Origin of the sequence: Citrobacter sp. S46_ASV_140, from assembly GCF_018919545.1 — a bacterium.
Taxonomy (GTDB): Bacteria; Pseudomonadota; Gammaproteobacteria; order Enterobacterales; family Enterobacteriaceae; genus Citrobacter; species Citrobacter braakii.
On sequence record NZ_JAHLRC010000004.1, the window covers coordinates 57,184 to 106,456 of the forward strand.

Here is a 49,273-nt window from a genome sequence, read left to right on the forward strand (position 1 = left end):
TTGCGCGGCGCTCTTCCAGCGGCGGACGTTTCATCTGATCACGCTGACCTTTCATGATCTCGCGAATCTGCTGTTTCTGCGCATCGGTCAGGTTCAGGTCTTTAAACATCATGTCGTGATGCGGGGCAAACTTACCGTTGTGGTGCATCATTGGTTTGGCATCAGCTGGCGCAGCTGTTGTCGTGTCAGCGGCGTGGGCCAGGTTAGCAGCGCCCAGCGCCAGGGTAGAGGCAACAAACAGAGCAGTCAGTTTACGCATAATTTCTATCCTTTCTTTCAGTTATTTTTACGACACTCATGCGACTCTTATGCAATGTGATGTCGTGTTGACGAGATTAACTTTACCGGCTTAAGCGTCAATTAATCAGAGCAACGGTAAAACAATGAAAGTGTAAAAAACAAACTTTCATCAATTATGGAGAAAAAAAGAATAAATTGCGTAGAGTTGCAATAAAAAATTACAACAGGATGATTTTGAAGGGATTATGAAGAACTATACCTCATCCCTGATTATTAAGAAAGCAATTCACCAGGAATAATCCGTAATAAATAAAAACAGCACGCAAAAATAAGCCCTTAGGGATAAACCAAAGGGCATATATATTTGTCACAATTTTTCGAGCATCAATCCGGCACGTAAACCACAGGCCACGTTTGGATTTGGAAAAAGAACGTATTCAACATCATGGGTGACGGTAAAACGTTCATCACCGTCCTGCGCCAGCAAGGTGCCCTCTGTAAAAGGGGTAAAGTTGAGCGTCTGGTTATCCATGTGAAGAATGAAATCGTCGCTACGCCGCGTGATTTGCGACACCACGCGGTAACGCAGCGGAGATGTTTCTCCCGGTGACATTCGCTCGCCCTGCAGCAGCTTCGCCAGCGCATCTGCCGTCTGCGCAAACTGAGTCAGATCATTTTGTCCAAACGGCAGCGCTTTACCCAGTTCCAGCGTGCAGGCCAGCGCGCCAAAATGTTCAGCGCTAAAATGGGTGAACGTGCCGCCAGGTGTCTGATGGAAAACCAGCGCCTCCAGCCCTGCCTCTCCCAGCCATCCCAAAAAATCTTCGTCCCAGGCAACGTTGCGTTGTGGCAACACGCCAAAGCGCAGATGCTGCGAGCCGCGAATCGCGGTGTGCAGATCCAGATGCCAGCGGACTGGCTCTTTCGCCCGCGAATAAAAATCCTCCAGACACAGCTCAAGCTGATGGGCTCGGTGCGTTTCTTCACTCGCGGCAAAAATCTGCCAACGGCCGCCAAACATACGGTTCAGGTCGCTATGACAATAACGTTGTCCCGCCGCCAGCGCCTGCGGGTTCCCCAGAATCACCAGCAGCCGCCATGTCAGCGTTAGTTCACCGCTAAACAGCCTGGAGAGAATTGAATCAAGTATCTCTACCGGGGCCGTTTCATTACCGTGGATCCCCGCAGACAGCACCAGCGAATATTCCGCCGGAGTGTCCGGCGTCAGCTCCAGAATTCCGTGACCAATCCACTGCCAGGAAAAGCCGCGAGCTGTGCCCTCGGTTGTCTCGGGGGTTATCCCTGCCAGCGTCTGGGCCAGAAAATTATCCATGGCTGGTCCTCTCCTGCTGGAAGGGATACACAGAGCCGAGGTTGAGCAATTGCGTCAACGTATCCAGCGCTTCACGCCCCTCACGCAACAGCTGCGGGTCGGCAAGGTCGGCGGCGGTAAGACGATCGCGATAGTAACGGTCGACCCAATTATTCAGCGTGTTAAACAGATTATCGTTCATGATAACCGCCGGATTTACGGCCTGCAGCTCCTGTGGCGTAAGCACCACTCTCAGGCGCAGACATGCCGGACCGCCGCCATTGGACATACTTTCACGCAGATCGAATACCTGCAGGTCATCGATCGGATTGTCTTCCTCGAGCAGACGGTTCAAATACCGCCACACGCCCGCATGCTCCCGACACTCCTGCGGCAGGACCAGCATCATCGAACCGTCATCACGGCTCAGTAACTGGCTGTTAAACAGATAGGTAGTCACCGCATCCTGCACCGACACTTCCGCAGCAGGGACTTCCAGCGGGGTAAAACCTGCCACCTGACTGCGCAACAGCTCGAACAACGCCTGCTGTCTGGCAAACGCCAGCTGATGACAAAACAGTACCTGGCGATTCGACACCGCAATCACATCGTTATGAAACACGCCAAGATCGATAACGTCTGGGTTTTGCTGGGCAAAAATGCGCTGATGCGGGTTAACCTGATTCAGTCGGGCGACCGCCTCGCTGGCCTCACGGGATTGCCTCGCCGGATAGCGCTTCGGATGGGACGCATTCCCTTCTTCACGACCGTAAACAAACAGCTGTACGCCAGGGTCGCCGTAATCCCCGCTGAGGCGGTTATGGTTTGCCGCACCTTCATCACCGAATAGCGCAACCTGGGGTAACGCGCCGTGGACCGTAAAACTATTCTCATCACGGAAAATCGCCCGTAGCAACGCTTCGGTGGTCGGCGCTTCCAGCGAACGGTGAAACTTATTATTCAGATTCGCCACCGTCAGATGCACTTTCCCGTCCAGCGCATCGGCTGAAGGGCAGACCGTTGCCGCATTCGCCACCCACATAGACGATGCGGAGCTGGCGCTGGAGAGCCAGTGAGGCGCCTGACGCGCCACGTTCTCCAGTATCTGTTCGTCGCGGCCGGTAAAGCCCAACTGACGCAGCACCGGAATATACGGCCGCTCATGAGGCGGGATCACCGCCTGGGGAAATCCCGCATCCGCCAGCGCTTTCATCTTTAGCAGACCCTGCTTCGCCGCCAGACGCGGGTTCGATACCTGAAAACGATGTTTGGTTGAGGCCTCATTACCAAATGACAGCCCCGCATAGTGGTGGGTCAGCCCCACCAGACCATCAAAATTTACCTCACGGGCTTTCATAGCTTATCCTCGCGAGAAAAATCCAGGCCGGGGCTAAGCGTCGTTGGCAGCGTTAGGGCCGGTGATTCCAGACTTGCCATCGGCCAGGCGCAATAATCTGCGGCATACCACGCGCTGGCGCGATGGTTCCCGGAAGCGCCAACGCCGCCAAACGGCGCTGTACTCGCCGCGCCGGTTAACGGCTTATTCCAGTTGACGATCCCGGCCCGCGCCTCAAGCAGCAGTTGATCAAACTGGCTGCGATCGGGGGAAACCAACCCACACGACAATCCAAAGCGGGTGTTGTTCGCCATACGAATTGCGTCATCAAAGCTGTCATAACGCCAGACGCCAAGCAGCGGTCCAAAGACCTCTTCATCGGGTACGTTCGCCGCCCCGGTCAGTTCGATGATCCCAGGGGTGAGCAGTGACGTTCCGGCTTGCACCAGACGTGGCGCTAACAGCGTCCGGCCCCCTAACGACTCCAGACGCTGCCAGGCATCATAAACATGCCGCGCGGCCTGTTCGGAAATCAGCCCGCCAATAAATGGCTGCGGTTCTGCGTCCCAGTTGCCGGGCATTAAACGCTGGCTGACGTCCACCAGGCGCTTCAGGAACGCATCCCCCTGCGCGCCTTTTTTAACTAACAGGCGACGGGCGCAGGTACAACGCTGTCCGGCGGTGACAAACGCGGACTGAATAGTCAGATGCACTGCGGCATCAATATCTTCCGGGTTCTCAATAATCAGCGGGTTGTTGCCCCCCATCTCCAGAGCGAGGATTTTTTCCGGCTGGCCGGATAGCTGTCGATGCAGTTGATAACCCGTATTGGCACTGCCGGTAAACAGCAGGCCATCGAGATCGTCCTGCCCGCTCAGCGCCTGCCCCGTATCGCGACCGCCCTGCACCAGGTTCAGCACACCCGGCGGCAATCCCGCCTGCTCCCACAGCTTTGTCACGGCTTCACCGGTCCACGGCGTCAGCTCGCTGGGTTTGAAAATCAATGTGTTGCCTGCCAGCAGTGCCGGAACAATATGACCATTGGGTAAATGGCCGGGGAAGTTATACGGGCCAAAAACCGCCAGCACGCCGTGCGGGCGATGGCGCAACGTCGCTGCGCCATCCGGTAATTCGCTGTGATGCTCTCCGGTACGCGCATGCCAGGCTTTCACGGAGATGGCAATTTTATTGATCATCGCCGTCAGTTCTGTAGCAGCTTCCCAACGGGGTTTGCCGGTTTCCCGGGCGATAATCTGTGTGAGTTCGGCTTTATTGCTTTCCAGCAATGAGGCAAATTTTTCAACAATGGCCTGGCGTGCACCAAAGGGCTGTTTAGCCCAACCGGCAAAGGCTGCGCGCGCTGCCCGGCACGCCTGCGCTACCTGGGCTGCATCGGCATCATTCCCCTGCCACAGCACATCACCGCTTACGGGATTGGTTTTCACCCGACGCTCGCCCAGCCCCGTCACCCAGTCGCCGTTTATCCATAATGTCATGCTGTTTTCTCCTCTGCACAAAGACGCACAAAACGTACATGATCGCCCGCGTGACATTTCAGGGCGTCCAGTTGCGCCGCCGTCAGTACCAGACGCTGAGTATCCGGGTCGGCACGAACCAACATGACGCGGAAGTTTTGATAATTTTCATTGGCAACCAGACAAGCAGGATAGTCGCCTGGCGCAGGCTGCCCTTCAGCCACCTCCACCAGCCTGCTTTTACGGATAGCCCGTACCCGGTCAATATCGCACTCCAGGGTCGGTCCACCGTCGAAAATATCGACGTAGTTGCGGTAGCGAAATCCTTCTTTCTCCAGCACCGCCCGCGCAGGAGCCGTTTGCGGATGCACCTGACCAATCACGCTCTGCGCTTCGTCAGACAGGAAATGGGTATAAATCGGATGCTTAGGCATCAGTTCAGCAATAAAGGCTTTTTGCCCGGTTCCGCAGAGAAAATCCGCCCGGCTGAACTCCATTGAGAAAAAACGTTTGCCGAGGCTTTGCCAAAACGGAGAGTAGCCGTGTTCATCGATCACGCCGCGCATCTCGGCCACGACCTTCTCATTGAACCGGTCACGAAAGGCCGCCATAAACATAAAGCGCGACTTCGACAACAAATAGCCGTTGCCTTCTTTACGCCAGTCCGGATCGAGAAACAGAGAACAAAGTTCGCTACTGCCCGTGTGATCGTTACTCAGAAACAGCGTCGGCAGCGCGTTATACACGTTCAGCTCTTTCGAGGCGTGCACCAGTGTACCGACCCGGTAGTTGTACCAGGGATCGTTAAGCCCTACCGCCACCTCAATGGCGCAAATCCCCGCCACGGTTCCGCTGGCGCTGTCTTCAAGCACAAACACATATCCCTGCTCACTTTTGGGCAACTCACCGCGCCAGGTTTGTAGCGAACGTTCGATACGCGCCATCAGCGTAGCTTCATTCGCCGGTAGCGAGGTCAACCCGCCGCCGGTCTTACTGGCAAGCTGCATCAGCGCGGTGATATCAGCGCGTTCAATGGGACGAATCACCATCATGATGAACCTCCTGCTTTAATGCGTTCGCAGGCCAGCGCAAAGCGATCCAGTCCAGTGGCGATTTCTTCTTCGCTGACGTTTAACGCTGGCGCAAATCGCACCACATTAGCGCCAGCAATCAGCACCATCACTCCGGCAACGGCCGCTTCTTGCGAGATGAGTTTTGCTTTCCCGGCAAATTCCGCGTTCAGCACACAGCCAATCAGCAGTCCGAGTCCACGAATTTCACTAAACAGCCCAAAACGTTCGTTAATGGCGTTAATACGCTCCACAAACCAGTCGTGGCGCTGTTTCACTCCGTTAAGCACTTCCGGCGTGTTAACAATTTCCAGCAGTTTTCCCGCCACCGCAGTGGCCAGCGGGTTTCCGCCGTAGGTTGTACCGTGCGTACCGACCGTCATCACACTGGCGCAACGCTCTGTCGCCAGCAGTGCGCCGATGGGGAAACCGCCGCCCAGCGCTTTCGCTGTCGTCAGCAGGTCCGGCGTAACGCCGTAGTGCATGTAGGCATACAGTTCGCCGGTACGACCAACTCCGGTCTGAACTTCATCAAAAATCAACAGCGCATTATGGCGATCGCATAATTCACGCAGCCCCTGCAAAAAGGCGTTTGTTGCCGGCACTACGCCGCCTTCCCCCTGCACCGGCTCCACAATAACCGCACAGGTGTTGTCATCAATCAGTTGGCTGGCAGAGTCGAGATCGTTATACACGGCATGGCGGATATCCGGCGGCAGCGGCGCGAAGTCCTGTGAATAGGCGGGCTGTCCTCCGGCGCTGACGGTAAACAGCGTGCGACCATGGAAAGCATTTTTAAAAGCCACAATGCCGCTCTTCTGGCTACCAAAACTATCGTGGGCATATTTACGTGCCAGTTTTAATGCCGCTTCGTTAGCTTCTGCGCCAGAGTTACAGAAGAAAATGCGCTCGGCAAAAGTGGCATCAATCAGCTTTTTCGCCAGGCGCAGCACCGGCTCGTTGGTGTAGCCATTTCCCGTATGCCAGAATTTGCTCGCCTGGTCGTTTAATGCCTCGCGCAATGCCGGATGTGCATGACCCAGCGCGTTAACCGCAATGCCTCCCGCGAAATCGATATACTCTTTACCCTGCTGATCCCACAGACGTGAACCTTCGCCACGCACCGGAATAAAAGGGGCCGGAGCGTATACGGGCATCATCCATTCATCAAAATTTTCACGCGTAATTGACAGAGACATAGCGACCTCAACGGTAAATAAAAGGTTATTTATATGTTAATAAATATAGTGTTTGCGGTGTAAATGTAGATTGCAGGCTTCGTGCCAGCCAGCGAAAAAAGTGCATAAACGGAGGGCGGTGACGGAATATCAACGAGTTACAACCTGACGATATTCACTGTATGTGCATATAAAGTGAATATGTTTGCGTGCCAGATGACTAAACAGAGGAAAAAACGCAATTTTATTCAGTCGCCAAATATAATTCTGGAATTGTGATCGTAAACGAAATTTATCGGAAATTATTGCTCTATTCCGACGCGCTACGCGCCAAAACGGTGCAGTTTTTGCTCCATCGTTAACACCATTAGCAATCATTGTTGGAATCAGGTGACAAGAAGCAGTCAGCCTGCAGAAATTCTGCTACCATCCTTGCACTATTCATCTTGCAAAGTGACAGCGACTATGAAATTTGTCTCTTTTAATATCAACGGCCTGCGTGCCCGTCCCCATCAACTGGCAGCCATTGTCGAAAAACACCAACCGGATGTTATTGGCTTACAGGAGACAAAAGTCCACGACGATATGTTCCCTCTCGAAGAGGTAGCTAAGCTGGGTTATAACGTCTTTTATCACGGTCAGAAAGGCCACTACGGCGTAGCACTATTAACGAAAGAAACGCCGATTGCGGTGCGTCGTGGCTTCCCGGGTGATGACGAAGAAGCGCAGCGTCGTATCATCATGGCGGAAATTCCGTCGCCTCTGGGCAGCATCACGGTGATCAACGGCTATTTCCCGCAGGGCGAAAGCCGTGACCATGAAACCAAGTTCCCGGCCAAAGCCGCGTTTTATCAGAACCTACAAAACTACCTGGAGACTGAACTGAAGCGCGACAATCCGGTATTGATCATGGGCGATATGAATATCAGCCCAACCGACCTCGATATCGGTATTGGCGAAGAGAACCGTAAACGCTGGCTGCGTACCGGCAAATGTTCCTTCCTGCCAGAAGAGCGCGAGTGGATGGAACGTCTGCTGGGCTGGGGCCTGGTAGATACCTACCGTCACGCCTGGCCTGAAAAGAACGACCAGTTCTCGTGGTTTGATTACCGCTCAAAAGGCTTTGACGATAACCGTGGCCTGCGTATCGATCTGCTGCTGGCGAGCAAACCGCTGGCGGAGCGCTGCGAAGAAACCGGCATCGACTATGAAATCCGCAGCATGGAAAAGCCGTCCGACCATGCGCCTGTATGGGCTAAATTCCGCGTCTGATCGTCTGCGTATTTTCACTCTCCGGGCCTGGCCTGGAGAGTCTGTTTATTCTGTGCAAAATCAATAAAGCCACGGTAATACATTGTTGCGGCCGGAAATTTATTATATCTTCGCGCGCACTTTTCGCTGACGAAAACGCTACATTGCATTCGGTTTTACAGGAGAACCCCCATGAAAAAGAAGTTCGCATAACGCAGAATACCGGCTGCTAATTGTTGCGGTATTGTTCTGCGTTCTGGCGGGAGTTTTCCATCATTACGGTCTGACCGATCTGATCACCAATTTCCATCATTTACAAGATGTCATGCGCCAAAGCGGCCTGTTTGGCTATACCCTTTATATCCTGCTGTTTATAGTTGCCGCGCTGTGTCTGATCCCTGGCAGCATTCTGGTGATCGTCGGCGGTGTGCTGTTTGGCCCGGTGACAGGGACGCTTATCTCGTTAGTGGCGGCAACCATGGCTTCGGCGCTGTCGTTTATGCTGGCTCGCTGGCTTGGCCGGGAATTACTGCTGAAATACGTTGGCCATACGGCAACGTTTCAGGCTATCGAAAAAGGCATTGCCCATAGTGGAGTAGACTTTCTGATCCTGACCCGGCTCGTGCCACTGTTCCCCTATAACATTCAAAACTATGCCTATGGGCTGACGGCCATTCCGTTCTGGTCATTTACCGTGATATCTGCGCTAACCACCTTGCCCGGCATCTTTATCTATACGCTGATGTCGCACGAACTGGCCAGCGAAGGGATTAGCTGGGCATTTATCGGTAAGCTCAGCGTTGCGGGGCTGGCGCTATTCATCCTCGTTCAGGCAGCCAAAGCCTGGGCGCGACATAAACATGTCGATCCGGCGCCCGGTCACGAGTACGCGGGTAAATGATCAAGATGAATAAAGCGCGGCGGACACGCTATTACCGTATAAGCTTGCTTGCCCTGCTGCTGCTCGCCCTGATGGCGTGGGCGTGGATACCTGGCGTGAGTGATTTTCTTCACGCCAGCCTGGCGGCATTTACCACGATCGATCAGCATGCTCTTGAGAACTTCATTCGTTCTTACGGAACCCAGGCGGCGGTCGTGTCGTTCTTCCTGATGATCTTACAGGCCATCGTCGCACCGCTTCCCGCCTTTGTGATCACCTTTGCCAACGCCTCGCTGTTTGGCGCATTTTGGGGCGGCGTACTGTCCTGGAGCAGCGCGATGGCTGGCGCGGCGCTGTGCTTTTTTATTGCCCGCGTTTTAGGTCGCGGCGCGGTGGAAAAACTGACCGGAAAAACGGTGCTGAACAACATGGACACTTTTTTCGAGCGCTATGGCAAGCACACAATTCTTGTCTGTCGCCTGTTACCTTTTGTGCCGTTCGACCCGGTAAGCTACGCAGCAGGACTGACCTCGATTCGTTTTCGCCATTTCTTCATCGCCACCGGCATCGGTCAGTTACCGGCCACTATCGTCTATTCATGGGCTGGAAGCCTGTTAACCGGCGGCACATTTTGGTTTGTTACCGGCTTGTTCATCCTGTTCGCTCTGAGCGTGGTGATTGCCGTGGCCAGAAGCCTTTATCTTGAGCATCAACGGAAAAAGACCTGAGTCTTTCCCCCATTTTTAGCAATGGAGATATTATGCGTTACTGCTTATTGTGCCTGAGTTTGCTGCTCTCTCCGCTGGCGGCTTTCGCCGAGGACGCCAGTTGGCAGCAAATCAAAAATGACGCCCGCGGTCAGACGGTGTGGTTCAACGCCTGGGGTGGCGACAACGCAGTTAACCAGTATCTCGACTGGGTTAGCGGCGAGATGAAATCGCACTATGCCATTAACCTGAAAATCGTACGCCTGGCGGATGCCGCCGACGCCGTAAAACGTATCCAGACGGAAGCGGCATCCGGGCGAAAAACCGGTGGCTCGGTCGATTTACTGTGGGTGAACGGCGAAAATTTCCGCACGCTGAAAGAAGCCGGGCTGCTACAGACCCAGTGGGCACTAACGCTGCCTAACTGGCGCTATGTTGATACCCAGAAACCGGTGAATGAAGACTTTTCCATTCCAACGGAGGGGGCTGAATCACCGTGGGGCGGCGCACAGCTTACCTTTATTGCCAGGCACGATCTCACCGCGCAGCCGCCGCAATCCCCGCAGGCACTGCTTGAGTTTGCCCAGGCGCACCCTGGCACGGTGACCTATCCGCGCCCGCCAGACTTTACCGGAACGGCTTTTCTTGAGCAGTTGTTAATTTCGCTCACCAACAAGCCGCAGGCGCTGAAAATAGCGCCCGATGCGTCCACATTCGCCGACGTTACCGCTCCATTGTGGCATTACCTTGATGCTTTGCATCCTGCCCTGTGGCGCGAAGGTAAAGATTTTCCGCCCACGCCCGCACGAATGGATGCGCTGCTCAACGGTGGCACCCTGCGTTTATCAATGACCTTTAATCCTGCCCACGCGCAGCAAAAAGTGGCCAGCGGTGAATTACCCAAAAGCAGCTATAGTTTTGGTTTCTCACAGGGCATGCTCGGTAACGTGCATTTTGTCACCATTCCAGCGAATGCGCGTGCCAGCGCCGGAGCGAAAGTTGTGGCAAATTTCCTGCTTTCACCCGAAGCGCAGTTGCGTAAAGCCGACCCGTCTGTCTGGGGAGATCCTTCGGTGCTTGATCCACAAAAATTGCCTGTCGACCAGCGTAATGCGCTGCTGGCGCGGATCCCACAAGGGCTCCCTGCCATGCTGCCAGAACCGCATGCTGCATGGGTAAACGCTCTGGAACAAGAATGGCTACGCCGCTACGGTACACATTAATCCTGCTACTCTGGGCCATCATGGCGGGCGTTTATCTGCCGCTGGCACCAGCGGCTTTCTCTCTTATAACGCCTGCGCTGAGCACCAGACACTGGCTGGCGCTATTTAGCGATCCTCAACTCCCGCAGGCGTTACTGGCAACGCTGGTTTCCGTAAGCCTCGCGGCTGGTGGCGCGCTGATCATCGCCCTGCTGGCGATCCTCGCCTTATGGCCCGGCGCAGGCTGGGCGCGTCTGTGCACGCGTCTTCCGTGGCTGCTGGCGATTCCACATGTTGCCTTCGCCACCAGCGTGCTGTTGGTTTTTGCCGAAGGCGGCATGCTCTGGCAATGGCTCCCGTTTCTCAGCCCCCAGCCTGACCGCTACGGCATTGGGCTTGGCGTGACGCTGGCGGTAAAAGAGAGTGCCTTTTTGTTATGGATCCTCTCAGCTCTGCTGAGTGAAAAACAGCTTTCGCAGCAGGTTATCGTCCTGGATTCGCTGGGTTACAGCCGACTGCAATGCCTGAACTGGCTGGTTCTGCCCTCTCTCGCCCCCGCGTTAGGCAAAGCCATGCTGGCAATCGTCGCCTGGTCGCTCTCGGTAGTGGATGTAGCAATCGTCCTTGGTCCCGGAAACCCACCAACGCTTGCCGTGTTGAGCTGGCAATGGCTCAGTCAGGGCGATGCCGAGCAACAGGCTAAAGGAGCACTCGCCAGCCTGCTGCTGGTACTGCTGCTACTCATCATCGCGCTGGCGGGGTATCTGCTCTGGCGCGCCTGGCAACGCACTATTCCCGCAGTAAACGGGGAACGCCTGCGTTTTTCATCCTGTACAATCGGCCGTTCGCTGGTACAACTTTTGCCCTTTGGCGGTGTGGTGTGCGCGCTGGTTCTGGCGCTGATCGCCAGCTATTCGTCGCTAAATAGCGAGGCGCTCAGCAATAGCCTGCAACTGGGGCTTCTCTCCAGCGTGCTGGCGCTGCTGATACTTTTTGCCTGGCTGGAATGGGGTCCACAAACCGGACACCGTTGGGTCTGGCTACCGCTCATTTTGCCTGCGCTGCCGCTGGTGACTGGACAGTATCTGTTGGCGTTATATGCCGGACAGGATGGGCTGATGATAACCATTGTCTGGGGACACCTGCTGTGGGTGATGCCATGGATGCTGTTTGTGCTCAAACCGGCGTGGCAACGCATTGACCCACGATTGATTTTGATTGCGCAAACGCTGGGTTGGACCCGGGGGCGCATATTCTGGCAAGTAAAATGTCCGCAGCTGGCGCGCCCGGCGCTGGTTGCCTTCGCGGTAGGGTTCTCAGTCAGTATCGCCCAGTATATGCCGACGCTGTGGTTAGGCGCCGGGCGCTATCCCACGCTGACCACCGAAGCGGTGGCATTAAGCAGCGGCGGTAGCACCGCCATTCTGGCAACCCAGGCGCTATGGCAGCTTCTGTTACCGCTTATAATTTTCGCACTGGCGGCGTTTCTCGCTGCGTGGATTGGCCGCTTTCGACAAGGACTCCGCTAATGCTCATTGTACAAAGCGTTTCGTTGTACCAGGGTACGACAGCGCTACTGAAGGACGTTAATTTCCAGGTTAATAAAAGTGACATTGTCACCATTATGGGACCTTCCGGCAGCGGTAAGTCTTCGCTATTTTCGTGGATGATCGGGGCGTTGTCTCCTCAGTTTCAGGCGTCAGGCGAACTGTGGCTCAACGAACAGCGCGTAGACACACTGCCTACCGCGCAGCGCCAGATTGGCATTCTGTTTCAGGATGCGCTGCTGTTTGACCATTTCAGCGTTGGGCAGAATTTACTGCTGGCCTTACCCGCCAGCGTGCAAGGTCCCGCCAGACGCCATGCGGTGGAAAGCGCCCTCGCACGCGCGGGCCTGGCAGGATTTTATTCACGCGATCCGGCTTCGCTCTCCGGCGGGCAACGCTCGCGTGTCGCCCTGCTTCGCGCGCTGCTGGCGCAACCCCAGGCGCTGTTATTCGATGAACCCTTTAGCAGGCTGGATGCGTCGCTGCGCGATACCTTTCGCCAGTGGGTCTTCACCGAAGTACGTAAACTGGGTATTCCGGTGGTCCAGGTTACCCACGATGCGCAGGACGTTCCGCCAGCAGGTCGCGTATTACAGATGGAAAACTGGGCGTGAATGTGGCGATATGCTGCGTTAACGCAAGGTTTTTACTTAACTGGCGGCACAGAATGTCGTCCTCTTTTTCAACGTCGGGCTATTCGATGAAACGTGTTTCTCAAATGACCGCGCTGGCACTGGCTTTAGGGCTCGCTTGCGCTTCTTCCTGGGCTGCTGAAACAGCACAGACGCTCACCCTCAACCAGTTACAGCAAAAGCAAGGCGCGGCGATCGATACCCGTCAGAGCGCTTTTTACAACGGCTGGCCGCAATCGCTTAATGGTCCTTCAGGACACGAGCCTTCCGCACTGAACCTGTCTGCCGCCTGGCTCGACAAGATGAATGATGAACAACTCAGCGCCTGGGTTAAGGCACATCACCTGAAAACTGACGCGCCGGTGGCATTGTATGGCAGCGATACTGACATGCAGGCCGTCAAATCCCGCCTGCAGAAAGTCGGCTTTAACGCTATCTCAACCCTCAGCGATGCGCTTACGGACCCTGCCCGCCTGCAACGTCTGCCGCACTTCGAACAGTTGGTTTACCCGCAGTGGCTGCACGACCTTCAGCAGGGTAAAGAGGTGACCGCCAAACCGGCCGGTGACTGGAAAGTGATTGAAGCCGCCTGGGGCGCGCCGAAGTTGTATCTGCTCAGCCATATCCCTGGCGCGGGCTACATTGATACCAACGAAGTCGAAAGCGAACCGCTGTGGAATAAAGTGTCCGACGCGCAGCTCAAAGCGATGCTGGCGAAACACGGCATCCGCCACGACACCACGGTGATTTTATACGGCCGCGATGTCTACGCCGCCGCGCGCGTGGCGCAAATTATGCTGTATGCAGGTGTGAAAGATGTTCGTCTGCTCGACGGCGGCTGGCAGACCTGGTCTGACTCAGGTTTACCGGTCGAACGCGGTACTGCACCAACGGTGAAGCCTGAACCTGATTTCGGCGTGACGATCCCTGCCCAACCGCAGCTGATGCTGGATATGGAACAGGCTCGCGGTCTGCTGCATCGCCAGGATGCGTCTTTGGTGAGCATTCGTTCATGGCCGGAATTTATCGGTACGACCAGCGGCTATAGCTACATTAAGCCAAAAGGTGAGATCGCAGGGGCGCGTTGGGGCCATGCAGGCAGCGACTCCACCCACATGGAAGATTTCCATAACCCGGATGGCACCATGCGCAGCGCCGATGACATCGCCGCCATGTGGAAGCAATGGAATATCCTGCCACAGCAGCAGGTCTCATTCTATTGTGGTACCGGCTGGCGTGCTTCGGAAACGTTTATGTATGCCCGCGCAATGGGCTGGAAAAACGTCTCCGTCTACGACGGCGGCTGGTATGAGTGGAGCAGCTCTCCGAAAAACCCGATCGCCAGCGGTGAACGGGGTCCGGACGCCAGCAAGTAAGATTGCCATTGCTGCCGGATGCAGCGAGAACGCTTTACCCAGCCTACATAAACCATCGTTGTAGGCCGAATAAGCGAAGCGCATTCGGCAACGCACTACGTTACGCCTGACGCTGGACCGCTTTCAGCGTCAGATATCCGCTCCAGATCCGGGTGAACGTCGTCATCCAGCACAGCGCGCCAAAGACCCACGCCATTACGGCAAAATATTCCGGGAACAGACATCCCAACACAAACAGCAAAATCGTCTCGGTTCCTTCAGTCAGTCCGCCCAGATAATAAAACGATTTATGCGCATAACCGGGGTTATCAATCTGATGCTTTGCCGCCAGCGCGGCGAAGGCCAGAAAGCTGCTGCCGGTGCCAATAAACGCGAACAACAGCCAACCGCCTGCCAGCGCATTTTGCGCCGGCGCAGCAAGAATAAAACCAAACGGCACTAAGGCGTAAAACAGAAAATCGAGCGAGATATCGAGAAATCCTCCCGCGTCCGTTAGCCCTCTGCGCCGTGCCAGCGCCCCATCCAGCCCGTCAAACAGCCGATTGAGTACAATGGCCACCAGCGCCGCCATATACCAGCCTAACGCCAGAAATGGCAACGCCAGCACGCCAATAGCAAAACCGACCAGCGTAAGTCCGTCCGGGGTAATCGCCGGTTGATCAATGATGCCCACGCAGCGATGCAAAAGCGGTTTTAATCGCGGATGAAGATGGCGGTCAAGCATGCGGGCGTCCTTTAAAACTGTCGCACAGTCCCTGGGAGGGAATATCGAGAGCGGCATTAAAACGCGCCGAGAGATTTTGAAACGCAATCAGCGCGGTCATTTCAGTAATGGCATCATCGGTAAAATACTGCTTCATCTGCGCTTTCAGCGCATCGTCAACCTGTGGTGGCGTTGCGGTGACCGCATCAGCATAGGCCAGCCCTACACGTTCTTCTGCGCTAAATAGCGTCGATTCTTGCCAGTTGGCAACCTGTAAGACTTTATCCAGCGCGCCGCAGCGTTCAGCCAGCCGTAAACTGTTGGCGTCAACGCAGAAAGCGCAGTGGCACATCTGAGAAACGCGGGTCATCAACAGCGCGCGCATCACTGGCGACAGGCGTGCCTTTTTACGCTCCAGAAACCCGACAAACAGCGCCACCAGCCAGAACAGGAACGGCATCCGCCCCCACCAGCGCGTGGGATGCAGCACATCACCATAATGTTTTTTCTGCGTAGCAACGAGCGGTTGCAAACTGGAAGGGATACGCGTTAACGGTTTTACCCACGACTGAGGATCGTTCAACGGTGGCTCCTGAATACTTTAGATAAAACAAAGATAACGATAGTATGTCATTTTCTGCCGTTAGATATTGATGAATATAATGAAAACCCTCGACGTGGTCGCCGCTATCATTGAACGTGATGGCAAAATTTTACTGGCTCAACGCCCGCAGCATGCGGATCAGTCAGGTATGTGGGAGTTTGCTGGCGGTAAGGTTGAGCCGGGGGAAAGTCAGCCAGAGGCGCTGGTCCGTGAACTGCGTGAAGAGTTGGGCATCGAGGCGGTCGTTGGGCGCTACATTGCCAGCCATCAACGCGAGGTTTCAGGCCGACTCATTCTCTTACATGCCTGGCATGTACCGTCATATCAGGGGGAGCTGAAAGTGTATGAACATCAGGATATCGTCTGGTGTTCACCCGAAGAGGCGCTGCGTTATCCGCTGGCGCCTGCCGATATCCCGCTATTAGAAGCGTTTATCCTTTTACGCGACGCCAGACCAGCGGATTCGTGCTGATCGTTTTATCATCGCGCTGGCACTGAAGCAAAACGCCATCCGCTTTAATCACCGCCCCTTCTGAGTAGTTTTGATCCTGATAAATACAGCACTGACTACAGGGTTGCGCCCGCTGACCGCTGGAACTGAACACTTCCGGCGGGACATTCACCTGCACGTCCGGGCGATAGAGCTGATTTGCCAGCGTCGCGCTGGACACCAGTGCCAACGCTCCTGCCATGATTATACGGCGCATATTCTTTCCTTTTTGACTGACAGTTATGCTCAGTATAACGGTATAAACCGGCAGAAACTTTAGCCCTTGCCATCATCGCTTTTGGTTATGACCCACGCCGCAATATTAATTTACTTAGCGCGGTTAATTTTTTCTTGCGTCCCGTCACACTGCTGATGTTATAGTCAAAAACTGCAAAACACTTAACACAAAAATCAAAAATATAACCATATCAATACATAAGAGGTACTTATATCTATGGATCAGACATGTTCTCTGGAGTCATTCCTTAACCATGTGCAAAAGCGCGACCCGAATCAGACCGAGTTCGCGCAAGCCGTTCGTGAGGTAATGACGACACTGTGGCCCTTCCTCGAGCAAAACCCGCGTTATCGTCAGATGTCGTTGCTGGAACGTCTGGTTGAACCGGAGCGCGTGATCCAGTTCCGCGTCGTCTGGCTGGACGATCGCAATCAGGTGCAGGTCAACCGCGCGTGGCGCGTGCAGTTTAGCTCCGCCATTGGCCCATACAAAGGCGGGATGCGTTTCCACCCTTCCGTGAACCTGTCGATCCTGAAATTCCTTGGCTTCGAGCAAACATTTAAAAACGCCCTCACCACGCTGCCAATGGGCGGGGGTAAAGGCGGGAGCGATTTCGATCCGAAAGGTAAAAGCGAAGGCGAAATCATGCGTTTCTGCCAGGCGCTGATGACCGAACTGTTCCGCCATTTAGGGCCCGATACCGATGTTCCGGCGGGCGATATCGGCGTGGGCGGTCGTGAAGTCGGCTTTATGGCCGGGATGATGAAAAAACTGTCCAACAACAGCGCCTGCGTCTTTACCGGTAAAGGTCTCTCTTTCGGCGGCAGCCTGATTCGCCCGGAAGCTACCGGCTACGGTCTGGTGTACTTCACCGAAGCGATGCTCAAACGCCATGGCCTGGGCTTTGAAGGCATGCGCGTGGCCGTCTCTGGTTCCGGTAACGTGGCGCAATTCGCCATTGAGAAAGCCATGGAGTTTGGCGCGCGAGTAGTCACCGCCTCCGATTCCAGCGGTACCGTGGTCGACGAAAGCGGATTTACCAAAGAAAAACTGGCGCGTCTGTGCGCGATCAAAGACAGCCGCGACGGCCGCGTGGCGGATTACGCCCGCGAATTTGGCCTGACCTATCTGGAGGGCCAACAGCCGTGGTCGGTTCCGGTTGATATCGCCCTGCCGTGCGCCACCCAGAACGAACTTGATGTCGATGCGGCACGCGTGCTGATCGCCAACGGCGTGAAGGCTGTCGCCGAAGGGGCAAACATGCCTACCACCATCGAGGCCACCGATCTGTTCCTGGAAGCCGGTGTATTGTTCGCGCCGGGTAAAGCGGCCAACGCGGGAGGCGTAGCGACATCCGGTCTGGAAATGGCGCAGAACGCCGCGCGTCTGGGCTGGAAAGCGGAGAAAGTGGATGCGCGCCTGCACCACATCATGCTGGATATTCACCATGCCTGCGTCGAGTACGGCGGCGAAAGCAAGCAAACCAACTACGTACGTGGCGCCAACATCGCGGGATTCGTGAAAGTTGCCGACGCGATGTTGGGCCAGGGTGTGATTTAATTCAGATCTGTTGTTCCCGTAGGCTAGATACGGCACACGTGCCTTATCCAGCCTAAGAGCGCATTACAGGCCCGCCTCTTCAGATGGCGGGCTTTTTTTCGCCGTGCGTTTCCGCGGCGCACTCTTTTTCTTGTCACCACCACTACTACCCGGTGCGGCAATACCACGGAAGCGTCGTACCGGCGTGCTGCGCGCCTGATCGATTAGCTGATACAGCGTCCCCACCAGCGGCTGCATGAAATCCTGATATCGACACTGCTTTTCGCTGATTTGGGTCAGGATAGATTCCCAGTGCGCGGTCATATCCGGGCGCGTCGCCATTTCAGGCAGCGAATGAAACAGCGCTTTTCCGGCATCGGTAGAATGGATATAGCGCCCCTTCTTCACCAGGAAACCACGCTTAAACAGCAGCTCGATAATCCCGGCGCGCGTCGCTTCCGTTCCCAGTCCGTCCGTTGCGCGCAGGATCTTTTTCAGATCTTTATCCTGCACAAAGCGCGCGATTCCGGTCATCGCTGACAGTAGCGTGGCATCGGTAAAGTGCCGCGGAGGCTGGGTCTGTCGTTCAACCACTTCGCCTTTTTCGCACAGCAGTTCGTCGTCTTTTGCCACCACCGGCAGCGGCGTCCCGTCGTTATCTTCGTCGCGCTCTTTGTTGCCAAGCAGCGTACGCCATCCGGCCTCTGCCAGAAAACGGGCTTTGGCGACAAACTTACCTTTCGCGATGTCCAGCTCAATAACGCACTTCCTGAATACCGCATCCGCGCAAAACTGCATCAGATATTGACGGGCAATCAGATTGTATATCTTCGCTTCATTATCGTTCAGGTTGATGGACGAACTGCGCGCGGTTGGAATGATGGCGTGGTGGGCATCCACTTTTTTATCATCCCAACAGCGGTTTCGCGTATCTGGATTGACCGCCGGTTGCGGAAGAAGATCCGGCGCATGGACGCTAATCGCGTTCAGCACCGCGTGACGTCCGGCAAAGTGTTCTTCCGGCAGATAACGGCTATCCGAACGCGGATAGGTGATCAGTTTATGGGTTTCATACAGCTTCTGGCAGATATCCAGAACGTTTTGCGCACTTAAGCCAAAGCGTTTCGCCGCTTCAATCTGCAACGCCGACAGCGAAAACGGCAACGGCGCGGATTCTGATTCCCGTTTATCGTTATAGCTGGTGACAATCGCCGGCTGACCGTTAATGCGGTTTACCACGTGTTCAGCCAGCGAGCGATTCAGCAAGCGCCCTTCTTCATCCTGATGCGGCTCACACGCTTCGCTCGGCTGCCAGATAGCGGTAAACCGCTCATCGGCGGGCGTCACGATATGCGCCTTTACCTCGAAGAAGTCTTTGGCAACGAAGTTTTCAATCTCTTCATCGCGACGCACAACCAGTCCGAGCACCGGCGTCTGCACGCGCCCGACCGAAAGTACGCCCTGATAGCCCGCGTTACGCCCCAAAATGGTATAAGCGCGCGTCATGTTGATACCGTACAGCCAGTCCGCCCGCGCTCGCGCCAGTGCCGACACGCACAGGGGGATGAACTCACTGTTGGCGCGCAGACGCTCAATCGCCCGCTCGACGGCCTGCGGGTTGAGGTCGTTAATCAGGCAGCGTTGCACCTGCTGGCGCTTTTCAGGGGCCAGTTGCAGGTAATCCAGCACTTCATCCACCAGCAACTGTCCTTCACGATCGGGGTCACCTGCGTGAATGACTTCACTGGCCTCATGCAAAAATCGCTTAATAACGTTGAGCTGTTTGGTCACCGAGGGACGCGGCTGCAGTTGCCACTTTTCCGGGACAATCGGCAGATCAACCAGACTCCAGCGAGCATAACGACTGTCGTAGGCATCTGGCTGCGCCTGCTCAAGCAGGTGACCAATACACCAGGTCACCACTTGCCCGTTTCCGCATTCGATAAAACCGTCACCTTTGCGATGTGGCTTCGGCAGCACATCGGCGATAGCGCGCGCCAGACTCGGTTTTTCGGCAATAAACAACCGCATCGAGTTAACGGATCTCAACCATGGCGCGACCGCCACGAGCTTCCACTAACTCACCAATCGCGGTGAGGTCGATGCCAAACTGCGCCGCTGACGCTTTAACTTCGGCTTCAGCTTCCGGCGTTACCGCTAACAGCAGACCACCGGAAGTTTGCGGATCGCAGAGCAGATCGCGAACCGACTGCGGCATTTCACCCATCAGGTGTCCGTAGCTGGCAAAGTTACGCTGGGTACCGCCCGGCACCGCGCCCTGCGCGATGTATTCTTCAACACCTGGCAGCTTAGGAATAGCCTGGTAGACGATCTGCGCCTGAACGCCGGCCCCCTGACACATCTCGCTCAGATGCCCCAGCAGCCCAAAACCGGTAACGTCGGTCATGGCTTTCACGCCGTCGATATCGGCAAATGCCGCCCCGGCAATGTTCATCCGGCACATCACTTCCGTCGCCAGCCCTTTGTGCTCGTCCTTCAGCAGCGATTTTTTCTCTGCGGTGGTCAGGACACCAATACCCAGAGGTTTGGTCAAAAACAGCTTGCATCCCGCCTCGGCGGTGCTGTTTTTCTTCACGCGTTCGGTTGGAACAACGCCGGTTACCGCAAGACCAAAGATAGGCTCAGGGGCATCGATAGAGTGCCCCCCCGCCAGCGCGATACCCGCCTGACGGCAGGCAAAGCGTCCGCCTTCGGTTACTTCGCGGGCGATTTCCGGCGCCAGCTTATCAAGCGGCCAGCCCAGGATAGCAATTGCCATAATCGGTTTGCCGCCCATGGCGAAAATATCGCTGATGGCGTTGGTGGCGGCGATGCGGCCAAAATCAAACGGATTATCGACAATCGGCATAAAGAAATCGGTGGTGCTGATTACGCTGGTGCCGTTCCCCAGATCGTATACAGCCGCGTCGTCGCGGGTTTCATTACCCACCAGTAAGTTTGGATCAACAAACTTCGCCTGCTCGCTGTGCAGGATGGTTTCCAGCACTTTCGGGGAAATTTTACAACCGCAACCGGCTCCGTGGCTGTATTGCGTTAAACGAATAGCTTGCTCGCTCATGGACATCTCCTGTCATTGCAATCCGGATATGGTAGCGCTCATTCCATGATGTGGTAAGAGTGACTGTCTGAATTCGGGTGCCTTTGCTCATAATCCAGACAGTTTTGCCGTTGATATCAGAAATAACGGACGAATGCGCTCGGATCGGCAAGGGTAATCGTCGTGGAAGCTTTCAACTGTGGTGTGCCCAGATAGAGAAAACCGACGATTTTATCTTGTGGGCGACAGTCAAACGCTTCGCGGACGACCTCACTTTCGGTTAATGCGCCACTGCGCCAGATACCGCCAAAGCCCTGGGCAATGGCAGCCATCTGCATGGCCATCACCGCACAACCGGCAGACATTTCCTGTTCCCATAGCGGAACCTTGTCGTTTGCTTCACATTTCGCCACCACGGTAATAATCAGCGGTGCGCGAAACGGCGCGCTGCGCGCTTTTTCCTGGGCCTTCTCATCGCTGCCAGATGCAATAGCGCCTTTTTCAAGCACGGCGGCAAAGCGTTCACGCCCTTCGCCCTCAATGACAAAAAATTGCCACGGTTGCAGCGTTTTGTGGTCCGGCGCGCGCATTCCCGCACGCAGAATATTTTGCAGTTGTTCTCCTGCCGGGGCCGGTTCGACGAGACGAGAGGCGCTACGACGGGTCATAAGTAATTCGAGTGCATCCATTTGCTTAACTCCAACAATGAAATTTGTTCACAAAATTAACACGTGAGCGGATTTTGTTACAGCACAGGCGGTGATTCCTGCTGACAAGTGCCTGTCGGGTCATTACGATAGCCTCATCTTATCGCCTTTCTCCGGGATTTCGGGGTGGCGTGTTGTTAATTGGTAGGGAGAATACATGCGAACCCTGTGGCGATTTATTGCCGGATTTTTTAAATGGACATGGCGATTACTCAATTTCGTCCGTGAATTTGTGCTTAACCTGTTCTTCATCTTTTTGGTGCTGGTTGGCGTGGGCATCTGGATGCAGGTCAGCAGCAGCAACACCAGCGAACACGCTGAGCGAGGCGCGCTGCTGCTGGATATCTCCGGGGTGATTGTCGATAAGCCTTCGAGCACCAGTCGTTTAAGCGTTATTGGCCGTCAGTTGTTTGGTGCCAGTTCCGATCGTCTGCAGGAAAACTCCCTGTTCGATATCGTGAATACGATTCGCCAGGCAAAAGATGATCGCAACATCACCGGCATCGTGATGGATCTGAAAAATTTTGCCGGGGCAGACCAGCCTTCCATGCAGTATATCGGCAAAGCACTGCGGGAATTCCGCGACAGCGGTAAACCGGTCTTTGCCGTGGGCGATAACTTCAGCCAGGGGCAGTATTACCTCGCCAGTTTTGCTAACAAAATTTACCTCTCTCCGCAGGGTTCCGTTGATCTGCACGGCTTTGCCACCAACGGTCTGTACTACAAGTCCCTGCTCGATAAGCTGAAAGTTTCCACGCACGTGTTCCGCGTCGGGACCTATAAGTCTGCCGTAGAACCGTTTATCCGCGATGATATGTCTCCTGCCGCGCGTGAAGCCGACAGTCGCTGGATCGGCGAGCTGTGGCAGAACTATCTCGACACGGTCGCCGCCAACCGCCAGATCCCAGCTCAGCAGGTGTTCCCTGGCGCACAGGCGATGCTGGACGGTTTGACGAAGGTCGATGGAGATACGGCGAAATATGCGCTCGACAACAAACTGGTGGATGCACTCGCCTCCAGCGCCGAAGTCGAAAAAATGCTGACCAAACAGTTTGGCTGGAGCAAAGCGGATAAAAACTATCGCGCCGTCAGCTATTACGATTATTCGCTGAAAACGCCGGCGGATACCGGAGACAGCATTGGCGTTATCTTCGCGAACGGCGCGATTATGGACGGTGAAGAAACCCCAGGAAATGTGGGGGGCGACACCACTGCCGCACAAATCCGCGAAGCGCGTCTCGATCCGAAAGTGAAAGCTATTGTACTGCGCGTGAACAGTCCTGGCGGCAGCGTCAGCGCCTCGGAAGTCATTCGTGCTGAGCTGGCTGCGGCAAAAGCGGCGGGTAAACCGGTTGTCGTGTCCATGGGCGGCATGGCGGCCTCCGGTGGCTACTGGATCTCCACCCCAGCCAGTTACATTGTGGCAAACCCCAGCACGTTAACCGGTTCAATCGGGATCTTTGGTGTGATCAACACCGTAGAAAACAGCCTGGATTCCATTGGTGTACATACCGATGGCGTGGCCACTTCCCCGCTGGCGGATATCTCCATCACCAAAGCGTTACCGCCTGAAGTGCAGCAAATGATGCAATTGAGCATTGAAAATGGCTATAAGCGCTTTATCACGCTGGTCGCGGATGCACGTAAGACAACCCCTGAGCAGATTGACAAAATCGCGCAGGGCCACGTCTGGACCGGTCAGGATGCGAAAGCCAACGGACTGGTAGACAGCCTCGGTGATTTTGACGACGCCATCGCGAAAGCGGCTGAGCTTGCCAAGCTGAAACAGTGGCACATTGCGTATTATCAGGATGAACCGACATTCGTCGATATGGTAATGGACAGCATGTCAGGCTCCGTTCGCGCCATGCTGCCCGAAGCTATTCAGGCCATGCTTCCGGCGCCGCTGGCTTCTGCGGCCAGTGCAGTTAAAGCGGAAAGCGATAAGCTGGCCGCGTTTAACGATCCGCAAAACCGATATGCGTTTTGCCTGACCTGCGCCAACGTTCGCTAACAATTGCCCCCTCTTCGGGATGAAGAGGGGTTTTCATTGAGACAGAAGAAAAGTCATGCAAAAGAAATCGATTTACGTTGCCTATACCGGCGGTACCATTGGTATGCAGCGCTCAGAACAGGGTTATATTCCTGTTTCTGGTCATCTCCAGCGTCAACTGGCATTGATGCCTGAATTCCACCGCCCGGAGATGCCAGACTTCACCATCCACGAATACGTCCCGTTGATGGATTCCTCCGACATGACGCCGGAAGACTGGCAGCATATTGCGGAAGACATTAAAGCGCACTACGACGATTACGATGGTTTTGTCATTCTGCACGGCACCGACACCATGGCGTTTACGGCTTCAGCGCTCTCTTTTATGTTGGAGAACCTGGGTAAACCGGTAATCGTGACAGGGTCACAAATTCCGCTGGCAGAGCTACGTTCAGACGGGCAAATCAACCTGCTCAATGCGCTGTACGTTGCGGCAAATTACCCGATCAATGAAGTAACCCTGTTTTTCAACAATCGACTGTTTCGCGGCAACCGTACCACTAAAGCGCACGCCGATGGCTTTGACGCCTTTGCCTCACCCAACCTTGCGCCGCTACTGGAAGCCGGGATCCACATCCGTCGACTGGGAACACCGCCAGCACCGCACGGCGCAGGTGAACTGATTGTTCATCCTATTACTCCACAACCGATTGGCGTAGTCACCATTTACCCAGGTATCTCCGCTGATGTGGTGCGTAACTTCCTGCGCCAGCCGGTAAAAGCGTTAATTTTGCGCTCCTACGGCGTGGGCAATGCACCGCAAAATAAAGAGTTTCTGCAAGAACTTGAAGATGCGAGCTCACGTGGCATTGTTGTGGTGAACCTGACCCAGTGTATGTCCGGCAAGGTAAACATGGGTGGCTATGCGACGGGTAATGCCCTCGCCCACGCTGGCGTGATTGGCGGCGCGGATATGACCGTCGAAGCCACGCTCACCAAATTGCACTATTTACTCAGTCAGGGACTGGATGTGCAGAGCATTCGTGAAGCTATGACGCAAAATCTGCGCGGCGAGCTCACCCCGGACGAATAAAGGAGTCTATGCCCATGGCCCGAGCCTTACTGTTGGTCGATTTACAAAATGACTTTTGTGCCGGCGGCGCTCTCGCTGTTCCGCAAGGCGACAGCACAATCGAGATTGCCAACCGTCTGATTGACTGGTGCGCCCTACGCGGCGACACGGTTGTTGCCAGTCTGGACTGGCATCCGGCTAATCACGGTAGTTTTGCCAGCCAGCATCAGGTCGCCCCCTACAGTCAAGGACAACTGGATGGTCTGGCGCAAACGTTCTGGCCCGATCATTGCGTGCAAAACAGCGAAGGAGCGGCCCTGCATCCGCTGCTGAAACAGCGTGCAATAGCGAAAACCTTCACCAAGGGCGAGAACCCGCTGGTCGACAGTTACAGTGCGTTTTTTGATAACGGTCGTCGTCAGGCAACCGCGCTGAACGCCTGGCTGCTCGAACACCGTATTGCTGAGCTTATTATCATGGGTCTGGCTAGCGACTATTGCGTTAAATTCACCGTTCTGGATGCGCTCGATCTTGGTTATACCGTCAGCGTTATTACCGACGGCTGCCGTGGCGTCAATATTCAACCCCAGGACAGTGCAGAGGCGTTTATGGAAATGGCCGCAGCAGGCGCAACGCTGTATACGCTTGATGACTGGCTGGAAACCCATCGCTAATTGATGTCGACAGGATCCCCCCTGTCGGCACGTTATCTCAAGCCAGTGTCGAAATCTCTTCCAGCGAAACTTTGCGTGTTTCGATGCCAAAGCAAAAAAGAATCAGCGCGCACAGCACCAGCATTATGCCTAGCACGATAAAGACCGTAATCGAGCCGTAGCGGGTCAACAAGATAGCGACGCCATAGGGCGTAAATACTGCGACAATTCTTCCCACGGCATTCACAAAGCCCGATCCCCGCAATCTAAGGTGTGTGGGCCACAGTTCGGGGACATATACCGCAGAGGCAAAGCACACGTACATATACAAAAAAAAGATCATCACCAGCCCGTAGCTCAAAATAGCCCACTCTTCGGTTTGAATCGAATAGAAATATCCGAGCAGCGCGATAATAACCAACAAGAATGAACCAAACAATCGACGTGGAAAACGATCAATAATCAGTGTGGCAATAAATATCCCAACGGGTGCGCCAATCATAATTATCGCGGTCATAAAAATAGATTTCGTCACATCGATTCCCGAATTAACAAAAATCGTCGGGATCCATACCGTAATGGTATAGAGCGAAATATTCATCGCGATAAGCACGGTGATTGCCACCAGCGTACAACGCAACATCGGCCCTTTGAACAAGAGCCAAAATGAATCACTTTCCGTGCTTATATCCGCAGTCAGGCAATCGCTATGGCAGGGAGGTAAAGTGATGTTTTTTTCTTTCTGAATTTGCAGTTCCACCTGTAGAAGATGTTTTTCAGCTTCGTTTCTCTTTCCTTTGCCAGCCAGCCAACGAGGAGATTCAATATAATACTTTCCCGACAGATACCATGCTAAGAGCATCGCCATGCCACCGAGTAAAAACATCATCCGCCAGCTTAGAAAGGCGATAATCACAACGCCAATCGCCGCTGAAAGCATCGGCGACCAGTTGCCGACAAACGACAGGCGAGCAGACCACTTCCCACGCACCCCGGGCGGAATAAATTCAGTAAATGAGGCATAGCCCACCATAATCAGCGCTCCCATTCCGCTCCCCATTAGGAAGCGGAAAAAGATAAGCCAATACATGTTAGGCACAAACGTTGCCGCACAGGCAGAGACCCCGACGATCAGCAAATTGAAGCGGAACGCTTTGCGTCGACCAAGATAATCACCAATAAAGCCACCGGTTAGTGAGCCAATAAAATAGCCAAACATCAGAGCCGAGGTAAACGCGGCGTTGAGGTAATTATTTGACCAACCGGTACTGACTAATTTTGCCAACACCACATTCCCGGAATAGCTGAGAAAACCGGTGACTAATAAACTAAAACTGATAATGCCGAAAATACGAAAATGAAATCGAGATAAAGGTAAGCGATCTAATCTTGCACCGATAGGGTCACATTGTTCCATCTGGATGCCTCAAATTAAGCTAAATAGAAAGTATGGCGATCGCGGCAGAAAAAATCTCACCGCGCCATCCATCATCATTAGATTCTTCTGGCATTTTCCAGGTGCAAACTAAAATAATATCGATACGACCCACGTTAAAATTAATATACGAGTTGAATATTATTTTCTTTGCAAAATGCAATCCACTCTGCACCCGGTGCCTTATTGGTTATTAGGTAATTAATATGGCTAAAGTCCACGAGCTGGACGAACGCTTTACGATCGAACTTCGAATGATCAACCAACAGAGCCACCTCGGTCGCCTGGCGGATCATCGTCTTTTTGATTTCCGCTTCCGCTTCGTTAGAGTCAAGCGCTCCGCTCTGCATATCCAGACCTTTGCAGCTCATTACCAGGATATCAACATGATAGCGGCTGATAATCTCCTTGGTGATCCTTCCCTGAAGCGACAGCGTATTCTTATTTAATTCACCGCCAGTAGAAACAACGTTAATTTCTGACTGTGCAAGTTCATGAAAAGCTTCAGCCGAGTTGGTCAGTAGCGTCAGATCGTTTCTTTCCTTCAACAGTTTCAATAATTCCATCGCGGTACTGCTGGCGTCGGCAGCCATGGTGGTCTTATTTTTAATGAACGGTAATGCATTACGGGCAATGATCTGCTTTTCTTCAAAAAAAGATTTTGCACGCTTATAAAAATGGATATTGTCGGACAACGCGGTTGTATTGAGTACAGCACCGCCATATGTTCGGGTCAAAAAACCTTCATCTTCCAGTTTTTCCAGATCGCGGCGAATCGTTTCTTCAGTCACCTGAAAGATCGAACTTAAATTAGATACCGCTACTTTCTTATCATTCACCACCATTTGCTTAATGGCCTGAATCCTGTCTTTTGCCGCCACGATGACACCTCTGTTTGCTGCAAAGTAATAATAAGACCCAAGTATCTCACAGGCCATGTTTATTTTCAAAATAACATGTCTGAATCACAGATTTTAGTGCTATTTTACACAGAAACAGAGGTGAACCCCATTTGGCTTATTTTGTATCCAACGCCTCAGCCATTCGCCTCATCAATAAAGAATCATCATCGGTCAGGGGAATCGTTAACGCCTGAACATTATCACGGACCTGTTCAGGTGCGGTTGCGCCGCTCAGCAAGGTGATTAAATCGCTTTGCTTTAAAATCCACGCCAGTGCCAGCGCGGGGATTGTGCAGCGGTATTTTTCGCACAACGGCCGCCATTGCTCAAGCATGTCAATCACCCGTAGCATATTGTCTCGTTGGAACCAGACTTTGTTGGCCCGCGCCCCGCCAGGGACATAATCGCGATCAATAGTTCCGGTCAGTAGACCCTGCTCAAGCGGTGAATATACCTGCACGACGATGCCATGCTGCTGACATAACGGCAGCAGTTCAGCTTCCAGTGCCCGGTCAAGGATGCTGTACTTGGCCTGGATGATATCCAGCTCACCGTGTTTGAGATACTCCCTGATATGTTCCGCATCGACGTTAGCCGCACCGATAGAACGAATTTTCCCCTCTTTCTTGAGTGCGTTTAGTGTATCGACGGTTTCCGCAATCGGCGTAAAACAGGGTTCGACCGACTGCCAGTGGGTCATGTAGATATCAATGCTCTCAATACCCAGTCTTTGCAAACTGGCATCCACCTCTTCGCGAATCGACTCGGGTGTGAGATTTTTATACAACTGCCGGTCGCCCACTTTGTTAAACAAACTTCCTGTTCGCTCCCAGACGATGCCGCATTTGGTTTCAACAACGATATCGTTACGCGGCAGTTTTTTCAGCGCCTGCCCGACAATCACTTCACTATTGCCGAAGTTGTAACCTGGCGCGGTATCAATCAAATTAATACCGCAGCGATGCGCCTCAACAATGGTATCAATACAGACCTGCAGATCGAGATCGCCGTTCCACGCCGGACCGCCGCCAATCGCCCATGTGCCTAATCCCATGCGGGAAAGCGTAATATCCGTACTGCCTAAAGGAATCATTTTCATCTGCCGCTATTATCCTTCATATTCATCGAGAAGTTGTTCAACCAGCTTTCTGTTCTTCACACCCGTCGTGGCCCCTACGCTCAAAACCGATATGGCCGCCGTTGCATTAGCAAACAGCGCGCACTCACGCAGTGTTTTGCCTTCAAGCAGCGCGGAAATAAATCCCGAGGCAAAATTGTCTCCCGCGCCGATAGTGTCGATGGCGGTAATTCCCGAAACGGCTGGAACCTCGATTTTCATATCGACACGTTTGATAAAGCAGCCTCTCTTGCCGGTCTTAATCACGACTGTTTTCACGCCGCAGTTCAGGAAACTGTCGGCAATGTCATCCAGCGTCTCTTTCCCGGTGAGCAGTTTGGCCTCCTCAAAATTAGGAAACAGATAATCCACGTAGCTCAATGCCTGTCGAATATCTTTCAGTGTTTCATTAAGCCGCGGTTTGATCATATCCGCACAGATAATTAACCGATGCGCTTTCGCCTGAGCGAAAATTGCCGTCAGTGCATCGCTATCCAGTAACGGGCTATTAAAAATACTCGCCAGCGACAGCAGCTTTGCTTGAGAGAAGCGGTCAAAATCAACATCGCTGATATTCAGCTTCCACAGGCTGCCGTTACGGTTAGTCACGAAAGTACGCTCGCCATCGGCGGTGACTAATCCCACGTTAATAGATGTATCAATTGCGGCATCCTGCTTCAGGCTCTGAATATCTATATTCTCCCGACGACAGTGGTCGAGAATAAAATGACCTGCTGCATCAGCACCTACCCGGCTCATTAACGCTGTACGATGGCCGAGACGAGAAATAATAGTCGCTTCATTAATTGCGTCGCCGCCGGTTGTCATCGCTATTCTTTCTAACGGATAAGAATCAACATCAAAAATATTTTTACTCACCGGCTGTAAGGGAATATCAACAATAGCTGCCCCTATACAAATAACCTCGATATTATCCATGTTGTCATTCCGCTTTACCGTCAGAACCAAACAATTTAATTTTCTCCAGCGCGCGCTCTTTTACCGCTTTGCGAACTTCACGTTCAACGTGCAGGAAGGGCTGATTCTGGTTCTCCTGCACTGCCACCATGGCAGCCTGGCACAGTTCGGTATGAATGTTGATTTTAGAGATACCTAATGAAATGGCTTTTTTGATATCCGCATCGCTGATACCCGACGCACCATGCAACACCAGTGGCACGGATACGGCTTCCCGCACGCGTTTAACCACGTCGAAATTCAGTTTCGGCTCTGAGGTATAGACGCCGTGCTGGTTACCAATCGCCACCGCCAGAGAATCGCAGCCGGTACGCTCGACAAATTCCGCCGCCTGGTTCGGATCGGTATAGTGATAACCCGCGAGCGCTTCTTCGTACACCGTTTCATTGCCCACATGGCCCAGCTCAGCTTCGACCGGCACACCCAGCGGATGGAAAAAATCCACGGCCTCTTTTGTCAGACGAATATTCTCTTCGAAATCAAAGGCAGAGGCATCACGCATCAGCGAATTCATACCATGAGTCCAGGCGTTATGGATAATCTCCATGCTACGTCCGTGATCCCAGTGGGTAATAACTGGAACCGAGGCCTTTTTAGCCATTGAAACCATCATGTGCGAAAAATCTTCGAACGAGGTATTACCCACAAAACCAGTACCGAAAGAGATAATCACCGGCGATTTCGATTCTTCCGCCGCATCAATCACCCCCATTAGCATTTCCGCATTCCACACGTTAAAGTGAGCAATCGCATAATGTTTATTTTGGGCATCATTTTCCCAATATTTAATATCTGCCAGCATAGTTATTTCTCCCTTTCCGATAAATTAATGATTTACTTTAATTACGCCTTTAATAATTTCGCTTTTGTTATTAACGGATTCATCAAACGCGCGCTGAACATCTGCATAATCGTAAATATGCGTCACCATCGATTTCACATCGAACCGACCGGAGGATATGGCTTCAATAGTAACCGGATAGCGGTTGGCGTAACGGAAAACGGTCTGAATAGACACTTCACGGTTAATTTTGAGGAAATTAATTGCGGAATCACCAGGTACTGTACCAACGATCATGATTTTCCCGCCGCGCATCACCAGATACGGCGCCTGCTTAACGGTTATGGCTGAACCGGCAGTTTCGAAAACAATGTCCGCGCCCATATCGCCAGAGAACTGCTGGCAGCGGACAATGGTGTCCTCTTTTGCACCGTTTATAACGGTTGTCGCCCCGAGTTGTTCAGCCATCGCCAGACGTTTTTCCAGCACATCAACCACCGCGATCTCGGTTGCGCCCAAACATTTACACGCCTGCAAAGTCATTAAACCAATACACCCCGCCCCAAGAATGACGATTTTCTTACCCGGTTTAACGTCTGCCAGCATTGCAGCATGCATACCCACCGCCGCTGGCTCCACCAGCGCACCTTCCAGGGTGTCCATGTTATCGGGCAATTTGTAAGTGAAACTCTCCGGATGACACAGATAGTGGGTTAGCGCGCCGCGGTAGTTGGGCTGCGTAGCCATAAAATCGACGTCCGGGCAGATATTGTATTTCCCTTCCAGGCAGTAGCGGCAGTGACCGCACGGTACACCGGGTTCAATATTCACCCGATCACCCGGTTTAAATTTGGTTACACGGTTCCCTACCGCCACCACCGTACCGGCGCATTCATGCCCCAAACCAATTTCCTGATTAGGATCTTTCGGCGGAATAAAAGGACCTGATTCAAAACCGTGAACATCTGAACCGCAAATACCAACGTATTCAACTTTGATCAGCACTTCATGCTCATTGGGCACCGGAATATCGGCGGCGATGATTTTCATCGTGCCCGGCGTTTTTAATATCGCTTTCGAGTTTTTCATTTTATTTCCCGTCAATATTATTTGCTGGTAACTGCATCAATCCCGAGACTTTCGACAGAGACGCCTTTGGTTTCAATTCCGATGGTAGCAATGGCAATGGCGACAATAATGGAGACCGCACCTAGCAGTACAAACACCCCTGTCACGCCGTAACCATTAAGTAATACTGCGACTGCATAAGGTGCGGCGATACCACTGACACGCCCGACAGCGTTGGCCAGTCCCGAACCGCGAAGTTTCGCTTCGGTCGGCCATATTTCCGGAACGTACACAGCGGAGGCATAACAAACATACATATAAACAAAAGTAATCAGGAAAAAACCGATTAATGTAATTAGCAGCATACTGGTTTGCAGCGAATAGATATAACCCAGCACAGCAATTAACACTAATAACCCCACCCCCATTGTTTTTCTCGGAATTTTATCCATTACCAGCATGGCGATAAAAATCCCAAATGGCGCACCGAACATGCTCATGGTATTTAAGACAATGGAGTCTTTCAGATTAATACCCTGGGTCATAAATATTGTCGGTAGCCAGTTAATTAAGGTGTACTGAACGACGTTCATGGCAATCAGAACAAAAGAACCCAAAATAACCCGCTTCAGCAATACACCTGTTAATAAGGCGGAGTACGGTACAGAACGAGGTTGTTTGCCATCATCCTTTATCACGACTGGCGGAAGAGGCTTACCGGTCTGTCGAATAACACCTTCTTCAATTGCCCGCATCACCTTTTCGGCTTCCTGGTAGCGCCCGCGAGACTCCAGCCAGCGAGGCGACTCAGGGAAACTGCGCCAGGCAATAACGGTTGCTATGAGCGACAGCACCGCAGGAATCAACAGCTGTACGCGCCAGTTCCATTCCACGCTGATAAGTGGCGTCAGCCCCATCGCGATCAGTGAACAGAGCGGATAAGACCAGTTGCCGATAAACGAGACCCGACTCGACCAGGTACCACGATTTCTGCCAGGCATATATTCGGTAAACCCGGCAAATAAGGTGACCAGCAGCGCGCCTAATCCAACTCCCATCACAAAACGACAGGCGATCAGGAAGGTCATATTGGGTGAAAACGCACCAACGATCATAGAAAAAATATGAATCGCTTCATACAGAATAAATGCATTTTTACGCCCGATCTTATCGCCAATAATTCCCCCCCCGAGCGCACCGAGAAACATTCCAGCCGTCGTAATGGCAGAGAATGTGGCGGTGGTGGAATTATCAGTCCAGCCAAGTTCTTTTAATTGCGCGAGAATTAATCCGCCGACGGCATTACTCCAGCAAACCAGTAATCCGAAGGCAACCATGGCAAACATAGACGTATGCCAGCGACAGTCAGGCAGCCTGTCCAACCTCGCGCCGCAGTGTGGTTTTGCTATCTGTTCCATCCGGGAACCTTCCTTTAATAAATGGGGTTATTCATCAAAGTCGTAGGTCATGATGACCTTAATCGCGGTCTTATCGACCATCGCGTCAAAACCTTCTCGCCATTGCGATAAGCCGATACGGTGAGTGATCATCGGTTTGACTTTTATCGCACCGCTAGCGAGCAGGCGAATAGCATTGCGCCAGGAAGTGGAATCGTAGGCCATATGACCAATGATGCTTTTATTCCACGCAGTGATGTCGTTAATAGAAAAATCGAGAGGTTTGAAGCCCATCCCCACGCGGACGACTTCACCGTTAGGACGCAGCATTTCGATAGATTGTTTCAGGGCAATATTGGCACCAGAACATTCGATGACCAGTCCCAGATTGTCTTTCCCGCAGATCTCCTGACAACGTGCGACCACATCTTCGGTTGAACCGTTGACGACAGCCGTGGCCCCCATTTCTTTGGCTATCGGGAAACGTACCGCGACATCGTCTTCCAGCCCGACCATCACGATATTAACGGCCCCCATAATGCGCGCCATTTGTACCGAAAAAAGTCCCAGCGGGCCGGTACCAAAAACCACCACATCCTGACCCGGAAGAAATTTGGATTGCTGGGCGATAGATTTGTAGGCATTGCAGATGGGATCGAGTACAGCCGCCTCTTCATAATCAACGCCTGTTGGGATTTCCCACAGCGCATGACGGTGAATTTTGAGGATCTCCCCAGGGACCAGACAGTATTTCGAAAACCCCCCTCCCCAGGTATTGTTATCCAGACCTAAATTCACCTTTTCTGTACAACAAAGAAAATCACCTTGTTCGCAAGACGGACAAACGCCGCAGACGTGCCCGCTGTTGTCAGAAACCACTCGCTGACCGACTTTCCAGTCCTTAACCTTATCGCCAACCTGCACAATTTGGCCGGCAAATTCGTGACCACGAATCGAATTGAACTGGTCGGACCCACTGTCGACATTGTAGTGTTTCATGTCCGCGCCGCAGATAGCTGCCGCCTTGATTTCAATCACTACGTCATCCGGGCCGCATATCGGTTCCGGGACATCAATCATCTTGTAGCCGCCAAAGCTCTTGCCAAATCTTGCCAGTGCTTTCATTGAATTTTCCTTTGTGTTTAGTTTTGCATCACCTGGCATCATACTTATCCATATAATTTTTGAGGTCAACACAAAATCTTTAAAACACAGATTATGATCTGCATTTCACAACTTAGATCACAAATAAGTGCCAAAATGAATTGAAAGCCAAAGACACAGCAGCCGCTTGGTTAAAATGACGTGAACACCTTCGCATTTTTCCTGTTATGAAACTGTTAACCTGCAGGTGCTGTTTTTTTCGCCACGCCATTTCCGTGGCGTGTTTGCTTGTTTAAATGTCAAAGAGGAACACCGATGAAACTATTGCCTTTGTTGGCAGCATTACCCCTGCTTTGCGCCAGCGTTGTTTCCGCCAGTTCACTGATGTCAGTTGGCTACTTCAATGGTGGCGGCGACGTCACTGCCGGTCCTGGTGGTGACATCAATAAACTGGATGTTCGTCAGATAACCCATCTCAACTATTCGTTTGGCCTTGTCTACAACAACGAAAAAGACGAGACCAATGACGCCTTAAAAGACACCAGTAAGCTGCATCAGATTTGGCTTTCACCGAAAGTGCAGGATGATTTACTGAAAATTCCACAGCTGCGTAAACAGAATCCGAACCTGAAAGTATTGCTTTCCGTCGGTGGTTGGGGGGCACGTGGATTCTCAGGCGCGGCGGCAACGAAAGAATCGCGCGCGGTGTTTATTCAGTCTGCTCAGGAGATAATTGCGAAATATGGCCTTGATGGCATCGACCTCGACTGGGAATACCCGGTCAACGGCGCCTGGGGACTGGTCGAAAGTCAACCGGCCGACCGAGCTAACTTTACCGCACTGTTAAAAGAGCTCCGCGCCGCATTGGGGCATAAAAAACTACTGACTATCGCCGTGGGCGCAAATGCGGAAAGCCCGAAAAGCTGGGTGGATGTGAAAGCCATTGCGCCATCGCTCGACTACATAAACCTGATGACCTATGACATGGCTTACGGTACGCAGTATTTCAACTCGAACCTGTACGATTCGACACAATGGCCGACAGTCGCCGCGGCGGATAAGTACAGCGCTGATTTTGTGGTCAACAACTATCTTGCTGCCGGTCTAAAAGCGAGTCAGATGAACCTGGGCATTGGTTTTTATGGTCGCGTACCGAAACGCGCTGTTGAGCCAGGCATTGACTGGAGCAAACCTGACGCACAGAAAAACCCTGTTACCCAGCCCTATTTCGGGCCCGCGCAAATTGAATTGTTCAAATCACTGGGCGTCGATCTGAGCAAAGATACCTATGTGAAGTACAACGACATTGTGGCGAAATTGATCAACGATCCGCAAAAGCGCTTTAGCCAGCATTGGGATGATGAAGCAAAAGTGCCGTGGCTGTCAGTGCAGTCTGTGGAGGGAAAAGCGCTCTTTGCCCTCTCTTATGAAAACCCGCGCTCGGTAGCGATCAAGGCTGACTACATCAAGAGCAAGGGGCTGGGAGGCGCCATGTTCTGGGAATACGGTGCGGATGACCAAAACCAGTTGGCGAAGCAGTTAGCCGATTCGTTAGGCATCAAACACTGATCCCAACGCCTGACACAATAGGTTATGATTATCGCATTCTGCTGCGCCAGCTTTTGGCGCAGCTTTTCATTTTCTACTGGAGGCATGAGCTTTATGGCTTTTATCCCTAAAAATTACGCCCGTCTGGAAGTCGGTTACCGGGAAAAGGCGCTTAAACTCTTCCCCTGGGTCTGCGGACGTTGTTCCCGTGAGTTCGTGTACTCAAATTTGCGCGAATTGACGGTACACCATATCGATCACGATCACTCCAATAACCCGGAAGATGGTAGCAACTGGGAAATGTTGTGCCTGTACTGCCACGATCACGAACATTCCAAATATACGGAAGCGGACCAGTATGGTTCAACGGTGGTTGCAGGCGAAGATGCGCAGAAAGCGGTGGGCGAAGCGAAATATAATCCGTTCGCCGATCTGAAGGCGATGATGAACAAGAAATAACTTCAACTGCGGGCCCGACATAGATGTTTGCCGGGCCTGAGTAATCAGGATTTAAACGTCGCAATGGGTTCGGGCGTAATACCAAACTCCACTTTCAACTGCTGCTTACTCTTCATCACCATCTCACCGTTGGTATCAATCGTCATATGCTGCGCGTCAATATTGTTTCGCGCCTGCCACAGCATCACCAGCTGTAAGCAGTTCTCTTTTTGTTCTGCCGTTAGCGCCACGCCATCCGGCCATTTTCCGAGTTCAACGGCAGTTGATAAGCGCTGATAAACTTCCGGCGTCATGCTGTTGATCATCTCATCAAGATTCATGTTAAATCCACTCTCCGTAGAATAATTTGCTGAATCGTTTCTTCAGCCTTTGGTCTGCTCACCGTTTTCACCATCGGTGAAGTTCAAAGAGGCTGAGTTAACGCAGTAACGTTCACCGGTAGGTTGCGGACCATCCGGGAAGACATGCCCCAGGTGCGCATCACAGTTACCACAGCGGATTTCAATGCGCTGCATACCGTGTGAAGTATCTTTAATGTAACGGATAGCCTCTGCGCTGACAGGCTCGTAAAAGCTGGGCCAGCCGCAGCCAGAGTCATATTTTGTCTCGGAACGAAATAGCGGTTTGTCGCAGACCAAACAGTGGTAGATGCCGTCACGCTTGTTGTGCAGCAAACGCCCGGTAAATGGTGGTTCTGTCCCGTGATTCTGCGTCACGTAGAACTGCATTTCGGTTAAATTTTTTTTTAGTTCTTCTGGAGAAGGTTGATTAGCCATTTGCTCACATCTCGCTTTATCTAAACTCACATCGCGAGACAGATTCTAACAAAACATTAACACCAGAGTGCGAACTTTTGTTCTAAACTTGATCCGTGCGAAATGGCAGCCTGCAATTCGTGATCACAATCACGTTTTTATCTTGATTGCCCTTTAAAATTCGGGCCGCCGACCCCATGTGGTTTCAAGCCCAAAGGAAGAGTGAGGCGAGTCAGTTGCGCAAAGCTTAAGCAGCAGATTGATTTGTCGCAATGATTGACACGATTCCGCTTGACGCTGCGTAAGGTTTTTGTAATTTTACAGGCAACCTTTTATTCACTAACAAATAGCTGGTGGAATATATGACTATCAAAGTAGGTATCAACGGTTTTGGCCGTATCGGTCGCATTGTTTTCCGTGCTGCTCAAGCACGCTCTGACATCGAGATCGTTGCAATCAACGACCTGTTAGACGCTGACTACATGGCTTACATGCTGAAATATGACTCCACTCACGGCCGTTTCAACGGTACCGTTGAAGTGAAAGACGGTCATCTGATCGTGAACGGTAAAAAAATCCGTGTTACCGCTGAACGTGATCCGGCTAACCTGAAATGGGACGAAGTTGGTGTTGACGTAGTAGCTGAAGCTACTGGCCTGTTCCTGACAGATGAAACCGCTCGTAAGCACATCACTGCTGGCGCGAAAAAAGTGGTTCTGACTGGTCCGTCCAAAGATAACACTCCGATGTTTGTTAAAGGCGCTAACTTTGACAAATACGAAGGTCAGGACATCGTTTCTAACGCTTCCTGCACCACTAACTGCCTGGCTCCGCTGGCTAAAGTTATCAACGACAACTTCGGCATCATCGAAGGTCTGATGACTACTGTTCACGCGACCACCGCTACTCAGAAAACCGTTGATGGCCCGTCTCACAAAGACTGGCGCGGCGGCCGCGGCGCATCCCAGAACATCATCCCGTCCTCTACCGGTGCTGCTAAAGCTGTAGGTAAAGTACTGCCAGAACTGAACGGCAAACTGACTGGTATGGCGTTCCGCGTTCCTACCCCGAACGTATCTGTTGTTGACCTGACCGTTCGTCTGGAAAAAGCTGCTTCTTACGAAGAAATTAAGAAAGCAATCAAAGCTGCTTCCGAAGGCCCGATGAAAGGCGTTCTGGGTTACACCGAAGACGACGTAGTATCTACCGATTTCAACGGTGAAGTTTGCACTTCCGTGTTCGATGCTAAAGCTGGTATCGCACTGAACGACAACTTCGTGAAACTGGTATCCTGGTACGACAACGAAACCGGCTACTCCAACAAAGTTCTGGACCTGATTGCTCACATCTCCAAATAAGTTGAGATGAAACAGTAATCTGTAAGAGCGACTCAGGTCGCTCTTTTTTTTGCCTGAAGATACCCGTCATACTTCAAGTTACCGGTGTGTTGGCAATGCTCTCTCACCCGAATCACTTACTTCTGTAAGCTCATCGGGATCGTTCACTTGCCGCCGTCCTGCAACTCGAATTATTTAGGGTAAAAAAAGGATTGCATAATGATTAATAAAATTTTTGCACTTCCGGTAATCGAACAAATTACCCCGGTCCTCTCCCGCCGCCAGCTTGATGAACTTGAGATTCTTGTGGTCGATCATCCACAGGTTAAAGCATCTTTCGCACTGCAGGGCGCACATCTTCTTTCCTGGAAACCCAACGGCGAAGAGGAAGTCCTGTGGCTAAGTAACAATACCCCGTTTAAAGCCGGCGTAGCGCTGCGTGGCGGCGTACCAATTTGCTGGCCGTGGTTTGGTCCGGCTGCTCAGCAGGGCCTGCCTTCTCATGGTTTTGCCCGCAACCTGCCATGGACGCTGAAAGCGCACAATGAAGACGACAATGGCGTGGTGCTGACGTTTGAATTGCAAAGCAACGCTGAAACGCGTCAGCTATGGCCGCACGAGTTCTGCCTGCTGGCCCGTTTCAAAGTAGGTGCCACCTGTGAAATGGAACTGGAAGCCCACGGTGAATTTGAAACCACCTCTGCGCTGCATACCTATTTCAACGTCGGTGACATTGCGGCAGTAAAAGTCAGTGGACTTGGCGATCGCCTGATCGACAAAGTGAATGATGCTAAAGAAGATGTGCTGGCTGATGGTATCCAGACCTTCCCGGACCGCACCGATCGTGTCTATCTGAATCCGCAAGCGTGCAGCGTTATCCATGATGATGCGCTCAACCGCAATATCGACGTCGTCCATCACCACCATCTGAATGTCGTGGGCTGGAACCCGGGTCCGGCGCTGTCCGTTAGCATGGGCGACATGCCGGATGATGGCTATAAAACGTTTGTTTGCGTAGAGACGGCTTACGCGACCGCGCCGCAGAAAACCCGCGAAGAAAAACCATCACGCCTGGCACAAACTATCCGCGTTGCTAAACGCTAAAATTGTGTCTGTAGCCTGACGGAGCTTGCGCCTTATCCGGCCTACCAAACATTGCGTAGGCCGGATAAGAAGCGTGAGCATCGCCATTCGGCAAATCAGGCCATATCCAGCGCCGTTTTACCCTTTGGCGCTGGATATGCCTTATCTAACTGCTTCAGCTCATCAACAGAGAGCGTTATCTCCAGCGCGGCGGCATTTTGTTCGACATGCGCTACGCTTGCCGCTTTTGGAATCGCCATCACGCCCGGCAGACGGATCACCCATGCCAGCAAAATCTGCGCAGCACTAACATTGTGCGCGTGCGCGATGTCGTTCACCACAGAGTGAGAAAGCAAGTCACCGCGCAATCGCCCCGCCTGAGCCAACGGACTGTAAGCCATGACCGGCATCTGCTGCTGCTGGCACCACGGCAGTAAATCATATTCAATACCGCGCGATGCTAAATGATAAAGCACCTGGTTAGTGGCACATTCCCGCCCACCTGTGACTTGCCATAACGCCTGCATGTCATCGTAATCGAGATTAGAGACGCCCCAGCGGCGGATTTTCCCCTGCGCAATGAGTGCTTCCATGGCATCAACGGTCTCAGCAAATGAAAAACTGCCCGTCCAGTGGAGCAAATAGAGATCCAGATAATCGGTTTTTAGTCGACGCAGGCTCGCTTCACAGGCGGCAATGGCTTTCTGACCACCGGCATTCCAGGGGTATACTTTCGAGACTAAAAAAGCGCTATCACGACGCCCGGTTAATGCTTCACCCACTACCTCTTCCGCTGCACCATCTGCATACATTTCGGCGGTATCGATCAGCCGCAGACCGAGATCCAGACCAGCCCGCAGCGCTGAAACCTCTTCCCGACGTCGGCCAGGATCCTCGCCCATGTACCATGTTCCCTGCCCAATAGCAGGCAGCGATACCTGCTTTGTAAACATCACCTGTTTCGCTGTCATCGCACCCTCCTGTGTTAATGCACCACAGTAAAGCAAAACAACTGGCATGTGTCCTGTTAGGGTGCACAAATTGCACCCTCTAAGATTGGAAGTTGACCGCTATGGCAACGGCAATAAAAAACCCGGCAACAAACAATGCTCCCGGGCCGAATGACAGAAAATCTTAACTGCACTGCGGTTATTTTAAGCGACCTAAATATTTCCCCTCTTTCATCGCGTTAATTTTCCCGTTTTTATAGACAATGACGGAAATCAAGCCCGCGCTATAAGACTGAGCGTCTGCATTGTTCTCATCATTTGCCGCAGCTTTGCCATTAATATAAGCAATACCATCAGCGCCACGTTTAAAGTCTACGCCCAGTTTATTCACATGCACGGGTGTGATTTTACTGGCGTGCACCGGAGCATTAGCATCGCTGACCATCGTTTTATGTTCATGCTGTAACTGCTGACGGTAAGCCTCGCTGATGGCATAGGCTGGTGCAGCAGCAGATGTTGCGACCAGTGCAGCGATAATTATTAATTTCTTCATAAGTTACACCTTAATAATTATTGTGTTTGTGGTGATGACTGGAATTAGTATCATTTGAGTTATATACGTTTTGCGCGTTCTCCATAGCTTGTTTTTCAGCTACGGCATTGATTGTCGCCTGACGGTTTTGCTCAGCGATATAGCAGGCATCGCGGCTCACGCCCTTGCTTTCGCAAGCACTCATGCGTGAAGCCTCGGTGGAACATCCCGTCAGAATCCCACCCATCACTGCTATCATGATTAACTTTTTCATTATCTCTACCAGGTTTATTCGCAAGAAAACCACATGACATTTAATATCTGAGCCATGCAGCGTTACTGTCTTTACTTATTAAGTTGGAGTAATATCTGCAATCGTTTATTTAATGTCAATTTTAATTTTTTCAGATAAATACCTAAAAGATGTAAAATAAAAATTAACTTAATGAGTTTCTTTTTTTCAAATGAAAGTTAACTTTCATCGTTACATAAAAAATAATAAAATAGTTATCTTGCTATTTTTAGTGGCGAGAGTTTCACGATGAAGTTATACCGTGATTATAAAATAGAATATTATCAATATATTGCATAACCAGAAATCACTCTCCCAGAACAATGATTCGTGAAACTGTACAGATACTCTTCCATTCACAAACGAATAGATTTCAGTCTCATCAAACAACAGGTTTAATTTTGGTAATTGCGGCAGGAAAAATACGTTAACTATTTGTTTCGGCCGATGTAATGCCAAAACAGCACAAAAAATCAAATCACATGTTTTGGATCAATATTCATCTCTGATATGCACAAAAAAGCCCGCATCTCTGCGGGCTAGTGTTTGACACGCAGTGGCATCAGAACTTGTAGGTAACACCCGTTGAAATCAGACCCGTCCAGGATTTATCCACCATCGGGCTGTCTGTCACTTCATCAGACAGGCGGGTATAACGCGCAGTACCGTATACGCTCCAGTTGCCCAGGAAGTTATAGTTTGCGCTGAGCTCCAGATACGGGTTCCAGGAGCTTTCAGGATCGTAGCTACGCAAGCCGCTACGGGCAGATTCATGGCGTGAAACACCATAATAGTATTCATTCTGGTTTTCACTGTTCCACTCGACACCAATCCCCGGAGTCAACGTCAGACCGCCATTGGTATAGCGGTATAACCACGCCAGATCCCATACAATACCATTGCTGTTATCCAGCGTGTCCCCTGCAAGGCTGGTACGCAGGAAACCGTATTGCGTGTTGTGAATGTAAGAAAGGCCAGCCATCATGGTGCTCTTACGTTTATCCAGACTACGCAGACGGTTGTCGTCGCTGTCACCCGGTTTGAAGTACATTGGCGACCAATAGGCCATCACCGACAGCTTATCGATATCGTCATTCCACAGGTAGTAACCACCGCCCAGACCACGGAACCAGAAGTTATCGCTTTCATAACTCACAACCGGGACCGGGTAAACGTCACTGTCGTAATCTTTGTAAGGGTGCTCAACCACACCAACGCCTGCGCCCAGCGTCAGGTTGCTCTCTGCCTGTGCGACGTTAGCGGAAGTGGCAATAAGCACGCTAAGTGCCAGAAGTTTGAGTTTGGTCACAGTCAATAATTCCTTATTTAAATGTGTAGCGGTCAAAGTTTAACCGTTAATACGCTTCAGCCCAACTATTTTACGGATTCACCCCAGAATGTAACCCCCTAATTTCTCAGCGAGTGATGACATTTTGCTTGCAGGACAGTGAACACTGCATGAATCCTGCCCCATTTATTTACAAAAGATGTGCTTTTTTTGCGGATGAGTTATTGATATGCCATTGAAATTCATTTGCGCACACAGGCAAGTTTTGCAAATGCCATCTACGCTTAATTTTAGAAGGTGTATCACCGAATACGTTGATCTCCTGACCACCACAATGGCATGAGAGTTGCTTATTTCTTCAGCAGCGACGTCGTTCAGTTTACCTCTTCAGGGGCCTCTACTATTCATATGAACGGCTCTTAACATGTGCTAAAAAAACGAAAGGACGGCATACCATGAATATATTCGATCACTATCGCCAGCGTTATGAAGCTGCCAAGGACGAAGAGTTCACGCTGCAGGAGTTTCTTACCACTTGTCGGCAAGATCGCAGCGCTTATGCCAATGCGGCAGAGCGGCTATTAATGGCTATTGGTGAGCCTGTCATGGTCGACACTGCCCACGAACCTCGTCTTTCTCGACTCTTTTCGAATCGGGTGATTGCACGATACCCCGCTTTTGAAGAGTTTTATGGCATGGAAGAGGCCATTGAGCAGATTGTTTCTTATTTGAAGCATGCGGCTCAGGGTCTGGAAGAGAAGAAGCAGATTCTGTATCTGCTGGGGCCTGTGGGAGGGGGGAAATCATCTCTTGCTGAGCGGCTGAAGTCGCTGATGCAGCGAGTACCGATTTATGTCCTGAGCGCCAACGGCGAGCGTAGCCCGGTAAACGATCATCCGTTATGCCTGTTTAACCCACAGGAAGACGCGCAGATCCTGGAGAAAGAGTATGGGATCCCGCGTCGTTATCTCGGTACGATCATGTCGCCCTGGGCTGCAAAACGTCTGCATGATTTTGGCGGGGACATTACAAAATTCCGCGTTGTCAAAGTCTGGCCGTCTATTCTGGAGCAGATCGCTATCGCCAAAACGGAGCCTGGTGATGAAAACAACCAGGATATCTCTGCGCTGGTCGGGAAAGTGGATATTCGTAAACTCGAACACCACGCCCAGAACGATCCTGATGCCTACGGTTATTCGGGCGCACTGTGCCGCTCAAACCAGGGGATAATGGAGTTCGTTGAGATGTTTAAAGCACCGATTAAAGTGCTGCATCCTTTGCTGACCGCAACCCAGGAAGGAAACTACAACGGGACAGAAGGTATCTCTGCCCTGCCGTTTAACGGAATTATTCTTGCCCACTCGAACGAGTCCGAATGGGTGACGTTCCGTAATAATAAAAACAATGAGGCGTTCCTTGACCGTGTTTACATCGTCAAAGTGCCTTATTGCCTGCGGATCTCCGAAGAGATCAAAATTTACGAAAAACTGCTTAACCACAGTGAGCTGACCCATGCGCCTTGCGCACCGGGCACGCTGGAAACGCTCTCTCGCTTTACCATTCTTTCTCGCCTGAAAGAGCCTGAGAACTCGAGCATTTACTCGAAGATGCGCGTTTACGATGGGGAAAGCCTGAAAGATACCGATCCAAAAGCGAAGTCCTATCAAGAGTATCGGGATTACGCCGGGGTCGATGAGGGAATGAACGGTCTTTCCACGCGTTTCGCGTTTAAGATCCTCTCACGCGTCTTTAACTTTGACCACGCCGAAGTGGCAGCTAACCCGGTGCATCTGTTCTACGTACTGGAGCAGCAAATCGAGCGCGAACAGTTCCCGCAGGATCTGGCAGAACGTTATCTTGAGTTCCTGAAAGGCTATCTGATCCCGAAATATGCTGAGTTCATTGGCAAAGAGATCCAGACGGCTTATCTCGAATCCTATTCCGAATATGGACAAAACATTTTCGACCGTTATGTCACTTATGCGGATTTCTGGATTCAGGATCAGGAGTATCGCGACCCGGATACCGGTCAGCTGTTTGACCGCGAGTCGTTGAACTCAGAACTGGAGAAAATTGAGAAACCGGCGGGTATCAGTAACCCCAAAGATTTCCGTAACGAGATCGTCAACTTTGTTCTGCGTGCCAGAGCGAATAACAGCGGTCGCAATCCAAACTGGACCAGTTACGAAAAACTGCGCACGGTCATTGAGAAGAAAATGTTCTCCAATACCGAGGAGCTGCTGCCGGTCATTTCGTTCAACGCAAAAACCTCAACTGACGAGCAGAAAAAACACGACGATTTTGTCGACCGGATGATGGAAAAAGGCTACACGCGTAAACAGGTGCGTTTACTGTGCGAATGGTATTTGCGCGTACGTAAATCGTCTTAAAAAAAGTGCCCGGAGGCGCGTACGCTTGCCGGGCCTACAATACACATCCGTAGGCCGGATATGCTCAGCGCATCCGGCGTTACTGATGTAGCATAAAGTTGGCAAATGCAGTACGGGGGGCTTATGACCTGGTTTATTGACCGGCGTCTTAACGGCAAAAACAAGAGCACGGTAAACCGCCAGCGCTTCTTACGCCGTTATAAATCGCAAATTAAACAGTCGATCTCCGAGGCCATTAACAAGCGTTCGGTGACTGATGTGGATAGCGGCGAATCTGTCTCTATTCCGACTGATGATATTAGCGAACCGATGTTCCATCAGGGGCGTGGCGGCTTGCGCCATCGCGTGCATCCGGGTAACGACCATTTTGTGCAGAACGACCGCATTGAACGCCCGCAGGGCGGCGGCGGTGGTTCAGGAAGCGGACAAGGCCAGGCCAGCCAGGATGGCGAGGGTCAGGATGAGTTCGTCTTCCAGATCTCTAAAGATGAATATCTCGATCTGTTGTTCGAAGATTTAGCACTTCCTAACCTGAAGCAGAATCAGCAGCGTCAGTTAACGGAGTACAAAACGCACCGGGCAGGTTTCACCTCTAACGGCGTGCCTGCCAACATTAGCGTGGTGCGCTCCCTGCAAAACTCACTGGCGCGCCGCACAGCGATGACGGCTGGTAAGCGTCGCGAACTGCATGCGCTCGAAGCGGATCTGGAAACCATCGCGAAAAGTGAACCAGCGCAGTTGCTGGAAGAGGAACGGTTACGCAAAGAGATTGCCGAACTACGGGCAAAAATCGAACGCGTGCCGTTTATCGACACCTTTGATTTACGCTACAAGAATTATGAAAAACGGCCCGATCCTTCCAGCCAGGCAGTGATGTTCTGTCTGATGGACGTCTCCGGTTCAATGGATCAGTCGACCAAAGATATGGCCAAGCGTTTTTATATCTTGCTGTATCTGTTCTTGAGTCGGACCTACAAAAACGTGGAAGTGGTTTATATTCGCCACCATACCCAGGCGAAAGAGGTGGATGAGCACGAGTTCTTCTACTCTCAGGAAACCGGGGGAACCATTGTCTCCAGCGCGCTGAAGTTAATGGATGAAGTGGTAAAAGACCGTTACGACCCAGCCCAGTGGAACATCTATGCCGCACAGGCCTCGGACGGTGATAACTGGGCGGATGATTCCCCGTTGTGTCATGAGATTCTGGCGAAAAAACTGCTGCCGATGGTGCGATATTATAGCTATATCGAAATCACCCGCCGCGCGCACCAGACCTTGTGGCGTGAATACGAACATCTGCAATCAACGTTTGAAAACTTTGCGATGCAGCATATCCGCGACCAGGATGATATTTATCCGGTATTCCGTGAGCTTTTTCACAAACAGGGCGCGTCAGTGAAAGATTAACTGAATCAGCACCATCCTGATAAACGACAATCCCAGCAGACGCTGGGATTGTCAGAATTCACTCAGGGAACTTCAAAGGTTACGGTAGCTGTCGCGCTAAAATCGCCACCACCAGATGGCTTGGTATCTGTCGTCATCGTCGGGTAGGCATAAAACGTCGCCATTGCCTTATTGCCAATGACCTCTGCTCCTTGCAAATTATCACCACCTAGCTTAACAGGCGTATTTCCTGAAGAATCGCTGGTGATTTTCACCCCCACCCCATCAATGGTGTTCCCATTGCTGGGTTTCGCGACCAGCACGCCATCCAGCCCTGAACCACTGCTGGCTGAGGTCGGTGAAATTGACCATTTCATCGCACCGTAGGTATCGCCAATGTCTCGTTTACAGGAAAATGTCAGGACTGTGGGTTTTGGCGTATACCCCGATGGTTTTCCCCCTTTCGTCGTAAACGTCGAACTGACGATGTTACCCAGAGGCACTTCCAGAACGACGGGACCATTACTAATTTGGCAGGACTGATCCATCCTCAAAGTACCCGATAAAAAAAAGTGAAAATAGTCATAGCCTTGGCTACCAACAACACTTTTCGAATAATCGCGGGCAGCGTACCAGCTATCAGTTGAATATGCTGAATGGATCTTGCCCCTGGCAATCTCTATACCGGTGAACGTTATATCATTGGTCGGTATTTTAGGCATATAAAAATAGATCGTACCATTACGCCCGGAAACTGTACCATTTTGATTGATATCAATAGTAAGACTACAAGTATAAGGATCTTCTGTATTGTTGTACGTGTTTACGCAATCGGAGTAACTACTCATGGTCTGTATCTCCGTCACCGAGTTATTATGTTCCAGATAGGGTACAAAATAGTAACTCATGGCGTCTGCTGTATTGTCGTAGATACCTTGTCTAATAGCGACATAGAGAGGAATGTTACTCCCTACGTCTGTACTTACCTTATAATATTTAATACCGCCAAACGTTGTGGTACTGGACGTGTCTACTGCACTTGTGAAATCAACTTTAAAAACCTGAGGGCCGAAAATATTCAACGTATTAATTTTGTTCGGAAATCTCCAATTCATAGCACCTGAAGGGGAACTAAATTCTGTCTGCTCGGCCAGCGAGCCGACAGTGCCGGTAAAAAGCTTATCCACCTGCATGGTGTAGTTAACATTTGGCACTCCCCCATTTAGGGTTGCAGAGGCTGTTACCGCAGAGGCATTTTCTGAAACAATATATAAACAGACTGCGGGTATCAGTAAAGAATAGTGACAACTACGTAGTTTTGATCTAATCAACTTAATCATAAAATGCACTCACTAGCAATGTGGCTGTCACCTGCCCGGCGGTGATTGCGGTTCCCGCTTGCATATATCTGACATAATAATCACGCGGTGTCGCCAGCGGAGCCTGAGGGGTAATCGGGTACGTCAGAAGGCGACTCTGACCCGTATTATCTAACACGTTCTGATTATCCCGCTGGTCAAATACCGCAAAGCCCACGCCGTTATCAATACGTTGACCAGAACCGTCGACGGCCTGATTGGTAAATATGCCGGGCGCGGCTTTACCATTACTCGCCAACGCATCGAAGCTAATGCGAATGTTCGACGCGGTTATCGGAGACAATATACAGTTTTCAACTATCAACGAAAAATTTTTACTCAGGGAAGAGAGCCGTTGTTCTGAAAATTCCCCTACACCGATGGGTGATAAAAACAATACATCACTATTGAAACGGACATCGCAGGTTGTTTGAATTAGTTCACCGCCAAAATTTAAGCCATACCCACTACCGTCAGCAATAATACCGTCCGCCGCGACAGCATTCCCAGGCATAAAGTAAGGTGTCATCAGAAAGGCTAATGAAATAATTCCCTTTCTTTTCATTATCAACTCACTCACGGTAAACGCTCCAGAATATTCATATCAGATTAAAAAGCGCACGGCATACACGCTACCGCGCGCTTTTATCGGTATTACTCGTACGCAATATTTACATAAGCAGATGCGCTAAGATCTTTACCCGCACTGTTGGTATTGACAGCGGCAGAAGTGTTAAGCAGTGCGTTTTTAGTCACTACCATTTTGGCATACAGCGGTAATTTATAGGTTTCACCTGTCTTGGTCAGGTTGGCAAGCTCGAAAGATTCTGGTATGCCAGCTTTCATGCTAAGGGCTTCAAGATTCGATGTTGTTGTTTGATCTTTGAAAATGGCAAAACCAAGGCCAGATAATGCATTAGCATTAAGCGGATCCACGAAAGACGCCGCGGTACCGTTAAAACCATACCCTGAAAGTGCTGTACCGACAAAATCTAGTGAAACACGGGTAATACCGCCACCACAACCCGTCAATTGTATGGACACATCTTTTACCGGAGCTGCTGTAATAACAGTATTGTCTGCTTTGCCCACAATATCGGATGCGTTGATGTTACCAAAAGCAATATCTGTCCCCCCCGCCATACCGGTAAATGCAGCACTACAGGTTGGCTGGGTCAGCGTTCCTTTGAACGTTAAATCAACAGTTGCATCTGCTGCCAGAGCAGAAAGCGGTGCGCAAAACAGAACCGCAGAGATAATTTTTTTCATTGTAAGCGTCCCTTTCTTACTGATAAGTAATATTTACAACAGCGGTGGAGTTCAGAGAACCTGAAACCATGTTGCTATACGCTGCAACGGTCGGCACGATAGTGGACTTAATATAAACACTCCGTTGTGGCGCAAATTTATCTGTGCCAGTATTCACCGTTTGGTTATCTGCCTGCATCGGATAATAGGTCCCCGTTGAATCGTCTTTCACCTCGGTCTTGAACGCCACACCTGTCGCACCACCGGTGGCAGGGATAACCCATTTACCTTTATAGGCACCAGCGGCAATATCAGTAGTACTGGTGGAACTCAAAGAAAGGGTCATGTTGTTTACAGCGACACAGTTATTCAGTTTGAATGACTGCTCAATATTCCTTGTCCCGGCAAATGCCACAACAGGCGTCACCTCGCCAAAATCATATACCAGCCCTTCAGTCCCCGTACTCAGGGTACAGGTACCACGATTAATATGGGTGCTTGCCGTAAAGTCGACTCGTTCAGCCAGTGCGGAACCACTCAGCATCACTGCGCACAGCAAACCTGAAATAAGTGCGGCTTTCCTACCCGCCAAATGCTTATTC

General features: G+C 51.8%; 48 protein-coding genes (1 of these 48 cut by a window edge). 18 read left to right on the forward strand and 30 right to left on the reverse strand.

Annotated features, from left to right (window positions below; genetic code table 11):
- From spy to KQJ19_RS02520, 6 genes are all read right to left on the reverse strand, one after another.
- On the reverse strand, window positions 1-259 hold the 5' portion of the coding sequence (gene spy / locus KQJ19_RS02495) for an ATP-independent periplasmic protein-refolding chaperone Spy (RefSeq protein WP_003030629.1). Its footprint begins 227 nt before the window's first position; only the first 259 of its 486 coding nucleotides appear in the window; the start codon lies at window positions 257-259; its stop codon lies off the left edge, out of view.
- Window positions 260-607: 348 nt separating this feature from the next.
- Window positions 608-1,573 carry a succinylglutamate desuccinylase gene (gene astE / locus KQJ19_RS02500; RefSeq protein WP_181220511.1) on the reverse strand — a complete coding sequence of 322 codons (966 nt, stop codon included), beginning with the start codon at window positions 1,571-1,573 and terminating at the stop codon, window positions 608-610.
- Entirely contained in the window at window positions 1,566-2,909 is a 1,344-nt protein-coding gene (astB, locus tag KQJ19_RS02505; protein ID WP_216403305.1) for an N-succinylarginine dihydrolase, read from the reverse strand. Before astB ends, astE begins: the two co-directional genes overlap by 8 nt.
- Complete coding sequence (gene astD, locus KQJ19_RS02510; protein ID WP_216403306.1) at window positions 2,906-4,384, reverse strand: succinylglutamate-semialdehyde dehydrogenase; 1,479 nt, start codon at window positions 4,382-4,384, stop codon at window positions 2,906-2,908. Before astD ends, astB begins: the two co-directional genes overlap by 4 nt.
- Window positions 4,381-5,415 (reverse strand): arginine N-succinyltransferase, encoded by a 1,035-nt coding sequence (gene astA / locus KQJ19_RS02515; RefSeq protein ID WP_016152846.1) that lies wholly within the window; start codon window positions 5,413-5,415, stop codon window positions 4,381-4,383. Before astA ends, astD begins: the two co-directional genes overlap by 4 nt.
- Entirely contained in the window at window positions 5,412-6,632 is a 1,221-nt protein-coding gene (locus tag KQJ19_RS02520; RefSeq protein ID WP_200107664.1) for an aspartate aminotransferase family protein, read from the reverse strand. The genes astA and KQJ19_RS02520 overlap by 4 nt, the downstream gene beginning before the upstream one ends.
- A gap of 444 nt (window positions 6,633-7,076) precedes the next feature.
- On the opposite strand from KQJ19_RS02520, the gene xthA reads away from it, so the two are divergent.
- From xthA to KQJ19_RS02555, 7 genes are all read left to right on the forward strand, one after another.
- A complete protein-coding gene (gene xthA, locus KQJ19_RS02525) occupies window positions 7,077-7,883 on the forward strand; it encodes an exodeoxyribonuclease III (RefSeq protein ID WP_016152844.1) in 807 nt (268 codons plus the stop codon).
- Window positions 7,884-8,106: 223 nt separating this feature from the next.
- Window positions 8,107-8,763, forward strand: a complete 657-nt coding sequence (locus tag KQJ19_RS02530) for a TVP38/TMEM64 family protein (protein WP_181012491.1) — start codon at window positions 8,107-8,109, stop codon at window positions 8,761-8,763.
- On the forward strand, window positions 8,760-9,470 hold the full coding sequence (locus KQJ19_RS02535) for a TVP38/TMEM64 family protein (protein ID WP_103766214.1): 711 nt from the start codon (window positions 8,760-8,762) through the stop codon (window positions 9,468-9,470). The genes KQJ19_RS02530 and KQJ19_RS02535 overlap by 4 nt, the downstream gene beginning before the upstream one ends.
- A 32-nt stretch (window positions 9,471-9,502) precedes the next feature.
- Window positions 9,503-10,672 (forward strand): ABC transporter substrate-binding protein, encoded by a 1,170-nt coding sequence (locus KQJ19_RS02540; RefSeq protein ID WP_103766213.1) that lies wholly within the window; start codon window positions 9,503-9,505, stop codon window positions 10,670-10,672.
- Window positions 10,645-12,180, forward strand: coding sequence for a thiamine ABC transporter permease (locus tag KQJ19_RS02545; RefSeq protein WP_103766212.1), 1,536 nt, complete (start codon window positions 10,645-10,647; stop codon window positions 12,178-12,180). Before KQJ19_RS02540 ends, KQJ19_RS02545 begins: the two co-directional genes overlap by 28 nt.
- Entirely contained in the window at window positions 12,180-12,812 is a 633-nt protein-coding gene (locus tag KQJ19_RS02550) for an ATP-binding cassette domain-containing protein (RefSeq protein WP_216403307.1), read from the forward strand. The genes KQJ19_RS02545 and KQJ19_RS02550 overlap by 1 nt, the downstream gene beginning before the upstream one ends.
- An 86-nt stretch (window positions 12,813-12,898) precedes the next feature.
- Window positions 12,899-14,206, forward strand: coding sequence for a sulfurtransferase (locus KQJ19_RS02555; protein ID WP_049040435.1), 1,308 nt, complete (start codon window positions 12,899-12,901; stop codon window positions 14,204-14,206).
- Between the two features lie 100 nt (window positions 14,207-14,306).
- Here the strand turns inward: KQJ19_RS02555 and KQJ19_RS02560 are convergent, their stop codons facing one another.
- Complete coding sequence (locus tag KQJ19_RS02560) at window positions 14,307-14,930, reverse strand: CDP-alcohol phosphatidyltransferase family protein (protein ID WP_047358607.1); 624 nt, start codon at window positions 14,928-14,930, stop codon at window positions 14,307-14,309.
- On the reverse strand, window positions 14,923-15,492 hold the full coding sequence (locus tag KQJ19_RS02565; protein WP_103766208.1) for a carboxymuconolactone decarboxylase family protein: 570 nt from the start codon (window positions 15,490-15,492) through the stop codon (window positions 14,923-14,925). Before KQJ19_RS02565 ends, KQJ19_RS02560 begins: the two co-directional genes overlap by 8 nt.
- 79 nt (window positions 15,493-15,571) lie before the next feature.
- Between KQJ19_RS02565 and KQJ19_RS02570 the strand changes: the two genes are divergently transcribed.
- Entirely contained in the window at window positions 15,572-15,985 is a 414-nt protein-coding gene (locus KQJ19_RS02570; RefSeq protein ID WP_049282048.1) for a pyrimidine (deoxy)nucleoside triphosphate diphosphatase, read from the forward strand.
- Here the strand turns inward: KQJ19_RS02570 and KQJ19_RS02575 are convergent.
- Window positions 15,945-16,205 (reverse strand): YnjH family protein, encoded by a 261-nt coding sequence (locus KQJ19_RS02575; protein ID WP_170973731.1) that lies wholly within the window; start codon window positions 16,203-16,205, stop codon window positions 15,945-15,947. The two genes, KQJ19_RS02570 and KQJ19_RS02575, sit on opposite strands and share 41 nt — an antisense overlap.
- 252 nt (window positions 16,206-16,457) lie before the next feature.
- On the opposite strand from KQJ19_RS02575, the gene gdhA reads away from it, so the two are divergent.
- On the forward strand, window positions 16,458-17,801 hold the full coding sequence (gene gdhA, locus KQJ19_RS02580; RefSeq protein ID WP_047498892.1) for an NADP-specific glutamate dehydrogenase: 1,344 nt from the start codon (window positions 16,458-16,460) through the stop codon (window positions 17,799-17,801).
- Window positions 17,802-17,864: 63 nt separating this feature from the next.
- On the opposite strand, the gene topB is transcribed toward gdhA, so the two are convergent.
- The 3 genes from topB to KQJ19_RS02595 all read right to left on the reverse strand — a co-directional run bounded on the left by topB (window position 17,865) and on the right by KQJ19_RS02595 (window position 21,527).
- Complete coding sequence (topB, locus tag KQJ19_RS02585; protein ID WP_049282049.1) at window positions 17,865-19,811, reverse strand: DNA topoisomerase III; 1,947 nt, start codon at window positions 19,809-19,811, stop codon at window positions 17,865-17,867.
- Between the two features lie 4 nt (window positions 19,812-19,815).
- Window positions 19,816-20,859, reverse strand: coding sequence for a selenide, water dikinase SelD (gene selD, locus KQJ19_RS02590; RefSeq protein WP_103766207.1), 1,044 nt, complete (start codon window positions 20,857-20,859; stop codon window positions 19,816-19,818).
- Window positions 20,860-20,975: 116 nt separating this feature from the next.
- A complete protein-coding gene (locus tag KQJ19_RS02595; RefSeq protein WP_016152830.1) occupies window positions 20,976-21,527 on the reverse strand; it encodes an NAD(P)H nitroreductase in 552 nt (183 codons plus the stop codon).
- A gap of 175 nt (window positions 21,528-21,702) precedes the next feature.
- Here KQJ19_RS02595 and sppA point away from each other — a divergent pair, with 175 nt between their 5' ends.
- The 3 genes from sppA to pncA are packed head-to-tail and all read left to right on the forward strand — an operon-like array spanning window position 21,703 to window position 25,284.
- A complete protein-coding gene (gene sppA / locus KQJ19_RS02600) occupies window positions 21,703-23,559 on the forward strand; it encodes a signal peptide peptidase SppA (protein WP_016156312.1) in 1,857 nt (618 codons plus the stop codon).
- Between the two features lie 55 nt (window positions 23,560-23,614).
- Window positions 23,615-24,631 carry an asparaginase gene (gene ansA, locus KQJ19_RS02605; RefSeq protein WP_016156311.1) on the forward strand — a complete coding sequence of 339 codons (1,017 nt, stop codon included), beginning with the start codon at window positions 23,615-23,617 and terminating at the stop codon, window positions 24,629-24,631.
- An 8-nt stretch (window positions 24,632-24,639) separates the two neighbouring features.
- Window positions 24,640-25,284, forward strand: coding sequence for a bifunctional nicotinamidase/pyrazinamidase (gene pncA, locus KQJ19_RS02610; RefSeq protein ID WP_181220525.1), 645 nt, complete (start codon window positions 24,640-24,642; stop codon window positions 25,282-25,284).
- Window positions 25,285-25,321: 37 nt separating this feature from the next.
- Here the strand turns inward: pncA and KQJ19_RS02615 are convergent, their stop codons facing one another.
- The 8 genes from KQJ19_RS02615 to KQJ19_RS02650 all read right to left on the reverse strand — a co-directional run bounded on the left by KQJ19_RS02615 (window position 25,322) and on the right by KQJ19_RS02650 (window position 34,066).
- Complete coding sequence (locus KQJ19_RS02615; RefSeq protein ID WP_047498903.1) at window positions 25,322-26,680, reverse strand: MFS transporter; 1,359 nt, start codon at window positions 26,678-26,680, stop codon at window positions 25,322-25,324.
- A 140-nt stretch (window positions 26,681-26,820) separates the two neighbouring features.
- Window positions 26,821-27,579: a DeoR/GlpR family DNA-binding transcription regulator gene (locus tag KQJ19_RS02620; RefSeq protein WP_016152825.1), complete on the reverse strand. Its 759-nt coding sequence runs from the start codon at window positions 27,577-27,579 to the stop codon at window positions 26,821-26,823.
- Window positions 27,580-27,715: 136 nt separating this feature from the next.
- Complete coding sequence (locus tag KQJ19_RS02625; RefSeq protein WP_016152824.1) at window positions 27,716-28,699, reverse strand: aldo/keto reductase; 984 nt, start codon at window positions 28,697-28,699, stop codon at window positions 27,716-27,718.
- 9 nt (window positions 28,700-28,708) lie between these two features.
- A complete protein-coding gene (locus KQJ19_RS02630; protein WP_047358601.1) occupies window positions 28,709-29,656 on the reverse strand; it encodes a sugar kinase in 948 nt (315 codons plus the stop codon).
- A 4-nt stretch (window positions 29,657-29,660) separates the two neighbouring features.
- On the reverse strand, window positions 29,661-30,497 hold the full coding sequence (locus KQJ19_RS02635) for a ketose-bisphosphate aldolase (RefSeq protein WP_016152822.1): 837 nt from the start codon (window positions 30,495-30,497) through the stop codon (window positions 29,661-29,663).
- 24 nt (window positions 30,498-30,521) lie between these two features.
- Window positions 30,522-31,565, reverse strand: a complete 1,044-nt coding sequence (locus tag KQJ19_RS02640; protein WP_047498905.1) for an NAD(P)-dependent alcohol dehydrogenase — start codon at window positions 31,563-31,565, stop codon at window positions 30,522-30,524.
- 17 nt (window positions 31,566-31,582) lie between these two features.
- Complete coding sequence (locus KQJ19_RS02645; protein ID WP_216403308.1) at window positions 31,583-32,962, reverse strand: MFS transporter; 1,380 nt, start codon at window positions 32,960-32,962, stop codon at window positions 31,583-31,585.
- A 27-nt stretch (window positions 32,963-32,989) separates the two neighbouring features.
- Window positions 32,990-34,066: a zinc-binding dehydrogenase gene (locus KQJ19_RS02650; protein WP_016152819.1), complete on the reverse strand. Its 1,077-nt coding sequence runs from the start codon at window positions 34,064-34,066 to the stop codon at window positions 32,990-32,992.
- A 294-nt stretch (window positions 34,067-34,360) separates the two neighbouring features.
- Between KQJ19_RS02650 and KQJ19_RS02655 the strand changes: the two genes are divergently transcribed.
- Both KQJ19_RS02655 and yajD read left to right on the forward strand, forming a co-directional pair.
- Complete coding sequence (locus KQJ19_RS02655; protein ID WP_216403309.1) at window positions 34,361-35,614, forward strand: glycoside hydrolase family 18 protein; 1,254 nt, start codon at window positions 34,361-34,363, stop codon at window positions 35,612-35,614.
- Between the two features lie 93 nt (window positions 35,615-35,707).
- Window positions 35,708-36,052 (forward strand): HNH nuclease YajD, encoded by a 345-nt coding sequence (gene yajD, locus KQJ19_RS02660; protein WP_003832478.1) that lies wholly within the window; start codon window positions 35,708-35,710, stop codon window positions 36,050-36,052.
- A gap of 44 nt (window positions 36,053-36,096) precedes the next feature.
- Here the strand turns inward: yajD and KQJ19_RS02665 are convergent, their stop codons facing one another.
- Together KQJ19_RS02665 and msrB are read right to left on the reverse strand one after the other, a co-directional pair.
- Entirely contained in the window at window positions 36,097-36,372 is a 276-nt protein-coding gene (locus KQJ19_RS02665; protein ID WP_016152817.1) for a YeaC family protein, read from the reverse strand.
- Between the two features lie 42 nt (window positions 36,373-36,414).
- Entirely contained in the window at window positions 36,415-36,828 is a 414-nt protein-coding gene (gene msrB / locus KQJ19_RS02670) for a peptide-methionine (R)-S-oxide reductase MsrB (RefSeq protein ID WP_016152816.1), read from the reverse strand.
- A 341-nt stretch (window positions 36,829-37,169) separates the two neighbouring features.
- Between msrB and gapA the strand changes: the two genes are divergently transcribed.
- Together gapA and KQJ19_RS02680 are read left to right on the forward strand one after the other, a co-directional pair.
- On the forward strand, window positions 37,170-38,165 hold the full coding sequence (gene gapA / locus KQJ19_RS02675) for a glyceraldehyde-3-phosphate dehydrogenase (protein WP_216403310.1): 996 nt from the start codon (window positions 37,170-37,172) through the stop codon (window positions 38,163-38,165).
- A gap of 198 nt (window positions 38,166-38,363) precedes the next feature.
- Window positions 38,364-39,248, forward strand: coding sequence for a D-hexose-6-phosphate mutarotase (locus tag KQJ19_RS02680; protein ID WP_080858692.1), 885 nt, complete (start codon window positions 38,364-38,366; stop codon window positions 39,246-39,248).
- A gap of 95 nt (window positions 39,249-39,343) precedes the next feature.
- On the opposite strand, the gene KQJ19_RS02685 is transcribed toward KQJ19_RS02680, so the two are convergent.
- From KQJ19_RS02685 to KQJ19_RS02700, 4 genes are all read right to left on the reverse strand, one after another.
- Window positions 39,344-40,198, reverse strand: coding sequence for an aldo/keto reductase (locus tag KQJ19_RS02685; protein WP_047498916.1), 855 nt, complete (start codon window positions 40,196-40,198; stop codon window positions 39,344-39,346).
- A gap of 178 nt (window positions 40,199-40,376) precedes the next feature.
- Window positions 40,377-40,730 (reverse strand): hypothetical protein, encoded by a 354-nt coding sequence (locus KQJ19_RS02690; RefSeq protein WP_016156306.1) that lies wholly within the window; start codon window positions 40,728-40,730, stop codon window positions 40,377-40,379.
- A gap of 10 nt (window positions 40,731-40,740) precedes the next feature.
- Window positions 40,741-40,983: a hypothetical protein gene (locus tag KQJ19_RS02695; protein ID WP_019076610.1), complete on the reverse strand. Its 243-nt coding sequence runs from the start codon at window positions 40,981-40,983 to the stop codon at window positions 40,741-40,743.
- Window positions 40,984-41,563: 580 nt separating this feature from the next.
- Complete coding sequence (locus KQJ19_RS02700) at window positions 41,564-42,310, reverse strand: MipA/OmpV family protein (RefSeq protein ID WP_047498918.1); 747 nt, start codon at window positions 42,308-42,310, stop codon at window positions 41,564-41,566.
- A 434-nt stretch (window positions 42,311-42,744) separates the two neighbouring features.
- Here KQJ19_RS02700 and yeaG point away from each other — a divergent pair, with 434 nt between their 5' ends.
- Together yeaG and KQJ19_RS02710 are read left to right on the forward strand one after the other, a co-directional pair.
- Window positions 42,745-44,679 (forward strand): protein kinase YeaG, encoded by a 1,935-nt coding sequence (gene yeaG, locus KQJ19_RS02705; RefSeq protein WP_047498919.1) that lies wholly within the window; start codon window positions 42,745-42,747, stop codon window positions 44,677-44,679.
- Between the two features lie 123 nt (window positions 44,680-44,802).
- Window positions 44,803-46,086 (forward strand): YeaH/YhbH family protein, encoded by a 1,284-nt coding sequence (locus KQJ19_RS02710; RefSeq protein WP_047498921.1) that lies wholly within the window; start codon window positions 44,803-44,805, stop codon window positions 46,084-46,086.
- 62 nt (window positions 46,087-46,148) lie between these two features.
- Here KQJ19_RS02710 and KQJ19_RS02715 read toward each other — a convergent pair whose 3' ends face one another.
- The 4 genes from KQJ19_RS02715 to KQJ19_RS02730 all read right to left on the reverse strand — a co-directional run.
- Window positions 46,149-47,405: a fimbrial protein gene (locus KQJ19_RS02715; RefSeq protein ID WP_216403311.1), complete on the reverse strand. Its 1,257-nt coding sequence runs from the start codon at window positions 47,403-47,405 to the stop codon at window positions 46,149-46,151.
- Complete coding sequence (locus KQJ19_RS02720) at window positions 47,398-48,003, reverse strand: fimbrial protein (protein WP_047498925.1); 606 nt, start codon at window positions 48,001-48,003, stop codon at window positions 47,398-47,400. Before KQJ19_RS02720 ends, KQJ19_RS02715 begins: the two co-directional genes overlap by 8 nt.
- Window positions 48,004-48,077: 74 nt before the next feature.
- Window positions 48,078-48,692, reverse strand: a complete 615-nt coding sequence (locus KQJ19_RS02725; RefSeq protein ID WP_200079653.1) for a type 1 fimbrial protein — start codon at window positions 48,690-48,692, stop codon at window positions 48,078-48,080.
- A 16-nt stretch (window positions 48,693-48,708) separates the two neighbouring features.
- A partial coding sequence (locus tag KQJ19_RS02730; RefSeq protein WP_216403312.1) for a hypothetical protein occupies window positions 48,709-49,273 on the reverse strand: 565 nt, incomplete at its 5' end.

Bases quoted from the DNA above. Each gene is read 5' to 3' on its own strand.
- KQJ19_RS02575 (WP_170973731.1), bottom strand. From the start codon at position 16,205: ATGGCAGGAGCGTTGGCACTGGTGTCCAGCGCGACGCTGGCAAATCAG.
- KQJ19_RS02710 (WP_047498921.1), top strand. From the start codon at position 44,803: ATGACCTGGTTTATTGACCGGCGTCTTAACGGCAAAAACAAGAGCACG.
- topB (WP_049282049.1), bottom strand. From the start codon at position 19,811: ATGCGGTTGTTTATTGCCGAAAAACCGAGTCTGGCGCGCGCTATCGCC.
- KQJ19_RS02650 (WP_016152819.1), bottom strand. From the start codon at position 34,066: ATGAAAGCACTGGCAAGATTTGGCAAGAGCTTTGGCGGCTACAAGATG.
- gdhA (WP_047498892.1), top strand. From the start codon at position 16,458: ATGGATCAGACATGTTCTCTGGAGTCATTCCTTAACCATGTGCAAAAG.
- xthA (WP_016152844.1), top strand. From the start codon at position 7,077: ATGAAATTTGTCTCTTTTAATATCAACGGCCTGCGTGCCCGTCCCCAT.
- KQJ19_RS02725 (WP_200079653.1), bottom strand. From the start codon at position 48,692: ATGAAAAAAATTATCTCTGCGGTTCTGTTTTGCGCACCGCTTTCTGCT.
- KQJ19_RS02540 (WP_103766213.1), top strand. From the start codon at position 9,503: ATGCGTTACTGCTTATTGTGCCTGAGTTTGCTGCTCTCTCCGCTGGCG.
- KQJ19_RS02555 (WP_049040435.1), top strand. From the start codon at position 12,899: ATGAAACGTGTTTCTCAAATGACCGCGCTGGCACTGGCTTTAGGGCTC.
- ansA (WP_016156311.1), top strand. From the start codon at position 23,615: ATGCAAAAGAAATCGATTTACGTTGCCTATACCGGCGGTACCATTGGT.
- astB (WP_216403305.1), bottom strand. From the start codon at position 2,909: ATGAAAGCCCGTGAGGTAAATTTTGATGGTCTGGTGGGGCTGACCCAC.
- sppA (WP_016156312.1), top strand. From the start codon at position 21,703: ATGCGAACCCTGTGGCGATTTATTGCCGGATTTTTTAAATGGACATGG.
- gapA (WP_216403310.1), top strand. From the start codon at position 37,170: ATGACTATCAAAGTAGGTATCAACGGTTTTGGCCGTATCGGTCGCATT.
- KQJ19_RS02535 (WP_103766214.1), top strand. From the start codon at position 8,760: ATGATCAAGATGAATAAAGCGCGGCGGACACGCTATTACCGTATAAGC.
- yajD (WP_003832478.1), top strand. From the start codon at position 35,708: ATGGCTTTTATCCCTAAAAATTACGCCCGTCTGGAAGTCGGTTACCGG.
- msrB (WP_016152816.1), bottom strand. From the start codon at position 36,828: ATGGCTAATCAACCTTCTCCAGAAGAACTAAAAAAAAATTTAACCGAA.
- KQJ19_RS02625 (WP_016152824.1), bottom strand. From the start codon at position 28,699: ATGAAAATGATTCCTTTAGGCAGTACGGATATTACGCTTTCCCGCATG.
- KQJ19_RS02615 (WP_047498903.1), bottom strand. From the start codon at position 26,680: ATGGAACAATGTGACCCTATCGGTGCAAGATTAGATCGCTTACCTTTA.
- KQJ19_RS02545 (WP_103766212.1), top strand. From the start codon at position 10,645: ATGGCTACGCCGCTACGGTACACATTAATCCTGCTACTCTGGGCCATC.
- astD (WP_216403306.1), bottom strand. From the start codon at position 4,384: ATGACATTATGGATAAACGGCGACTGGGTGACGGGGCTGGGCGAGCGT.
- KQJ19_RS02640 (WP_047498905.1), bottom strand. From the start codon at position 31,565: ATGAAAAACTCGAAAGCGATATTAAAAACGCCGGGCACGATGAAAATC.
- KQJ19_RS02685 (WP_047498916.1), bottom strand. From the start codon at position 40,198: ATGACAGCGAAACAGGTGATGTTTACAAAGCAGGTATCGCTGCCTGCT.
- astE (WP_181220511.1), bottom strand. From the start codon at position 1,573: ATGGATAATTTTCTGGCCCAGACGCTGGCAGGGATAACCCCCGAGACA.
- KQJ19_RS02550 (WP_216403307.1), top strand. From the start codon at position 12,180: ATGCTCATTGTACAAAGCGTTTCGTTGTACCAGGGTACGACAGCGCTA.
- KQJ19_RS02665 (WP_016152817.1), bottom strand. From the start codon at position 36,372: ATGAATCTTGATGAGATGATCAACAGCATGACGCCGGAAGTTTATCAG.
- KQJ19_RS02635 (WP_016152822.1), bottom strand. From the start codon at position 30,497: ATGCTGGCAGATATTAAATATTGGGAAAATGATGCCCAAAATAAACAT.
- KQJ19_RS02570 (WP_049282048.1), top strand. From the start codon at position 15,572: ATGAAAACCCTCGACGTGGTCGCCGCTATCATTGAACGTGATGGCAAA.
- KQJ19_RS02520 (WP_200107664.1), bottom strand. From the start codon at position 6,632: ATGTCTCTGTCAATTACGCGTGAAAATTTTGATGAATGGATGATGCCC.
- KQJ19_RS02630 (WP_047358601.1), bottom strand. From the start codon at position 29,656: ATGGATAATATCGAGGTTATTTGTATAGGGGCAGCTATTGTTGATATT.
- KQJ19_RS02560 (WP_047358607.1), bottom strand. From the start codon at position 14,930: ATGCTTGACCGCCATCTTCATCCGCGATTAAAACCGCTTTTGCATCGC.
- pncA (WP_181220525.1), top strand. From the start codon at position 24,640: ATGCCCATGGCCCGAGCCTTACTGTTGGTCGATTTACAAAATGACTTT.
- selD (WP_103766207.1), bottom strand. From the start codon at position 20,859: ATGAGCGAGCAAGCTATTCGTTTAACGCAATACAGCCACGGAGCCGGT.
- KQJ19_RS02655 (WP_216403309.1), top strand. From the start codon at position 34,361: ATGAAACTATTGCCTTTGTTGGCAGCATTACCCCTGCTTTGCGCCAGC.
- astA (WP_016152846.1), bottom strand. From the start codon at position 5,415: ATGATGGTGATTCGTCCCATTGAACGCGCTGATATCACCGCGCTGATG.
- KQJ19_RS02690 (WP_016156306.1), bottom strand. From the start codon at position 40,730: ATGAAGAAATTAATAATTATCGCTGCACTGGTCGCAACATCTGCTGCT.
- KQJ19_RS02715 (WP_216403311.1), bottom strand. From the start codon at position 47,405: ATGATTAAGTTGATTAGATCAAAACTACGTAGTTGTCACTATTCTTTA.
- yeaG (WP_047498919.1), top strand. From the start codon at position 42,745: ATGAATATATTCGATCACTATCGCCAGCGTTATGAAGCTGCCAAGGAC.
- KQJ19_RS02695 (WP_019076610.1), bottom strand. From the start codon at position 40,983: ATGAAAAAGTTAATCATGATAGCAGTGATGGGTGGGATTCTGACGGGA.
- KQJ19_RS02680 (WP_080858692.1), top strand. From the start codon at position 38,364: ATGATTAATAAAATTTTTGCACTTCCGGTAATCGAACAAATTACCCCG.
- KQJ19_RS02595 (WP_016152830.1), bottom strand. From the start codon at position 21,527: ATGGATGCACTCGAATTACTTATGACCCGTCGTAGCGCCTCTCGTCTC.
- KQJ19_RS02645 (WP_216403308.1), bottom strand. From the start codon at position 32,962: ATGGAACAGATAGCAAAACCACACTGCGGCGCGAGGTTGGACAGGCTG.